The sequence below is a fragment of the Streptomyces sp. NPDC031466 genome (genome assembly GCF_055581265.1).
Genome location: NZ_JBVIJT010000013.1, coordinates 111,982 through 167,410, shown reverse-complemented (window position 1 = coordinate 167,410; position 55,429 = coordinate 111,982). Strand labels below are relative to the sequence as shown.

The following is a 55,429-nucleotide window of genomic DNA, read 5'->3' as shown; positions in this document are numbered from 1 at the left end:
GGTCTGCAGCGCCATCAGCACGATGCACGTCACGCGGATGCCGCCGCCGGCCCGCTGGAACCGCAGGGCCAGGCCCGCGGCCACCATGACCAGCACGTTCACTCCGACGGCGGCGGCCGCCGTCTCGGCGTCGCCGGTGGCGGCGATGACGACGGAGCCCAGCAGGACGAGCCCGGCGAGGACCCAGAGCACGATCTGCGCGGCGCGTACGGCGCCGGGCATCCGCTGCGGGGCCGTGGGGCCGTACGCGTACGCGGGGTCCTGGGCGGGGCCGGGGTAGGCGGGCAGGCCCGCCTGCGGGTGCTGCTGCGGGGCACTCTGGGGCGGCGGGGCGCTCTGGGGCGGCGTGGTGCCCGGGGGCGGTTGCGGCGGGGGAAAGTCGTTCGACATGTCCCTGACGATAACGAGGTGCGGAGACCTTGATCGTCGGGTTCCGGGGCCTTGATCGTCCGGCGCCGGGACGCGGGCACAAAAAACGGGCCGGTCCGTGGGGGGGAGACGGACCGGCCCGAGGGGGGGTTTCCACCATAACCCTTCGTAAGTGATTCTGCGTGCATTGGCGCGCCGCAACTACTCTCCGATACCGGACGGCGACTGCGAGAGGCCGTTCTGCCTGCGGAATCCGGGGTTCGGGGGCGGGTTTCGGCCGGGCGGCGCCGTACTCCGCACGGGGGACCCCGCGAACGTTCGCAGACTTGACGTGGTGCGGGGTGACGGCTCGCGGTGCCGTGCGGCCCCCTCCACCGCACGGCACCGCACGCGGAGCTTTGCTCACGCGAATTAGCCTTGGTCTGAACTTACGGGACGTCGAGGAGCAGATCGAGCCAGTATTGGTAACGATGCGGAATCAAGGCTTCGATTTCGGGGCCCGCGTGGGCGTGTTCGGGGCCCTCGTGGGCCTACCTGACGGTGTGACGCGTAGGCGAACTTTGCCCGGATGGGCCGTCAGCTCTCCTTTCGCGCCTTGCCGGCCACGATCTCCTCCAGGTGCCGCTCGCCCCACGCTCCGAGGGGTTGCAGGGCCGCGTTGAGGGACTGGCCGAGGTCGGTCAGGGAGTACTCGACCTTCGGCGGCACCTGGCGGTAGACCTCGCGGTGCACGATGCCGTCCGACTCCAGCTCCCGCAGCTGCTGGATCAGCATCTTCTCGCTGACGCCGGGGACGCCGCGCCGCAGCTCCCCGAAGCGCAGCGTCCGGCCCGCGTGCAGCGCCCACAGGATCATGGGCTTCCATTTGCCGCCGACGACGTCCACCGCCGCGTCCAGCCCACAGGCGTACGACTTCCCTGGCTTCAGCACGGCAACTCCTCGTCTCACCGGGACACTTACCGGACCGACAGTACCGACCACGCGCGGCCGGCCCTACGGGTCCAGAGGCTTGCGGAGTTCGAGGAGGTGGCGGGTGCTGTGGGCGACGAAGGGCCCCTCGGCCTCGATCCGCTCGTGCAGTTCGCGCAGCCGCGGCCGGTAGGTCTCCACGCTGAAGCCGGGGACCATCCACACCACCTTGCGCAGGAAGTGGACGACGGCCCCGACGTCGAAGAACTCCATCCGCAGCCGCTCGGCCCGCAGGTCCACCACTTCCAGGCCCGCCGCCTCGGCCTCGGCGCGCTCCCGGTCGGGGTGGCGGGCCTCGCGCACCTCGGGCGGCTGCGGCCCGAGGAAGTACTCGACGACCTCGAAGACGCTGGCGGGGCCGACGTGCTGCGCGAAGTACGTGCCGCCGGGGCGCAGCACGCGGGCGATCTCTTCGAAGCGGGCCCGCACCGGGTGGCGGCTGGTGACCAGGTCGAAGGCGCCGTCGGCGAACGGCAGCGGGGCGTCCTCCGGGGACGCGACGACCGCGACGCCGCGCGGGTGCAGCAGCGCGGTCGCCTTGGCCACGTTCGCGGGCCAGCCCTCCGTGGCGACGGCGAGCGGCGGCAGGGTGGCGGCGGAGGCGAGTACTTCGCCGCCGCCGGTCTGGACGTCGAGCGAGGCCCGCGCCCGCGCGAGACGCCGCGCCATCGCCTCGGCGTACCGCCAGGAGGGACGTGCCTCGGTGGCCCTCCCCTCGAACCAGGAGAAGTCCCATCCCTCGGTGGGCGCGGCCTGCGCCTCGGCGACGAGGGCGTCGAAGGAGCGGGACGGGCGGGGGGCGGTGGGGTCGGTTCGGTCACTGGGGTCGGTGGAGCCGTTGTTCATGGGGGAAGCCTGGCATTGCGGGGTCCAGTGCGGGGCCGCCGACCCGCGGCGCGACGTCGTGTCCCCGCACCCCCGCCCCGCTCAGTCCGTGCCGGTCGCTCCATCCATGCCGGTCGCTCCATCCATGCCGGTCGCTCCATCCATGCCGGTCGCTCCGCGCGGGAACGAGACCTCGACGCGGCGGTTCTTCTTGCGGCCCTCCTCCGAGCCGTTGTCCGCGATGGGGTAGTCCTCGCTGTATCCGCGTACGGAGAAAGTGACCTGGGGACCGAGGTGGCCCGCCAGCTCGTCGTGCACTGCTTCGGCGCGCCGCTTGGAGAGCTTCTTGCCGTGGCCGTAGGAGCCGAGGTTGTCCGTGAAGCCGAACACCCGCACGTCCGTGGCCTTCTGTGCCTTGGCCTCCTCGGCGATCGCCTTGATGCGGGCACTCGCCTCGGGGTTCAGTTCCGCGCTGTCCTTGGGGAAGAGGACCTCCGCCTGGAGCGCGAACTTCACGTCCGTGTTGGTGTCCTCGCGGCGCTCCTCGCCGCCGAGGTCCTCGACGACGGACTTGATGTCCAGCACCTTCGCGGGCGCGAGCGTGGCGCCGTCGGCGAGCTTCAGCCCCGGGCTGTTGGCGTCGACCTCGGGGGGCGGGGAGGTGGTGGTGCTGCCGGGGGGCGTACTGGGGCCGCCGTCGTCGGCCCATGCGGGGGTGGGGGTGAGGCAGAGGAGGGCCAGCGCGAGGATTGCGGCGGCGCTTGTGCGGTGGGGGTGGCGGGTCATGGGTCACTCGCCGTCGGAGATTTCGAGGGGGGCGGGGGGCATGGCGCCCACTTGGAAATCGACCTTGGTCGTGCCTTCCGGGGGGGCGGGGAATTGGGCGTACCAGTCGGCGGTGTCTCCTCGCTTCACCCGGCCATCGAACTTGGTGCACAGGCACCGCCCTGAGGTGTCCCTGAGAACGAGGTACTTCTTCTTCCCCTCGTTGTCGACCAAACTGGCTCCCGAGAGAGATCCACCATTGGATCTCAATTCTCGCTCGTCACTGGCCCAGTTGGCGCCCAGCCATGACCGGTCTCCGTTGTTCTTCACCGTGCCGGAGACCGTGACAAAGCCACCTCCGTCCCGGACAGCCGAATGGATGGTGACGCTGACCTCGCCGTCCTTGGACTCCGCCAATACGCTGTCGGCCGAAGAAGCATCGTTCGGCTTCCCCTCATCATCTCCGCGGCTTCCACCAGTTGTTGATGAAGAAGGGCTCGACTTCTCCGAACTGGCATCTCCGTCATCCCCACCGCCACAGCCGACGACCGTGAGGACCAGCCCAGTGGTGATCGCCACAGCGGTCATTGCCCTGCGGGCCATCATGGTGCGCCGAACACTCATCGCTACCGCTTCCTTCTTTCGTCGATCGCCGGTCAGTCGACCAAGTGGACAGAGAAGAGCACGGACGGGTCGGGAAGGTCATCCGGATCGAATTCTTCCGGGTCGATCTCAAAGGATCCTTCACCGTCGCAGACGAACTTCACGTCCTTCTTCGGATCCCCGGATGGATCCGCATGACAGCGTGCCTCGATGACAGCGGTCGCATCGGCCTTGGCGTGCCGCGTCTCGGTGCCGGGGATGATCGAGTCGCCCACCGTGTAATTGGTCTCGATCGCTACACGGAATCCGGGGTACCCATTCACACCGACCGGCTCGACACCCCGGGTCTGGGAATCGTTCTCCGCCGCGAGGGCGTCGGCCGCCGCCTGGGCCGTGCCCATACCGGTGATCTCGTATCCGGTCAGCCAGTCGAGCCAGTCGTCTCCCTGCCCGATGGACAGGCCCAGTCCCTCGACCAGATCATCCCTGGACTCCTGGGCCGCGGCCAGCGCGGCCGCGTCAGCGGCGGACTGGGCGCCATTGCGCGCGGAAGCCGCCTGAGCGAAAGCGAAGAAAGCGAAGGCGACGAAGAGCAGAATCCCCGCCAACCAGATACAAATGAGCAGGCTCTGCCCTTGGTCACTTCGAAGGCGGCCTGTCAGCCACCACCGACCACGTCGTCGACCGCGTCCCCAATGGCTCCGGAGATCGTTCCGTCCAACCCAAGCTGGTCGATCAACGTGAAGATCCCCGCAATAAGAATCATGAGCCCCGCATACTCCACGAACCCCGCCCCCGCGTCCCGATCCCTCCCTCGGATGCGGGACGTCACCGTCACCGTCCAGTCGACCCAGACTTCGAGCACGCGTTCCTTCAGCACGACGGCTCCTTCTCTCCCACCCGATACCGCGCCCTTTGTGGTCAGAGGCAACGTACGCCACACGGCGTACGTCGGCAGCAACTCCGCACGACGTATGCGGTTTCCGGGGTGCCCGGTCCGCAAGTTGGCGGATTACCTTCCCCCTCGGTGAGATCACCATGCACGAAGTCCCCTCCTGCGAACCGTGAGCTCAGATCCGACTGTCCCACATCGCATTGCAGCCGCGAAGGGGTTTCGCACAGTTGATGGCAGTTGAGGAACTCCCGCTCATCAGCGCCCCAGAATCGAACCGAAGTCCGAGCCCGAGCCGAGGAACATTCCCGCCGCGATAAGGATCATCGTGGCGGGCAGCATGAAGACCAGGGTGACCATCGTCGCCTTGGGGATCGTTTTCGCCGCCCGGCGCCGGGAGTTCTGGGCGTCGGTGCGCCGCATGTCCGTGGCGATCTGGATCAGGGTGTCCGCGATGGGAGAACCCAGTTCCTCGCCCTGTTGCAGCGCAGAGACGAACTGCGCGACCTGCTCGGACGCGTTGCGGCGACGCAGCTCGTCGAAGGCCTGGCGGCGGCCGACGCCCATGTCCATCTGGCGCAGCGTGATGCGCAGTTCGTCCGCCCACGGACCCTCGTACCGCTCCGCCACCCGGTCCAGCGCCTGGCGGAAGCCGAGGCCGGCCGAGACGACCACCGCCAGGACGTCCAGGAAGTCCGGCAGGGTGCGGTCGATGACCTCGCGGCGTTCCCGGACGGCCTGCCAGATCAGGGCGTCCGCCGCCGTCGCCCCGAAGGCGAAGGTCAGCAGGCCGAGGAGCGGGGAGCCGTTGGTGAGGAAGACCAGGCCGAGGACGACGCCGAAGATGCCGTAGACCGCGCGCCGCGCGGCGTAGCGGTCGATCGTGAGGCCCCCGGGGTTGCCCGCCATGTCGATCCTGCGGCGCTTGGCGTCGACCCGTTTTCGGCCCATGAGGCGCAGGACGAGCGGTGCGAAGCGCATGCCGAGGCGGTCCACCGTCGAGCCCGCCGCCGAGACGCGGGTTCCGCCGACCTCCAGGGCGAGGGCCAGGTCGGACGGCAGCTTGGCGTCCGCGCGGTACATCCGGACACCCTGGCAGGCGCCGGCCACCGCGAGGCCCATCACCACGGCTAGCAGCAGGCCCAGCACGGCAACCCCCTTGTCGGGTACGGCATCTCAGACCTCGATCTTGCCCAGGCGTCTGATCACGAAGAAGCCGATCCCGTACAGCCCGAGGGAGATCAGGATCAGCGTCTGGCCCACCGGGGAGCCGGTCACCCGGGCCAGCGCGCCCTCGTTGGAGGAGTTGATCAGCAGCAACGAGCCGAGGCCCAGCAGCGGGACCGTGAACGCCGTCGCGTTGACCTCCGACAGCATCGTGCGGACCTCGCGCCGCGTCTCCTTGCGGTCCTCCAGGGTCTGGGTGAGGTTGCGCAGGGAGTTGACCACCGTGCCGCCCGCCTTGTTGGACAGGACGAGCGTCGTCACGAGGACGATCAGCTCGCGGGACGGCAGGCGTTCGGCCAGTTCGCCGAGGGTGTCGTCGATGGAGCGGCCCAGCGCCAACTGGTGTGCGACGTGGGAGAGTTCCTGGCCGGCCGGGGCCTCCAGCTCCTCCGCCGCCATGGCCAGCGACGTACGCAGGGCGAGTCCCGCCGCCGTCGCGTTGGCCAGGATGCGGGCCACGTCGGGGAGCTGGTTGATGAACGCCTCGATGCGTTTCTGGCGCTGCCAGTTGAGGAAGGCGAGCGCGCCCCATACCGCCACCACCCCCGCGATCGGGCCGAAGAAGGGCGCGAGGGTCGCCGCCGCCATCAGCCAGAGCGCGACGACGACGGCCACGACGTAGGTGAAGAACTCGCCGGCGGTCACGTCCAGGCCGGTCGAGGAGAGGCGCAGGTGGATGTCCCGGCCGAGGCGCGTGCGGCGCAGCCTGCGGTCGACGGCGGCGAAGCGGCGCGCCCGGCCCGGCGGACCGCCGTCCCCGCTGCCGGGGCCGAGCGCCAGCCGGTCGATGAGGTCCTGGCGCTGCGCGCGCCCGGACGCGTACGCGTGGATGCCCGCGACGGCCAGTGTGCCGGTCAGGATCGTGGCGCCGAGGGCGAGCGGCGCGGGATCGGTCATCGGTCGGCTCCCCGTCTGGTCATCGGCCGGCTTCCATACCTGGTCATCGGGACGGTCATCCGATCGCTTCCCTCGTGTCCAGTACGTCGATCGCCTCCGCCACGCCGTACGCCGGGGGCACCGGTTCGCCCGCGCCGTACAGCTTGTCGGCGATCTCGCGGGGCAGCGGCAGGTGCTCGAACCAGCCGCGCACGACGCGGTCGGCGCCGATCGGCTGCGCCACGAAGCGGGTGACCGGCGCGATGCGGAACTGCTGGCGGCCGTGCGAGACGAGCAGGACGATCTCGGAGACCTTGCGGGAGCCGTCGCTGTGCCGGGCGAGCTGGACGACCACGTCGACGGCCGAGTTGATCTGGTCCTTCAGGGCCTCGAAGGGGATCTGGACCTCCGACATGGAGCCGAGGGTCTGCAGGCGCATCAGGGCGTCCTCGGCGGTGTTCGCGTGCACGGTGGCGAGCGAGCCGTCGTGGCCGGTGGACATGGCCTGGAGCATGTCGAGGGTCTCGCCGCCGCGGACCTCGCCGACGATGATGCGGTCGGGGCGCATGCGCAGGCTGTTGCGCACGAGGTCGCGGATGGTGATCTGGCCCTTGCCCTCGACGTTGGCCGGGCGCGATTCGAGCCGGATCACGTGGTCCTGCTGGAGTTGCAGCTCCGCCGAGTCCTCGATGGTGATGATGCGCTCGTGGGCCGGGATCAGGCCGGAGAGCGCGTTGAGGAGAGTCGTCTTGCCGCTGCCCGTGCCGCCGCTGACGATGAGGTTGAAGCGGGCCCGCACGAACGCCGCGAGCAGCATCAGCATGTGTTCGTCGAGGGAGCCGAGGCCGATGAGTTCGGGCAGCGTGTACGCGCGGGGGAAGCGGCGGATGGTGAGGGTGGCGCCGGTCAGGGCGAGCGGCGGGATGATGACGTTGACGCGCTCGCCGGTGGGCAGCCGGGCGTCGACCATGGGGTTCGACTCGTCCACACGCCTGTTGACCGTGGAGACGATGCGCTCGATGGTCTGCATCAGCTGGTCGTTGGAGGCGAAGCGCAGCGGGAGCTGTTCCACGCGGCCGGCCCGTTCCACGAAGACCGAGTCGGGGCCGTTGACCATGATCTCCGTGATGGAGGCGTCGGCGAGCAGTGGTTCGAGGACGCCGAGGCCGAGCGCCTCGTCCACGACGCGCCGGATCAGCTGGGCGCGTTCGGAGGTGGAGAGGACGGGGCCCTCGCGGCTGATGATGTGGCCGAGGACCCGCTCCAGTCGGACGCGGCGGTCCGCGGCGGCGAGCGAGGACATCTCGGCGAGGTCGATCTCCTCCAGGAGCTTGGAGCGGTAGACGGCGACGAGGTTGTCGTCGCGGCTCGGTTCGCTCTGCTGGGTGGGGGCCACGCGGTCGCGCAGGCTCATGGCGTCCTTCAACCTCCCTCAGGGGTACGGGTCCCGGTGCGTCGCACCAGGTCCCGGTGGTCGGCGGGTCTCAGTACTCGGCGTCGTCGTCGTTGGGCATCGTGGCCTCCTTGGTGACGCTCCAGCCCGCGTCCACGAAGGGCAGCAGTGTCGGTACCTGGACCTCGACCGTGGCGGTCGTCGTGTCGCCGCCCGAGCCGACCGCGACGGAGGAGCTGAGACGGCCGTCCATGGCCGCCGCGCCCGCCGCCTGCCCCGAGTCGCCCTGGGATGCCGCACGAGCCGCCGCGCGGGCGCCGGAGCCGGCCTGGTTGGCGGCGTAGCCCACCAGGCCGAGCTGGATGGCGGCGAGGCCGACGAGCAGCAGGACCGGCAGGAACCCGGCGAACTCCAGGATGGAGACCCCGCGGTCGTCGTACCGGCGACGCGGCGGGCCCCCGCCGGAGCCATCGCCCGGGCCCCGGCGCGGGTCACACCGCCGACGCCGCAGGCCCCAGCCGGAGCCCCCGCCCCCGCCCCCGCGTTCGTCCCACGGGCGACACGGCAGCCCCACGCCAGAGCCACCACCCCGGCCCCGGCGCGGGTCACACCGCCGACGCCGCAGGCCCCAGCCGGAGCCCCCGCCCCGGCCCCGGCGTTCGTCACACCGGCGACGCGGCAGCCCCACGCCAGAGCCACCACCCCGGCCCCGGCGCGGGTCACACCGCCGACGCCGCAGCCCCCCGTCCGAGCCTCCGCCCCGGAGCCAGCCCGGCCCCCGGAAACGCACCCGCCTGAGCAAACGCCCCAGCCCCCGTAGACGCCTCGGCGCCCTCATTCCGCGTCCCCCTCCTTCGCCGCGCCCGCTTCCCCGTCCACGCGCCATCCCGCGTCGAAGCCGGGGAAGAAGACCGGTACGTCCACCGAGACGCGGGCCTTCCAGACCGTGCCCTCGTCCGTGCAGGTGATCGCCGCGTCCTGCCAGGCGCCGGGCAGATGTTCCTGGCCCGCGGCGGAGCAGGCGGCGGCCTCGCCCTCCCCCGCCGCGTGCGCCGCGGTGGCGGCCCGCGCCGCCTCGTCCGCCGCGTTGCCGGCGAGGGAGTACGTGTAGCCGTACAGCGCGCACTGCCACAGGATCGTCATGACGACGAGCAGCAGGGGGAACATCCCGGCGAACTCCAGCGTGACGGCGCCCCGGTCGCCGCCCGCCGCCTTCCTGCGCAGGGCGATCCCGCTCCGCTTCCCGCCGCCCGCGGGTGTTTCTTCGACGATCCCCAGTTCGCCCGCGAGCCCCCACAGCGCCTGTTTGACCGTGGAGCGGCTCTCCAGGTCCTGCATGCGGCCCGCGTCGACCGCGGCCCGCAGTTCCTTGAAGGCGGCCGGCACGGTGGTGCGGGCGACCCGGGTGCCGGTGACGCGCTCCACCAGGGAGGGCTGGATCTCCGTGCCCTTGCCGTGCCGGTTGACGACGGTGAGGGTCTCCTCGGCCTTGCGGATCTGCAGGCGGTCCCACAGCCGCACCATGCGTTTGGCGGCGCGTACGGCGACGACGTCCGGGGTGAGGAGCAGCAGGGCGTGGTCGGCGAGCTCGACGGCGACGGCGCTCGCGGCGGTGACGTAGGCCCCGCAGTCGATGACGACGACGTCGTAGCGGGCGCGCAGGGCGGCGAGGATCTGCCGGGCGACGCGGTCGGTGACCTCCTCGCCGCGCTCGCCCTCGGCGGGCGCGAGGAGCAGGCCGACGCCGCTCTCGTGGGTGTAGACGGCGTCCTGGAGGATGCGGGGCGTGATGTCGCTGATGGCGGCGAGGTCGGTGACCGAGCGGCGGAACTGCACGTCCAGGTAGGAGGCGACGTCCCCGGACTGGAGGTCGAGGTCGAGGAGCGCGGTGGTGCGGCCCGACGCCTGGGCCGCGAGGGCGAGTTGTACGGCGGTCACGGTGGTGCCGACGCCGCCCTTCGCCCCGCTGACGGCGACGACGGTGCCCGCGCCGGGCGCCCCGGGGCCGGCCGTGCCGCCGTACAGTTCGAGCCCGCCGCCGCTGCCGAGGTGGCGGCGCATGCCGGCGGACCAGGCGGCGGCGGCCTGGACCCGTTCGGCGAGGGCGTCGTAGGCCAGCGGGAAGCCGATGATGCCGCGCGCCCCGGAGTCCATGGCGGCCGTGAGGGTGCCCGGGCTGGTGTCGGCGGCGAGCAGGACGACGCCGACGGCGGGGAAGCGCAGCACGAGGTCACGGATGAGGTCGAGTGCCGGGACCGGCCCGATCCGCTCGTGGACGAGGACGACCTCCGGCAGCTCGTCGACCGACTCGGCGGCGAGACGGGCGAGGGTGTCGAGCAGCGCGGTCGAGTCCCCGACGGGCAGGGCGGGTTCGGCGTCGGGCAGCTGCCCGGTGAGCGTCGACAGAGCGCGGGCGGCCTCGATGTCCCCGACGGCCGGCAGGATCCGAGTGGCCATGAGACCTCCTACTTGTCCTCGTCGAGGGTGTACGTGCGATCGCGTGGCGGCACGGTGGGGTCGCCGCCCGCGCCGATGAGGGCGAGGCGGACGTGCGTGGCGAACGACTCGGCGTACGCGACGCGCTGCGCGTCCGCCGTGCCGAGGGCGAAGGTGATCGGGACGGCCTCGGACGCCCGGCGGCGCGTGCGGTCGTCCTGGTCGGGTTCGAGCGGGGTCAGCTTGCCGACGTCGAGCACCTTGGCGCCCTCCACGATGACTTTGGACTGGTCCTTCGCCTTGTCGCTCTCGCCCTTGAAGGTGGCGTAGATGTTGACCGTCGAGCCGGGCGTGATCTTGCCCGCGACGCCGGTGGCCGCGTCGATCATGATGGCGATCTCCTGCTGGCCCGGGCCGAGTTCGGGCCGCTCGACGATCATGTCGGACTGGAGCAGCGAGCCCTCGCGCAGCTGGGTCACGGCGATCTTGCCGCGGATCTGGCGCAGGTCGGTGACGGCGTTGTCGGAGAGCCAGCGCTTCGGCATCTCGACCTTCTCGAACTGCTCGGCGCTCAGCTCCTTGTAGGGCGCGATGTCCCCCTTGAGCTTGTACGCGGCGACCTCGGGGCCCACCTTCGAGTTCACGTCACGGATCACCGACAGGACGCCCGCGAACGCGCCGAACGCGCACAGGACCGACAGGACCAGCAGGATGACGCCGCGGCGCTGGCGTGAGTTCATGGGCCGGACTACCTCGATCGAGTGCGAGTGGCTACGGACAGTGAGCGGGGTGGCGCGTGAACGGTCGTAGGTCGCGGACGGGGCGGGCGGGCTGCGGCTGGGGCGGGGCGGTGGCGCGGCGGGGTGCGGCTAGGTGGCGCCACGGGGCAGGAGGGCGCGGGCGGGCCGGTCGGGGCGTTCCTCGGGCGGCGGCAGCGGGGCGGCGCAGAACGCGCAGCGGTCGCCGATGAGTTCGAGTCCGCACCAGTGGCAGTCCTCGCGCCGCACGGAGGACACCAGTTGGTAGAGGACGGAGATGTCGGGGATGGCGGCGGCGAACTCGACGAGCCTGCCGGTGGCCCACCAGCGCGCGGACTCGGCCGGCAGGCGGACTTCCTCGACGCCCTGGGAGTGCCAGGCGGGGGCCAGGGTGCCGGTGACCCAGCCGGGTACCAGTTGCCCCGGGGCGTACAGCATCGTCGTACCGAATCCGGGGCCGGGCAGGCTCGTCCGTGGGCCGCCGCCCGAGACCTTCACCAGCTCGGGCCGGGGCGTGGCGAGGACCGCGAACTGGGCGCCGGGCAACCAGGACTTGGCGTGCGACCGGAGGGAGACGGGGACGCGGTCGAGGCGGGCGACGGAGCCGAGCAGGGCGCCCGCGTAGATGTAGTGGGACAGCAGGCGGGCGGCGGAGGCGAGGACGCCGGGGCTGAAGTCGCAGACCGACAGCTGGCGCAGCTGGAGGGCGAGCACGGCGAGCCCCAGCGGCGGCAGCTCCGGGCGCAGGACGGCGATCCGGTCGCTCTCCAGGATGGAGCGGACCGCGTACAGGCGCCGGGTGACGGACGCGGGCGCGGAGGCGGGGCACAGGGCGATCACATAGCCGTGGTGCTCGATGAGCGTGTGCATCTCGGTGAGCGCCTGGTCCAGCGAGTACGTCCGCGGGGACTGCACGGCGGACTGCAGGACGGCGGCCGAGGGGGTGTGCCGGTCGGGCGAGGGCAGCACGAGGTCGGGGCCGGTGACGGCTACGGCGGTCGGCATGCGCGCCCCCCTGAGGCTCCCCCTGCACTTCTCCTCGGCCTCAGCACCATATCCAGGCGGGGCCCGCCCCGACACCCAACTTCCCGGTGTTCACGCGGAGATGACGATCGCGTACCGGGAAGTGGGGTGTCCGGAGTGAGGTGTTCGAGCGGGATGTACGAGAGGCGCGCGGGGGATGCGCAGGGGCGTGCGGGGCTAGAAGAAGCTGCTCCAGTCCTGGTCGGCGATCTGCTTGACGCACAGCACGAGGAACAGCAGCCCTGCGATGGCCAGCATGCCGTTGCTGAGCCGGCCGTTGCGCCATTCCCGCGGTGTACGGCTGGAGTTGAGCAGCCAGACCAGCGTGAGCGACAGGAACGGCATGAAGGCCGCGCCGAGGACGCCGTAGAGGATGATGAGCCGGAACGGCTGCCCCTGGAAGAGCAGGATCATCGGCGGGAAGGTCAGCCAGAGCAGGTAGGCGCGGAACGGCACCGACTTCTCGCGGGCGCCCGACGCCACCTCCTGGCCGCTGAGCGCGGTGGAGTCGGCGCCCGCCCGCTGCTTGCGGTAGCGCTCGACGAAGTCCGCGAACATCAGGCTCACGCCGTGCCACACCCCGATCAGCGAAGTGAACGACGTGGCGAAGAAGCCGACGAGGAACAGCTTGGCGGTGCCCTGGCCGTACTCCTTCTCCAGGATGTCGGAGAGCTGCACGAGCCCCTTGTCGCCGCTGGCGATGGCGATGTTCGCGGAGTGCAGCATCTCGGCGCCGACGAAGAGCATGGCGACGACGAAGATGCCGGTGGTGATGTAGGCGACGCGGTTGTCGAGCCGCATCACCTTCATCCATCGGGTGTCGGTCCACCCCTTGGCGTTGACCCAGTAGCCGTACGCCGCGAGGGTGATGGTGCCGCCGACGCCGCCGATCAGGCCGAGCGTGTTGAGGATCGAGTCCTTCTCGTCGGGCAGGACGGGCAGCAGGCCGGCGAAGGCGTCGCCCAGGTGCGGGGTGACGCGGACGGCGAGGTAGACGGTGACGACGAACATGATGCCGACGAGGACCGTCATGACCTTCTCGAAGACGGCGTACTTGTTGAACCAGACGAAGACGAGCCCGACGATGCCGGTCAGGATCGCCCACCACTTCAAGGCCATGACGTCGGGGAAGAGCGCCTGGAGGGGCAGCCCAGAGGAGGACATGGCGGCCGCTCCGTAGACGTACCCCCAGATCACGACGTAGGCGACGAAGAACCACGTCGTCCAGCGGCCGAGGCTCGCCCAGCCGTCGAAGAGGGTGCGTCCGGTGGCCAGGTGCCAGCGGCCGGCGGCCTCGGCGAGGGAGATCTTCACGACGCAGCCGATCACCGCGGCCCACAACAGGGTGTAGCCGAAGTTGCTGCCCGCGATGAGGGTGGCGACGAGGTCGCCCGCGCCCACTCCGGTCGCGGCGACGACGATGCCGGGGCCGATGTACTTCCAGCTCGACTTGCGCGGCTGGGGTGCCGTCGCGTCGGCGGTGGTTCCACTGCCTGTGGTTTCAGCCATGCCGATCAAGAAAGCGCATCGCGGCGCGCGGCACAAGTGGGTTGGCCGAAGACAGTGTTGACGGGGGCATGCCATGCATTGACGATGGGGCGGCGCACCCCGCATCGCACCCGGCGCACGCTCCGGCCCGCGCCACCGCACCCGGCGCACGCTCTCGCCCGCGCCACCGCACCCCGCATCCCGCACTCCCCCACCGCACACGTCGCACTGAATCACCCCCCACCCCTGAGGAGACTTCATGCGGCTCCGCATACGCGGCAGAAGATCCGCGACCCTCGCGGCCCTTCTCGCCCTCGCCGTGGCCCCCCTCACCGCCACCGCCGCGCCCGCCGACCCCGCCGACCCCGGCGCGAAGAGCACGGCGGCGGACGACGAGGCGATACGCCAGTACGAGATCCCCCTGACCGACGGCCGTGCCGCGCGGACCGCGCTGGCCCGTACCGGTGTCGCCGTCGACGAGGTCCACGCCCGCTCGGTGGTCGTCTCCGCCGACGGCCGCGAGGCGGCCCGGCTCAGGGAGTCCGGCTACGCGCTCAAGGCCCTGGCCGGCCCCCCGAAGCGCACGGACGGCAAGGCGGTGGAGCCCATGGACTTCCCGCCCGCCGACGCGAACTACCACAACTACGCCGAGATGAACGCGGCGATCGACCAGTACATCGCGGCCCACCCCGACCTGATCAGCAAGCGGGTCATCGGCAGGTCCTACGCGGGCCGCGACATCGTCGCCATCAAGATCAGCGACAACGTCACCACCGACGAGGCCGAGCCCGAGGTCCTCTTCACCCACCACCAGCACGCCCGTGAGCACCTCACGGTCGAGATGGCGCTCTACCTGATGCGCGAGCTGGGCGACGACTACGCCACGGACGCCCGTATCAAGAAGATGGTCGACTCGCGCGAGATCTGGATCGTGCCGGACGTGAACCCGGACGGCGGCGAGTACGACATCGCCACCGGCTCGTACCGCAGCTGGCGCAAGAACCGCCAGCCCAACACCGGCTCGTCCAGCGTGGGCACGGACCTGAACCGCAACTGGGGCTACAAGTGGGGCTGCTGCGGCGGCTCCTCCGGTTCCACCGGCTCGGACACCTACCGCGGCCGTGCCGCCGAGTCGGCGCCCGAGGTGAAGGTCGTCGCGGACTTCGTGCGCGGCCGCGTCGTCGGCGGCAAGCAGCAAATCAGGGCCGGCATCGACTTCCACACCTACAGCGAGCTGGTGCTGTGGCCCTACGGCTACACGTACGCCGACACCGCCGCGGGCCTGACCCAGGACGACCGGGACGCGCACGCGGCCGTCGGCAGGAAGATGGCCGCGAGCAACGGCTACACGCCCGAGCAGTCCAGCGACCTGTACATCACGGACGGTTCGATCGACGACTGGCTGTGGGGCAGCCAGAAGATCTTCAGCTACACCTTCGAGATGTACCCGTCGTCGGGCGGCGGCGGCTTCTACCCGCCCGACGAGGTGATCGAGCGGGAGACCTCGCGCAACCGCGACGCGGTCCTGCAACTCCTGGAGAACGCGGACTGCATGTACCGGTCCATCGGCAAGGAGCAGCAGTACTGCACCGGTTGACGCCGTGGACGGTCCTGCCCGAACGCTTCGGTGAGGCTTCCTCAACGGGCGTTCGGGCTCGGTCGGGGTCAGCGGCGCGGCCTGTCCGATACCGCCGCCCGATCGATGTCAGGCGGCTCGGCCGATGTCCAGCCGTTGGGGCGACGGCTCGTATCCAGCGGCCCTGTAGGCGGCGACAGCGGCGGTGTTCGAGGTCGGGGTGCTGACGAGTGCGCTCGACGCACCCAGTTCACGCAGCGCCGCCGCCGCGGCGACGCCGATCGCCGTCCCGTGGCCGCGACCGCGGTGGTCGGCGTGCACGCCCACCGGCTCCAGCAGGCCGGGCCTGCCGGGCCCGGCCGACCAGACCGTCGCCGCGGCCACCGCGTTGTCCTGGTCGTCGTAGCCGATCAGGCAGCGCGCGTCGGCATAGACCGGCCCGGCCGCGAGGACGTGCCAGATCTCCTCGGTGAACGCCGGGCTGCCGAACGCCGAACGATGCACCGCGGTCCGCACCCCCGCCGTCCGCGGACCGGCCACCTCGATCCGCAGGCCGGAGTCCCGCACCGGCTCGGCGAGGTCGCGGCGCAGCGGCGTCCACGGCTCGTCCGGAAGCCAGCCCGCCGCCAGGAGGACCTCGCGGAGCAGGGCACCGTCGGGGATCTCCAGGCCGACCTTCCCGGCGGGCAGGACCCCGCGCCGCGGATCATCGAGGTCCGCCAGCAGCCGGCGCGCCAGCTCACCGTCCTGTCGCAGATCCGGCGCGGTCGTCAGGCGCAGCACATCAGGGCCGTCCAGGTAGCCGACGGCGATGATCCGTCCGTCCACGCTCCAGGTGCGGACGGCCGCGGCCAGCCTCTCCGCGCCCAGCGCCCAGGCCCAGCCGAGGTCTCCCGGATGGAGTTGCAGCGGCGTGCGGTCGTCCTGCCACCCGCGGAGGGCGTCCACCACCCCGGTCAGCCCCTCGACGCCGGGCTCGTTCAGAACGATCGTCATGTCCCGCATCCCACAGCATCGCGGCGACCGACCGCACCCGGTTTTACTCGGCCGGCCGGCTCGACGGGACACCCCGCCTCGACGCTGACGTCACCATCCATGACCGGTCGCGGTCGCCGCTCGGGCCTACACGAACAGGCTGACGACCGCCGCCACCGCGAAGCCCGCCAGTGACAGGACCGACTCCAGGACCGTCCACGTCTTGAGGGTGTCCCGTTCCGAGATGCCGAAGTACTTCGCGACCATCCAGAAGCCGCCGTCGTTCACGTGCGAGGCGAAGATGGAGCCGGCCGAGATCGCCATGATGACCAGCGCGACGAACGCCTGGGAGTAGTCGCCCTCGGCGAGCAGCGGGGCCACGATGCCCGCCGTCGTGACGATCGCCACCGTCGCCGAGCCCTGGGCGACGCGCAGGACGAGGGAGAGCAGGTAGGCGAGGACGATCACCGGCAGGCCCACGTCCTGGAAGGTGTCCGAGAGGGCCTTCGCGACGCCGCCGGCCTTCAGGACCGCGCCGAAGACACCGCCCGCGCCGACCACCAGCAGGATGTTGCCGACCGGCTTCAGGGACGAGGTCGACACCCGTTCGAGGGACTTGCGGGACCAGCCGCGCCGGATGCCCAGCAAGTAGTAGGCCATGAACAGGGCGATGGTCAGGGCCACGAACGGGCTGCCGAAGAACTCGATGACCGAGCGGGGCGTCGAGGGGTCGAAGGCTATGGAGGAGAAGGTCGCCAGGAGGATCAGGACGAGCGGCGTGCCGATGATCGCGAAGACGGTGCCCAGCGGCACCGGCCTCTCCTGCGGGCTCACCCCGGCCGCGCGCTGCTCGGCGGCCACCGCCGCCTTCGCCTCCTCGGCGGCCTCGACCATGTCCTGCGGGACGGGCACGAAGATGCGCCTGCCGACCCACGCGGCGTACGCCCAGGCGACGAGCACCGCCGGGAGGCCGCAGACGACGCCCATGAGGATGACCCAGCCGAGGTCCACCTTCAGCAGTCCGGCGGCGGCCACCGGGCCCGGGTGCGGGGGCAGGAAGGCGTGGGTCATGGAGAGGCCCGCGAGGAGCGGCAGGCAGTAGAGCAGGATCGATTTGCCGCTGCGCTTGGCGGCGGCGTACACGAGGGGGGCCAGGACGAAGATGCCCACGTCGAAGAAGACCGGGACGCCGAAGATCAGGCCGGTCAGGCCCATGGCCAGCGGCGCGCGCTTCTCGCCGAACAGGCCCAGCAGGCGCGACGCCAGCACCTCCGCGCCGCCCGACACCTCGAGGATCGCGCCGAGCATCGTGCCGAGACCGATGATGATCGCCACATGCCCGAGGATGCCGCCCATGCCCGACTCGACGACCGAGACGGCGTCGGACTTCTGGACCGTGCCGAAGAGTTCGGTGACGGAGAGGCCGGCCGCGAGGCCGACGGCCACGGAGACCGCGAGCAGCGCCACGAAGGGCTGGAGCCGGACCTTGATGATCAGGAAGAGCAGCAGGGCGATGCCGAGCGCGGCGACGGTCAGCAGGCCCGCCGTGCCGTCGATCAGGGCGAGGAGGCCACCGGTGTGCGGTGGTGTCTGCGCGGCGGGGGCGGCCGCGAGCACGGCGGTGTGGGACGGGGACATCGTGGACCTCGTAAGGGCATAAGGCTTTCGGGGCAGGGGGGATCGCGGCACGGCGCCCCGTGCGGACGGGGCACCGTGCCGTGACGACGTACGGCTTGCTGAAGGGGGATGCGGGTCAGCCGAGGACGGCGAGCGCGTCGATCTCGATGAGCAGGCCCTTGGGCAGACCCACGTAGACGGTGGTGCGGGCCGCGGCGGGGGCCGTGAGTCCCTGCTGCTCGAAGTACTCGTTGTAGATCGCGTTCATCTCCGCGAAGTGGTCCACGTCCGTGAGGTAGACGCGCATCATCATCACGTCGTCCCAGGTGGCGCCGCCCTCTTCGAGGATCGCCTTGACGTTGGCGAAGGTCTGGAGGGTCTGCTCGCGCAGGGTGGGGCCCGCCGGGGTGGGGGCCTTGCCCTCCTCGGCCGGCAGGAAGCCGACCTGGCCGGCGACCTGAAGGATGTTGCCCTTCTTGACGCCGTGGGAGAACTTCGCGGGCGGGGTGGTGTGGGTGGCCGGGGTGAGGGCTGTCTTCACGGTGTGCTCGCTCATGGACGTTCAGGCTTCCTTCAGGGGTGACTTGCCGGAGTACTCCCGGCTGATGGCGTCCGCCGTGCGGCGCACCAGCGGGAGCAGGGCGAGGAGTTCCTCGGCGGTGACGACGACGTTCGGCGCGGAGACCGACATGGCGGCGACGACGCGGCCGTCCGCGCCGCGGATGGGGGCCCCGACGCAGTTGATGGACTCCTCGTGGCCACCGAGGTCGGTGGCCCAACCCTGTTCGCGCACCTTGTCCAGCTCGCGCAGGAACGCGCCGGCGTTGGGTGTCGAACGGGACGTGTAGGTGGGGTAGTCGAGCTTCTCCGCGAGGGCGCGGCGCTCGGCCTCGGGGAAGTCGGCGAGCAGGAGCTTGGCGACGGCGGCGACCGTGATGGCCACCGGTTTGCCGATACGGGAGTACATGCGCACCGGGTAGCGGCTCTCGACCTTGTCGATGTAGAGGACCTCGCCGTCCTCGTGGACGGCGAGGTGGACCGTGTGGCCGCACTTCTCGTTGAGGGCGAGGAGGTGGGGGTGGGCGATCTCGCGTACGTCGAGGTTCTCGACGGCCTCCTGCGCGAGGGCGAACAGGCGCGCGCCGAGGCGGTAGCGCTGGTCGGACTGGCGGAAGACCAGGCCGTGTTCGTGGAGGGTGCGCAGCAGCCGCAGCGCCGTGGACTTGTGGACGCCGAGCCGGTCGGCGACCTGGCCGAGGTCGGCGGGGCCCTCGGCGAGCAGCGGCAGGATCGACAGCGCGCGGTCGACGGTCTGGCTCATGGGGTACGTACCTCCTCCTCGGCCCCGGGCTCTTCCGGAGCGGCGGCACCGGTCTGCTCCGGCGCGTTCGCCGTCCAGCCGGGTCCGAGACGCAGTGTCTCCCAGGCGGTGTCGTCGAGGGCGGCGAGGCGGTCGGCGTGTGCGCGGGCGCAGGGCCGGGCGAGGTCGCCGGGGACGGTGAGGGCGGCGGCGGCCATCAGGTGGCCGTGCCGCAGCCGACGGGCGGCGCTCAGGCCGCGCAGGGTGGCGGAGAGGAAGCCGGCGGCGAAGGCGTCACCGGCGCCGACGGACGCGACGACGTCCACGCGCGGGGCGGCCTGGAAGACGGGGTCCTCGCCGTGCCGGAAGACGGTGGCTCCGCGGCCGCCCTGTTTGACGACCAGGGTGGCGGGTTCGGGCAGGGCGGCGCGCAGGGCCTCGGGGCCGCCGGCGATGCCCCAGGCCGCCGCGGCCTCGTCCTCGCCGACGAAGACGAGATCCGCGCCCCGGGCGAGGCCGAGGAGGACGTCCGCTCCGGCGCCGGAACAGTTCCGCCACAGCCCGGGACGGTGGTTGACGTCGAAGGAGACGAGCGGGGCCCGGTCCGCGCGCCGGGCGCACAGGTGGCGCACCAGGTCGAGGCAGTCGGCGGAGAGGGCGGGCGTGATGCCCGTCAGGTGCAGCACGCGGCCCGAGGCGAGCGCGGCCTCGTCGACGGAGCCCCGGGCCATGGCGGAGGCGGCCGAGCCCGCGCGGTAGTAGACGACCTCGTGCGCGTCGCTGTCGCGGTCGTCGGCGGTGCGGAAGTAGACACCGGTGGGGCGGTGCGGGTCGCGGCCGACGGCGGAGGTGTCGACGCCGTAGCGGGCGACGGCCGCCACGAGGTGGTCGCCGAAGCCGTCGGTGCCGACGCGGCTGACCCAGCGGGTGGTGTGCCCGGCCGCGGCGAGGGCGCACAGGACGTTGGACTCGGCGCCGCCGATCCCGCGGTCGAAGGAGGGCACGTCGGCGAGGCGGCCGGGGCGCGCGGGCAGGAAGGTGACCATGGACTCGCCGAGCGCCACGACGTCCACGGCCGGCGGTGCGGACGCCTTCGCGGCTGCCTGTGCGGTCACGTTCTCCAGCCCCTCAACCGGCTCCCCGGATCCGTTGACCCGGCGTTGGCTCGGATGTTAGACAGCAGTAAGCGACATACGCAATGAACGTTGCACATCATGCAACGCACCTCTGGAGGAGGCGCCCATGGCCGCCGACCACGCCGTCGAACGTCCCGTCGATCCCCTGGCCGCGCTCGCGGACGAGCGGGTCGACCACCGCTTCAAGGGGCTTCCCCCGGACGCGGCGGGCCGCACCGTCGGCGAGCTGGCGGCCGAGCGCCGGAACCTGTTCACCGGCGGCTTCACCACCCCCGTCCTCGCCCTGTCCGCCGAGCGCCTGGAGCACAACCTCGCGCTCATGGAGACGTACGCGAAGCGGCACGGCCTCGCCTTCGCGCCGCACGGCAAGACGTCGATGGCCCCGCAGCTGTTCGCCCGGCAGATCGAGCACGGGGCGTGGGGCATCACCCTCGCCGTGCCCCACCAGGTGCACGTGGCACGGGCGTTCGGCACCTCGCGGATCTTCCTCGCGAACGAACTGGTCGACGCGGCGGCACTGCGCCGGCTCGCGGGCGAGCTGGACGCCGACCCCTCCTTCCGCTTCATCTGCTACGTCGACTCCGTACGCGGTGTGGAACTGATGCACGCCGCCCTGAGCGAGGCGGGCGCGACCCGGCCCGTGGACGTCGTGCTCGAACTGGCGGCGGGCGACGAGGCGCGCACCGGCGTGCGGACCGAGGCCGAGTGCCTGGAGATCGCGAACGCCGTCGCGGGCGCGGACACGCTGCGTCTCGTCGGCGTCGCCGGCTACGAGGGCGAGGTGCCGCAGGCCTCCACGGAGCGGGTCACGGCCTGGCTGCGGCGGCTCGTCGGCCTGCTCGTCGAGCTGGACGCGGCGGGGCGGTTCACCGATCTGCCGGAGGTCGTGGTCAGCGCCGGCGGCAGCGCCTGGTTCGACGCGGTGGCCTCGGTGTTCGCCGAGATCCCGGAACTGTCCGCGCCGGTCCTGAAGTTGCTGCGCTCGGGCGCGTACGTCTCCCACGACGACGGCCACTACCAGCAGCTGACGCCGTTCAACCGCGTCCCCGAGGAGGGTGCGCTGGAGCCGGCGTTCCGGCTCTGGGCGCAGGTGGTGTCGCGGCCGTCGGTCGAGCAGGCGTTCATCAACGCGGGCAAGCGGGACGCGGCGTACGACCTCGATCTGCCCTCGGCGCAGGTCGTGCGCCGGGACGGCGTGGAGCGGCCCGCCACCGGCATCACGGTCACGGGCCTGTCCGACCAGCACGGCTGGCTGCGGACCTCCCCGGAGGCGGACCTCGCCGTGGGCGACTGGGTGGGCCTCGGGCTCTCGCATCCGTGCACGGCCTTCGACAAGTGGCAGCTGATTCCGGTGGTGGCGGACGGGGGGACGGTCGTGGACTACGTCCGCACGTTCTTCTGAGCCGACGCCGGGGCCCCCGGACACCTCACAGGCACCTCGCGGACGCCGCGCGGACGAGAGAGAGACACCCCCATGGACCTGGTGATCCGGGACGTACGCGTCATCGACGGCACCGGCGGTGCCTCGTACCGCGCCGACATCGGCGTACACGAGGGCAGGATCGCCGAGATCCGCGGGGAGCGGGACGGCCCCGGCCCCCGCCCGACGGCGCGCCGGACTCTGGACGCCCAGGGCCTCGCGCTGGCGCCCGGCTTCATCGACATGCACGCCCACAGCGATCTCGCCCTGCTCCAGGACCCCGCGCACACCGCGAAGGCCGCCCAGGGCGTCACGCTGGAGGTCATCGGCCAGGACGGTCTGAGCTACGCCCCCGTCGACGACCGCACGCTCGCCGAGGTCCGCCGCGCCATCACCGGCTGGAACGGCGACGGCGGCGACATCGACTTCACGTGGCGCACCGTCGGCGGCTACCTCGACGCGCTCGACACCGCGCACGGCGGGGACGGCATCGCGGTGAACGCCGCGTACCTCGTCCCGCAGGGCACCGTCCGGATGTACGCGCTGGGCTGGGACGACCGCCCCGCGACCCCCGCAGAGCTGGACCGGATGCGGCAGCTCGTCGCCGAGGGGATGCGCCAGGGCGCCGTGGGCATGTCGTCGGGGCTCACCTACACGCCCGGCATGTACGCCGACGACTCCGAACTGACCGAGCTGTGCCGGGTGGTCGCCGCCCACAAGGGCTACTACTGCCCCCATCACCGCAGTTACGGCGCGGGCGCCCTCCAGGCGTACGCGGAGATGGTGAACCTCACCCGCACCGCGCGCTGCCCGCTCCACCTCGCGCACGCCACCATGAACTTCGGCGTGAACAAGGGCAAGGCGCCCGACCTGCTCGCCCTCCTGGACGAGGCCCTCGCGCAAGGGGCCGACATCACCCTGGACACGTATCCCTACACCCCTGGCTGCACCACGCTCGTCGCGCTGTTGCCCAGCTGGGCGGGTGAGGGCGGGCCCGACGCGATCCTCGCCCGGCTGCGGGACGACGCGACCGCCGAGAAGATCCGCCACCACATGGAGGTCGTCGGCGCCGACGGCTGCCACGGCGTGCCCGTCGAGTGGGACACGATCGAGATATCCGGGGTCAACGACCCGAAACTCGCGTCCTGTGTCGGCACGACGGTCCGTCAGTTCGCCGACACGCGGGGCGAGGCCCCTTGGGTGACCGCGCGACGGCTGCTGATCGACGACAGGCTGGGCTCGACCATCCTCCAGCACGTGGGCCACGAGGAGAACGTACGAGCGATCATGCGGCACCGCGTGCACACGGGGGGCAGCGACGGCATCCTGCGGGGCGTCAAGCCGCACCCGCGCGCGTACGGCACGTTCCCGCGATATCTCGGGCGCTACGCGCGGGAGTTGGGCGTCATGTCGCTCGAAGAGACGGTCGCCCACCTCACCTCGCGGCCCGCCGCCCGCCTCCGCCTGCCCGACCGGGGCCTGGTCCGCGAGGGATACCGGGCCGACCTGGTGCTCTTCGACCCGGAGACGGTCGCGGCGGGCTCCACCTTCGAGGCACCGCGCACGCTCCCGACCGGGATCCCGCACGTGTTGATCGACGGCAGGTTCGTCATGCGGGACGGCCGGCGCACGGCCACCCTCGCGGGGCGCGCCGTACGCCGCACACCCTGACCGCGGGCGGCCTAGACCACCGACGTGGGCCAGGCCTCCGACACGACAGGCTCGGGCGCGACGGGCGCGGGCGCGGGGCGGCAGGTGAAGCCGAGGCCGCTCAGCGCCCGGGTGACCTCCTGCGCGGAGAAGTCGCGCCGGTCCTGCCGGGTGATCGCCTCCCCCACCTGCTTGACGGGGTAGTGACGGCGCCCGATGATCACGGACTCACCGGTGACGGGCTCGGGCTTGACGCCCTTCATGGTCTGCTCGACCTCGCTCTTGAAGAGGTCGAAGGGGAAACGGGCGATGACACAGCGCATGGGTGCCTCACAGAGGGAGAGGGTGGGGAGGGAGAGCCGGACGGGGCGGTGACCGCCGGTGTCAGGCGGCCTTGCTCTGCGAGGGGCCCTGCGCGGCGCCACCCGAACGGGCGGCGTAGGCACGGCGGGCACGCCCGTCGCGCGGGCGCCGGCCACGGGAGGGGGAGCCCGGACGCCCGGAGCTCTCCCTCGGCGGGGCGGCGATGGTCACGGGGATGCCCGAGGGGGTCCGGGCGCCGGTGATGCGGGTCAGCTCGGCCTCGCCGGAGCGCACCTGCGCGGTCTGCGGGGTGATGCCCGCCGCGGCCATGAGCCGGCTCATGTCGCGCCGCTGCGCCGAGGTGACCAGGGTGACGACGCTGCCGGAACCACCGGCGCGGGCGGTGCGGCCGCCGCGGTGCAGGTAGTCCTTGTGGTCGGCCGGCGGGTCGACGTTGACCACGAGGTCGAGGTCGTCGACGTGGATGCCGCGCGCCGCGACGTTCGTGGCGACGAGGGCGGTGACCTGGCCGGACTTGAACTGGGCGAGCGTGCGGGTGCGCTGCGGCTGGGACTTGCCGCCGTGCAGCGCCGCGGCCCGCACCCCGCTGTTGAGCAGGTGGGTGGTGAGCCGGTCGACGGCGTGCTTGGTGTCCAGGAACAGGATGACCCGCCCGTCGCGCGCGGCGATCTCGGTCGTCGCGGCGTACTTGTCGCCACCGTGGATGTGCAGCACGTGGTGCTCCATCGTGGTGACGGCGCCCGCCGACGGGTCGACCGAGTGGACGACCGGGTCGCTCAGGTAGCGGCGGACCAGGAGGTCGACGTTGCGGTCCAGGGTGGCGGAGAACAGCATCCGCTGGCCGCCGGGGCGCACCTGGTCGAGCAGCTCGGTGACCTGCGGCAGAAAGCCCATGTCGGCCATCTGGTCGGCCTCGTCCAGGACGGTGACGGCGACCTGGTCGAGCTGGCAGTCACGGCGCTCGATGAGGTCCTTGAGCCGGCCGGGGGTCGCGACGACGACCTCGGCACCGGCGCGCAGGGCACCGGCCTGCCTGCCGATCGACATGCCGCCGACGACGGTGGCCAGCCGCAGCCGCACCGCCTTGGCGTACGGGGTGAGCGCGTCGGTCACCTGCTGGGCCAGTTCCCGGGTGGGCACGAGGATCAGGGCGAGGGGGCGGCGCGGCTCGGCGCGCTGACCCGCGGTGCGGGCGAGCACGGCGAGGCCGAACGCGAGGGTCTTGCCGGATCCGGTGCGCCCGCGGCCGAGGACGTCACGGCCCGCGAGCGAGTTGGGCAGCGTGGCCGCCTGGATCGGGAACGGCGCGGTGACGCCCAGCCGGGTGAGGGTCTGCACCACCGTGTCCGGCAGCCCGAGCGCGCCGAAGTCCTCGACGGGGGGCAGAGCGGGGGTGACGGTGACCGGGAGGGCGAACTCTCCCTGGAGCGCGGCGGGCCGCCGGGAGGAGCCGCCCCTGGAGTAGGACCGGCCCGGGGATGCGGGGCGGGCGCCGCCCGCGTACCGGCTGTTCGTGCGACTTGAGCGGTTCATGAAGAACCTTCCTCGATGCGGCGCGTATCGAGGAATTCTCACGACGCAGGACAGCGTCGAGAATTGCAGGAACGGCCGGGGGGATTAAACATAATTCCGGCCGCCGGATTTATTCCGGGAGCGGCCGGTCAAGAAAGAGGGACACGCTCCGGGCAGAACCACCGGGGTGTCGCATCAGGTCATCGGGGAGTCGTCTCCCCGGAAACAGAACGAGCTGGGGCCCGCACCCAAGGTGCGGGCCCCAGCTACGAAGTGCGCGTCAGCGTCAGGCGGGAACGATGTTCTCGGCCTGCGGGCCCTTCTGGCCCTGCGTGACGTCGAAGTTCACCTTCTGGCCCTCCTGGAGCTCACGGAAGCCCTGGGTGGCGATGTTCGAGTAGTGAGCGAAGACGTCGGCGCCGCCGCCGTCCTGCTCGATGAAGCCGAAGCCCTTTTCCGCGTTGAACCACTTCACGGTGCCAGTAGCCATGTCATATCTCCTTCGGGGCAGTGCCCGTGGAATCCACACTGTGCGAACTCCGCGTCGCCGCAATGATTTCCCCGTCCGGAAATAACCGGCAATACAAAGTGCCCCGCCGACACATAACGCCGACTGAGCACTTGAAGTCTCTTGGGAACCACAACTGCAACTGATAACGACAGTAGCACGCTCTCGCCGCTCGTGCAGAGGTTTCTATAGCGCTCAGCCGGACGGCGGATAAACCCTCATCGCGCATCACGCGAAATTCTGCATTTGCCGCCGTAGATATCCGTCGGCGTCGGCGCGAGACCCGTGCCCACGACGGGCTCCGTCAGGACGACTTGGCCCCCTCGGACTCGGAGTGGCGCAGCTGCTCGTTGAGGCGCAGGGCCTCCTCCAGCTGGTCCTCCAGGATGACGATGCGGCAGGCCGCCTCGATCGGCGTGCCCTGGTCGACGAGCTCCCGGGCGCGCGCGGCGACGCGCAGCTGGTAGCGGGAGTAGCGGCGGTGGCCGCCCTCGGAGCGCAGCGGGGTGATCAGGCGAGCGTCACCGACCGCCCGGAGGAAGCCCGGCGTGGCGCCGATCATCTCGGCGGCCCGGCCCATGGTGTAGGCCGGGTAGTCGTCGTCGTCGAACCGGTCGGGACCTTGCGGATGAGTCTCTGGGGGCATCTGCACCTTTTCTGGAACGCGTCGAGGGGCCTGGTGCCGTACGACACCAGGCCCCGAGGGGTTTCAACACCATCTACCGGCCGTGTGTGCCGGCTCTCTGTATCCGCACGGCCGCCCGACGGGGCGGGGATGCGGGGATCGCGGTTGCTTGACCGGGGACCACCTTCCAATCCGGGGCCTGCGGTACCCGGGCGAGATCGGACTCCGCCCAGGCGATCCTGATGGCGTCGCACTCCTCTCGTACTGCTGGAACTCGGTTCTGCTGAAACGTCCTGTGTCGAACGTCGGTGACTACACAAAGAACTCTAGCCACGTCGGTTGCGCATGTCTACCGCAGCCACGACAGATTTTCGGAAGCGGAGGGGGAGGTATCCGGGCACCCACGCGCCCCTTCGCCTCGGTAGGCTCACCAGTCATGTCGAAGCCTGACGAACTGCTCGTCGACATCGCCTCCCTGGTCGAGTCCGAGCGCAGCAATCAGATGTCCCTCACCGTGGTCGCGGCCGGCGCCGTCATCACCGGACGGCTGGCCCCCGAAGCCCTGTGGCGGCGGCGCGTCGCCGAAGTCCTCAAGGACTCCGAGCAGCTGCGCCCGTTCGCCGCCGCGTTCGAGAGCGAGGCCGACGAGGCGCCCGCCGCCCCGGCGCGGGACACCGCGCCGCCCACCCATCTGCACTTCCATCTGGCCCGGATCCTCCAGGGCACCCTCGGCCTCCCGGAGACCGGCGGGATGTACCGCATCGCCCTCCAGGACGTGAGCGCCTGGACGGTGGGAGACCTCAGCTACTCGGACCACTGACCGCCCGGACCCAGGTCCGGGGCCGGCTCCACGCGAGAGCTCCCGTCCCGGACCTGAGTCCCACCTTGTCAATTTTCCTCCCTTGGGCTATATAGAAAAACGTAGGGCATCGCACCCAGTACCTGAGGAAGGGAGTGACCCGTGATGCTCATGCGCACCGACCCGTTCCGCGAGTTGGACCGCCTCACCCAGCAGGTCTTCAACAACGCGCGTCCGGCCGGAATGCAGATGGACGCCTACCGCGAGGGCGACGAGTTCGTGGTCCACTTCGATCTGCCGGGCGTCGACCCGGAGTCGATCGACCTGGACGTGGAACGCCACGTGCTGAACGTGCGCGCCGAGCGCCGCTCCCCCGCCCGTGAGGGCGTGGAGATGATCGCGGCCGAGCGCCCCACCGGCAGCTTCTCCCGCCAGCTGTTCCTCGGCGACACCCTGGACACCGAGCGCATCGACGCCTCGTACGACGCGGGCGTGCTGACCCTGCGCATCCCGGTGGCCGAGCAGGCGAAGCCGCGCAAGATCCAGATCAGTGGTGGCGACAGCGGTCGCAGGCAGATCAGCGGCTGACGCCCTCGCGCGAGCAGCCGCGGCCACGCGGGGAGCGCGGCCGATCGACCAGATGAAACGGAGGAGAACGGCACGATGAGATGGAGCGACCTCATCGAGGCGGTCAGGGAATCCGGCCAGTACACCACCGCCGCGCAGGCGGAGCGCGTGACGCGCACCGTCCTGGGCGCCCTCGGCGGCCACGTCGTCGGGGACGAACGCGTCGAACTGGCGGGCCAGTTGCCGGCAGAGGCGGCGAAGGTGATCGCGGACCAGGTTCCCGTGACCCGACAGCTCACGGCCGCGGAGTTCGTCGAGAGCGTGGCGCGGCGCCTGGAGGGCGCCACGCCGGCCACCGCCCGATGGGACGTCAGCTCCGTCCTCACCGCCCTGGCGCGGGCGGTCGACGCCTCGCTCGTCGACCGCCTGCTGAGCCTGCTGCCGCCGGGCTACGCCCTGCTGTTCGGCCGGGCCGAGCTCATGGCGGCGGCCTGAGGACCTGAGGGGCGGGTGCCGCCCGGGCCCCGGACAAGGGGCCCGGGCGGCACCCGCCCTCGTGTTCGCTTCCCTGCCCGGCCGCCCGGGGGCCTCGCTACTTGGGCAGGGTGCAGCCGGGACGGTTCAGGTCGATCTTGTTGCCGGCGCCGACACACGGCACGATCGTGTAGGTCTGCTGCCCGTAGTTGACGCCCTGGCGCACGGTGACCCGGCCGCTCTCGTCGACCTCGCAGGGGTTGTTGTCCGTGCACCGGCCGCCGTCGTCGTTGCCGGTGTTGTGGACGGCGGCGACCTTGCCGGTCGCGTCATCGATCACCGGGGAGCCCGAGGTCCCGCCGATCGTCCGGCAGGCGGAGGTGTAGCGCAGGGAGTCCTTCCAGGTCCACTCCCCCTCCTTGAGGCGGTACGCGAAGCCGTCGATGGCGCAGCTGTAGGTCTTCTTCCAGTAGCCGGAGGCGATGGTGACCGCCCGGCCCCGCTCGGGGCGCGCCGCGCTCAGCTCCAGCGCCTTGATCCCGTACCTGCTCTCGATGTCGCGGTAGGTGCTGGTCAGCCGGTAGAGCGAGACGTCCGTGTCGGTCATCGTGCCGTACGCGATCTTGCTCGCCCTGACCTTGCCGAGGTTGCCGCCCGCGGCGCTCAAGAGCGTGAAGGTGCGCGAGGAGGGCTGGTCGACGACGACCTCGCCGGCCCCGGGGAAGCCGGTCTCCAGGCAGTGGCCGTTGGACATGACGAGCGCGGGGTCGTCGGGCCGCGAGTCGGGTGCGCGGACGACGGAGCCGGAACAGTTGCTGAGCGCCACGGTCCCGGCGAAGCCGACAGCCTTGACCGCCGGCTGGACGGGGCGTTCCTCGCTGACGGCCGCCGCGGGCGCCGCCGTCGCTCCCAGGAGCAGCACGGCGGAGCAGGCACCGACGAGAGGCTTCTTCATGTGGGGGTCCCCTCCGATGGCAGAGTTGTCATGCGCATTGTTGGGCCAGGGGAACTCGCGGGACAAGACCGCCTCCGGGGCCCGCGCCCGCCGGGCGGGAGGCGGAATCCGCTCCGCCGCCCGCCGGAACACCCCGTAAGCTCGCCGCCATGCAGGTCATCCAGTCGACGAAGCTCGCCAATGTCTGTTACGAGATCCGGGGCCCCGTGCTCGAGGAGGCCATGCGGCTGGAAGCGGCGGGCCACCGCATCCTCAAGCTGAACACCGGCAACCCCGCCGCCTTCGGCTTCGAGTGTCCGCCCGAGATCTTGGAGGACATCCTCCGCAACGTCGGCACCGCGCACGGCTACGGCGACGCGAAGGGGCTCCTGGCGGCCCGCCGCGCGGTCGTCATGCACAACCAGACGCTCGGCATCGAGACCGACGTCGAGCACGTCTTCATCGGCAACGGCGTCTCCGAGCTGATCGTGATGGCCATGCAGGGCCTGCTCGACGACGGCGACGAGGTCCTCGTACCGGCGCCCGACTACCCCCTGTGGACCGCGGCCGTCTCGCTGTCCGGCGGTACCGCCGTGCACTACCGCTGCGACGAGCAGGCCGACTGGATGCCGGACCTCGCCGACATCGAGCGCAAGGTGACCGACCGCACCAAGGCGCTCGTCATCATCAACCCGAACAACCCGACCGGCGCCGTCTACAGCGACGAGATGCTGCGCGGCCTGACCGACATCGCGCGCCGGCACAATCTGCTGATCTGCTCGGACGAGATCTACGACAAGATCCTCTACGACGGGGCGACGCACACGCCGACCGCCGCCGTCGCGCCGGACCTGCTGACCCTCACCTTCAACGGCATGTCGAAGGCGTACCGGGTGGCGGGCTACCGCGTCGGCTGGATGGCGGTCTCGGGGCCGAAGGCGCACGCCTCCTCGTACATCGAGGGCCTGACGATCCTCGCCAACATGCGCCTGTGCGCGAACATGCCGGGTCAGCACGGCGTCGTGGCGGCGCTCGCCGGACGCCAGACGATCAACGACCTGGTACTGCCGGGCGGGCGGCTCCTGGAGCAGCGGGACACGGCGTACGACCTGCTCACGCAGATTCCCGGGGTGAGCTGCGTGAAGCCCAAGGGGTCGCTGTACCTCTTCCCGCGGCTCGACCCGAAGGTGTTCAAGATCAAGGACGACCGGCAGCTCGTCCTGGACCTGCTGCGGGCCGAGAAGATCATGGTCGTCCACGGTACGGGCTTCAACTGGCCGGAACCGGATCACTTCCGCGTGGTCACCCTGCCGACGGCGACGGACCTCGCCGAGGCCGTCCGGCGGATCGGGAACTTCCTGGACGGCTACAGCCAGCCCTGAGGTGTACACCACCTGGGACGGGCACAACTTTAGACAGAATCCAAGCTAGGATGGTGTCAAGCAACCCGCTTGGAGGCCATCCCGTGTACGAGCCGATCCGCACCAAGTCGGTCCATTCGATGGCCGACGACGCGACCTTCCCCCACCGTTCCCGCGAGGAGGAGCTGGACATCCAGCTCGCCGGGCACCTCGCGGCACTCCTCGCCGTCACCGACGAGCTGCGCGCACTGGCCCCGGCCGCCGAGCTGGACGCCGCCGCCGAGCGGCTGGCGCGCGAGGTGGCGCGGCTGCGCCGCGGCGCGCAGCCGGCGCGGGCCTCCGTCGCCGTCGGCCGGTCCCACGGCTCGACGCGCGGGAGCCACCCCCTGCCCCCGCTCGCCGCCCTGCACCAGCGCGCCCACGCCCTCGCGGGCCGCGCCCTGGTCGTGGCGGCTTCCCGCGCCGACACCGCGGCGGCGATCCTGGCCGCCGAGCGCATGGACGCCCACGCGGACGCCGCGCGCCTGGTCGGCGCCTCCTGAAACGGCCCCGGTCCGCGGCCGGTGAGGCCGCGGACCGGGTGCCACCAGCGGTGGCGACGGCACTGGGGGTGCCCTTGACCCCGCCGATGAGCCTCGTCATTGAAGCATGCGTGGACCGCTCATGTGAGGGCCGCGTGCCGAAGGCGTGAAGGACGCGTGCGCACGAACGCGGGAGGGCCCCGCACGCCGTTGTGCGGGGCCCTTTCCGTGGCGCTGGAGCGTCAGCCGAGGCGCTGTACGAGCGAGCGGTACTCGTCCCACAGTTCCTGCGGCGTGTGCTCGCCGAAGGTGTTGAGGTGCTCGGGGACCAGCGCGGCCTCCTCGCGCCAGACCTCCTTGTCCACCGTGAGCAGGAACTCCAGGTCGGACGCGGGCAGGTCCAGGCCGTCGGTGTCGAGCGAGTCGACCGTCGGGAGGATGCCGATGGGGGTCTCGACGCCCTCGGCCCGGCCGTCGAGGCGCTCCACGATCCACTTCAGGACGCGGGAGTTCTCACCGAAGCCCGGCCACACGAAGCGGCCCTTGTCGTCCTTGCGGAACCAGTTCACGTAGTAGATCTTGGGGAGCTTCGACTGGTCCTTGTCCTTGGCCACGTCGACCCAGTGGGCCATGTAGTCACCCATGTTGTAGCCGCAGAAGGGCAGCATGGCGAAGGGGTCGCGGCGCAGCTCGCCGACCTTGCCCTCGGCGGCGGCGGTCTTCTCGGAGGCGACGTTCGCGCCGAGGAAGACGCCGTGCTGCCAGTCGAAGGACTCGGTGACCAGCGGGACCGCGCTCGCGCGGCGGCCACCGAAGAGGATCGCCGAGATCGGCACGCCCTTGGGGTCCTCCCACTCGGGCGCGATGATCGGGCACTGGGAGGCGGGGGTGGTGAAGCGGGCGTTGGGGTGGGCGGCCGGGACGCCGGAGTCCGGGGTCCAGTCGTTGCCCTTCCAGTCGGTGAGGTGGGCGGGGGTCTCCTCCGTCATGCCCTCCCACCAGACGTCGCCGTCGTCGGTGAGCGCGACGTTCGTGAAGACGGAGTTGCCCCACAGCGTCTTCATGGCGTTGGCGTTGGTGTGCTCGCCGGTGCCGGGCGCGACGCCGAAGAAGCCGGCCTCCGGGTTGATCGCGTACAGGCGGCCGTCCTCGCCGAAGCGCATCCAGGCGATGTCGTCGCCGATCGTCTCGACGGTCCAGCCGGAGATCGTCGGCTCCAGCATGGCGAGGTTCGTCTTGCCGCAGGCGGACGGGAAGGCGGCGGCGACGTACTTGCTCTCGCCCTGCGGGGGCGTCAGCTTCAGGATCAGCATGTGCTCGGCCAGCCAGCCCTCGTCGCGCGCCATGACGGAGGCGATGCGCAGGGCGTAGCACTTCTTGCCGAGCAGGGCGTTGCCGCCGTAGCCCGAGCCGTAGGACCAGATCTCGCGGTCCTCGGGGAAGTGCGAGATGTACTTGGTGGAGTTGCAGGGCCAGGGCACGTCGGCCTCGCCCTCGGCCAGCGGGGCGCCGAGAGTGTGGACGGCCTTGACGAAGAAGCCGTCCTCGCCCAGCTCGTCCAGGACGGCCTGGCCCATCCGGGTCATGGTGCGCATGGAGACGGCGACGTACGCGGAGTCGGTGATCTCGACGCCGATCGCGGACAGCGGCGAGCCGACCGGGCCCATGCAGAAGGGCACGACGTACATCGTGCGGCCCTTCATGGAGCCGCGGAAGACACCGCCCTTGCCGTCGGTGCCGCGGAAGATCTCCCGCATCTCGGCGGGGGCCTTCCAGTGGTTGGTCGGGCCCGCGTCCTCCTCCTTCTCGGAGCAGATGAAGGTGCGGTCCTCGACGCGCGCGACGTCGGTCGGGTCGGAGGCCGCGTAGTACGAGTTCGGGCGCAAAGTCGGGTCGAGCTTCTTGAAGGTCCCCTTGGCGACGAGCTCCTCGCACAGGCGCTCGTACTCGGCCTCGGAGCCGTCACACCAGACCACCCTGTCCGGCTGCGTCAGTTCGGCGATCTCGTCGACCCAGGAGGCGAGCTCCTTGTGACGGGTCGGGACGGTGTTGGTCGGGACGGTGCTGGGAGCCGCGATGTCGCGCGCCACGATTGCTCCTAATCGAGGGGTTTTTGGGATGTATGCCCCGTGGGGGCTGCGACCCGGACGCTTCACGTGCATTTCCTTTGGCGCTCATCCGGTGCCGACCGCACTCATTTGATCATCCGACGCGCCCGCCCATCTGTCCAGAGGGCCTCACACCTGAGCGGCGTGAGGCTCGCCACTTGTACGGCTTCGGGTACGAGGGCGGGGTTCCGTCCGTTTTGGTGCGGGGCGCCCGTGGCGGGCGGGGCGGTGGCGGCGTGGGGTCCACCACCGCTGATGACCGACTTACGGGCCCGTAGGTACGATGCGGACCATGACCGCCTCCGCCTCCGAACCGATCCCGGAACCCGAGGGCGCCCCCTCCCTCGTCCCGTCCCCGCAGGACATGCCGCTGCCCGTGAAGCCGAAGATGCGCGGCTGGTTGCACGCCGGCATGTTCCCCGCGGTGGTCGTCGCCGGCCTGGTGCTGACCGCCCTCGCGGACACCACCCGCGGCCGGATCGCCTGCGGTGTCTTCGCCCTGACCGCCTGTCTGCTCTTCGGCGTGAGCGCGCTGTACCACCGGGGGAACTGGAGCCCCCGGGCGGACGGCGTCCTGCGCAGGCTGGACCACTCCAACATCTTCCTGATCATCGCGGGCACCTACACCCCGCTGACGATGCTGCTGCTCCCCGACGCGAAGGGGCGGTGGCTCCTGTGGGGCATCTGGGGCGCGGCCGTCGCGGGCATCGCCTTCCGCGTGTTCTGGGTCGGCGCCCCGCGCTGGCTGTACACGCCGTGCTACATCGCGATGGGCTGGGCCGCCGTCTTCTTCCTGCCCGACTTCATGCACGCGGGCGGCGTCGCCGTGCTCGTCCTGGTGGTCGTCGGCGGACTGCTCTACAGCGCGGGCGGCGTGATCTACGGCATCAAGCGCCCCAACCCCTCCCCCCACTACTTCGGCTTCCACGAGGTCTTCCACTCGCTGACGCTGGCCGCCTTCGCCGTCCACTACATCGGCATCTCCCTGGTGGCCTACCGACACGGCTGACCCCTCCCCACCGCACGCGCCGCAGTGGCCCCGGCTCTTTGTCCGGGGCCACTTTTTCGTGCCGGCCGCGCGCTCCCGGATGCCGGAGCAGTCGCGGCCGGTCGCAGCCGGACGGCGCGTGGAAATCCCCGGTGGCGGGCCGGGCCGCCGTGCCATCCTGGCCCTATGAACGGTCCGGAGATCCTCGTAGGTTTCGCCCCTGAGCTGGGCGTTTTCGTTCCGCAGGAGCGAAGGGGCGGCCCCACGAAGGCCGTTACGGACGGTGCGTCCACGCTCGGGCACGTGGTCGAGTCCCTCGGTGTCCCCCTCACCGAGGTCGGCGCGCTCGTCGTGGACGGGCGCGAGGTCGCCACCGGACACATCCCGGCGGCCGGCGAGAGCGTCCGCGTACGCGCGGTGAGCCGCCCCCAACCGGTGCCGGGCGCCCCCCTGCGGTTCCTCCTCGACGTGCATCTCGGCACGCTGGCGCGGCGGTTGCGGCTCCTCGGCGTCGACGCGGCGTACGAGAGCACGGACATCGGCGACCCGGCCCTCGCCGCGCGCTCGGCGGCCGAGCGGCGCGTCCTGCTGAGCCGCGACCGGGGCCTGCTGCGGCGCCGCGAGCTGTGGGCCGGAGCGTACGTCTACAGCGACCGCCCGGAGGACCAGCTCCGGGACGTGCTCGGCCGGTTCGCGCCTCGGCTGCGGCCCTGGACGCGGTGCACGGCCTGCAACGGCACGCTCCGGGCGGCCACCAAGGAGGAGGTCGCGGACGTCCTCGAAGGCGGCACCCGGGGGACGTACGACGTCTTCGCCCAGTGCGGTGAGTGCTCCCGCGTGTACTGGCGGGGCGCCCACCACGACCGTCTGGAGGCGATCGTGGCGGGGGCCATGGCGGAGTTCGGCGGAGCCCTCACCTGAGGCCGGCGGGGCCCTCACCTCATGCCGGGCTCACTTCATGCCGGGCTCACTTCACGCCGGCCTCACTTCATGCCGGGCTCACTTCATGCCGGGCTCACTTCCACGGGTCGGTGAACGACCGGCCCGGCACCGGCTTGGCGATGAGCGCCACGGCGGCGAAGAAGTTGACCTGGCCGATGGCGAACATCAGCGTGGCGAGCGCCTTGGGCTCGTAGTGCTCGGCCGCCCGCGCGTACAGCTCGTCGGAGACCCGCTCGCCGTGCGTGGACGGCTGGTGCACCGCCTCCACCAGCGCCAGCGCGGCCCGCTCGGGGCCGGTGAAGTACGGCGAGTCCTGCCAGGAGGCCACCGACGTGATCCGCTCCTGCGTCTCCCCCATCTTCTGCAGGAAGCCCGTGTGCAGCACGGTCAGGTAGGTGCTGCCGAGGATCTGCCCGGCACGCAGCTGCACCAGGCTGATCGTCGGGCGCGGCAGCGAGCCGTTGCCGACGACCTTGAACAGCGCCGCCGACACCTCCGCCAGCTCGGGCACGAGAGCCGCCGGGTCGTCGGACATCCTCGGCGCCATCGGGATCTCCGCCGTGATCGAACGCGTTTCCATCGTCGTCTCCCTCGGGTTGCTGTGGTGCTTTCACTGCCCTGACGGAGCGCGCGGGGAAAGTGTGACCCGGGGGAGCCGCACGCATTCCGGCGGACCCCGGCCGGTCCGCCTCAGGAGACGGCTCGGGTGGGCCTCAGGAGAGCAGGCCGGCCAGCGCGGCCGCGTCCGTCGTCGGGGCGTCACAGACGAAGCCCCGGCAGACGTACGCGGCCGGCAGCCCGCCGATCAGGCCCCGCCCCGCGAGCAGCGGCAGCTCCTCGGAGCCCTCCGGCCCCGCCGCGACGACCGCGCCGGGCGCGCCCCCGAGCAGCGCCGTCCGGTGCAGGTCCCCGAGGACCTCGCCCACCACGGCCACTTCGAGGGGCCCCGAGAGCGCCGCCTCGGCGACCGCGAGGCCGTGTCCGATGAACCGCGGCACGCGCGGCCCGAGCGCCTTGACGACGCCGAGGGCCCGCTCCGCCGCCGTGCGGTGCGGCGCGGCGCCGGTGTGCGCCGCGTACGACAGGAGCGCGCCGGCCGCGGCCGTCCACCCGGAGGGCGCGGCGTTGTCGGTGGGGTCCTGCGGGCGCCGGATGAGCCGCTCGGCGTCCAGCGCCGTGTCGTACAGCGCGCCGTTCTCCGGGTCCACGAACCGGGTGAGGACGTGGTCGAGCAGGAACCCGGCGAACTCCAGCCACACCCCCTCCCCCGTCACGGACGCCAGCGCGAGGAAGCCCTCGGCGACATCGGCGTAGTCCTCCAGGACGCCCGCGTTGGCGCCGGCCCTGCCGTCCTTCGAGGTGCGGGTGAGCCGCGCGCGGGGGTCCATGTGCAGACGTACGAGGAGATCGCCCGCGCCGACGGCCGCCGCGACGAGGTCGGGCCGGTCGAAGTACGCGCCGACCTCGGCGAGCGCGGCGACGGCGAGGCCGTTCCAGGCGGCGACCACCTTGTCGTCCCGGCCGGGCGCGGGGCGCCGGACGCGGGCGGCCAGCAGCCGCTCCCGGATCGAGGCGAGCCGCGCGGCGTCCGCCACGGGCCCTTCCCGCAGGGGCAGTTGGAGGACGGAGGCGCCTTCTTCGAAGGTGCCCTCCTGGGTGACGCCGTAGCAGGACATGGCCAGTTCGGCGTCGGCGTCCCCGAGGACCTCCCGGAGCTGTTCGGGCGTCCACACGTAGTACGCGCCCTCGACGTGCTTGCCGGTGGCCGGGTCCTCGCTGTCGGCGTCGAGCGCGGAGGCGAACCCGCCCTCGTTGGTGCGCAGTTCGCGGACCATGAAGTCGGCGGTCTCCAGGGCGACGCGGCGGGCGAGGTCCGAGCCGGTGGCGCGCCACAGATGAGCGTACGCCCGGCAGAGCAGGGCGTTGTCGTACAGCATCTTCTCGAAGTGCGGCACGACCCACTCGCTGTCGACGGAGTAGCGGGCGAAGCCGCCGCCGAGCTGGTCGTAGATGCCGCCGCGCGCCATCCGCTCGCAGGTCTCGGCGGCCATCTGGAGGGCGCCCTCGGAGCCGGTGCGGGCGTAGTGCCGCAGCAGGAACTCGATCACCATGGACGGCGGGAACTTGGGCGCGCCGCCGAAGCCGCCGTGCGAGGCGTCGTAGTCGCGGGTCAGGCCGAGCAGCGCCTGCGCCAGCTCGTCCTCGCCGGGCTTCTCGCCGGAGCCGTGGGTGAGCTGCCGCTCCCCCAGCTCGCGCACGATCTTGCCGGCGACCTCGGCGACCTCGCCGCGCCGGTCCGCCCACGCCCGGTGCACGCCGTCCAGGACCTGCGTGAAGGACGGCATGCCGTGCCGCGGCTCGGGCGGGAAGTACGTGCCGAAGTAGAAGGGCTCGGCGTCGGCGGTGAGGAAGACGGTCATGGGCCAGCCGCCCTGGCCCGTCGCGGCCTGCACGGCCTCCATGTAGACGGCGTCGACATCGGGCCGCTCCTCGCGGTCCACCTTGATGTTCACGAACTTCTCGTTCATGAGCGCGGCCGTCGCCTCGTCCTCGAAGGACTCGTGCGCCATGACGTGGCACCAGTGGCACGCCGAGTACCCGACCGACAACAGCACGGGCACATCACGCCGTTTCGCTTCCGCGAACGCCTCGGGTCCCCACGGCCACCAGTCGACCGGATTGTCGGCGTGCTGAAGCAGATACGGCGAGGTCATACCAGCCAACCGGTTCATGAAACCCAGCCTCTCACAGCGCCTGGCACGGCCGGCGAAGCCTTCACGGGATCGCTTGGCTCGGCTGAACTGCGCTTGGGGGCCTTCACCCGGTGGGCGACCCCATCCGCTCCTGGCCGGGCGGCCGCATACCTCGGAACAGTAGGCTGGGCGCAGCGGGGCCAGACCTGCCGGGGTTCCTCGAAGGAGGTACACGATGACCGCCGAGATGGTGGCGCCCGCGTGGATGCATTCGCAGATCAGCGCGGAGCAGTACGACTCCTGGTCCGAGGAGCAGTGCGCCGGCGTCGAGATCGTGGACGGGATGGTCGTCGTCAGCCCGAGCGCCTCGAAGCGGCACAACCGACTGGCGCGGGTCCTGGACAATGCCCTGGACGCCGCCGCGGGCCCCGACTGGAACGCGGACACGGACTTCGATGTCCGTCTCCAGGACGTTCCGCTCACCAACCGCCGTCCGGACGTCATCGTCTACCGGGCGGAGACCATCGACCTCACACCCGCCCGCCCCGAGCACGTACTTCTGGTCGTCGAGGTCGTGTCACCCGGATCGGAAACCACTGACCGGATCGTGAAGGTCGACCAGTACGCCAAGGCCGGCATCCCCTTCTACTGTCGGGTCGAGCAGGCTGCCACCGGTGTCCCGATCGTCTACACCTACGTTCTCGATCCCGCCACCAGGGCCTACCGGGACGGCGAGATGTTCACCGGCACGGTGAAGGCCACGGCGCCTTTCTCCATCGCGGTCGATCTTGGGGACATGTAGAGAACGGAAAAGTCGTCCAGCTGCCGGGCCGACCGCCGCCGCTCCGGATAGGGCCGCCAAGGGGACAGGCCGCACCCGGCGAAGCAGTCGTCTGAATCCGCACCGATGACGGACACGACTCTGCGATGATCCCAGCATTCCGAGGCGGGCCGACCGGGGGAAACCAGTGACTGATGACGCGGCAGACGGCAGTGCGGACGAGCCTCTGGGGCGAGCCTCCTACCTGATCGAAGGGCGGCGGGTACTGGTTTCCGACCTCGTCCGCGCCGGTCTGCTGAGCCCGGGGACGCGCCTCACTTTCCGGCAGCGGCGGGCCGGGCAGGAGCACCGAGCACAGGTATCCGCGGACGGCAGAATCGAGTTGGGTGACGGCCGGCGGTTCAGATCCCCCTCGGCGGCCGCAGCCGCCGCCACCGGGCGAGGCCCGTACGACGGGTGGACCGCCTGGGCACTGGACGACGGCACCCTGCTGGACCAGGTGAGGCAGAGTCTCCTGGACACGGCGGCGGAGCTGCCGCCTTCCGGCGACATCACGGCGAAGGACTCCGCCGTCCGGCACACGCGGCTGAAAGAGGCCCGGAGGCAGGCGGACGCCAAGGCCCCGGTCACACTCACCGTCCGCGATCTGCTCGGCTGGTGGGGGGCATCCCGGCGCGGCTACGTGGTCACCGAGCGGGTAGCCGCCGAGCTGGCCAACCACGGCCTGTCCACAGTGCCGGACTTCGCAGCCGTGGGGATCGACGACCGGGTCACCCTGACCGTCACCTCTGGGGACACCGAGGACGAGGAGGAGACGACCGAGCAGGGACCGGTGGCGGGGCAGGAGGAGCCAGGGGAATCCGACATCCCGAGGCTCGCCGCCCCCTCCAGCAACGAGGAGGACAAGGGGGAACCGATCCAAGGTCAGACGGTCGGCAACCTGCCCTCAGCGCTCAAGGGCGTCGTGTCGGTGTCCTCCTCGGCGAGCTTCGAGGAGGTGTTCACCAGAATGCGGCTCAACGGGTACTCGCAACTGCCGGTACTGAGCGGACCTCGGAACCTGCGGGGCGCCGTCACCTGGGAATCCATCGCCCGAGCGCGCTACGCGAACTCCGAGGCTCCCTTCTCCGACGCCATCGTCGCCGCTCACGCGGTCAGCTATGCCGACCACCTGATCGACGTCCTGCCCGATCTGGAGCGGTTCGGCTTCCTCCTGGTCAAGGACCAGACGAATCAGATCGCCGGCATCATCACCATCGCCGACGTGGCCGCAGAATACGGGGCCACCGCCCGGCCGTTCCTGCTCATCGGCGACCTCGACCGGCACCTGCGCCGTGTCATCTCGGAAGGTCTGGACCTCGCAGAGGTGGTCGCGCTCTGCGATCCGGACGGACGCCGGAAGCTCGCCGCCTTCGATCAGCTGTCCTATGGGGATTACCACCAGGTCTTGGGCAATCAGCTGCAGTGGGACAAGCTGGGCTGGCCGTTGGACCGCAAGTCCTTCATTGCCCGCCTCGACGAGCTCCGCGAAATCCGCAACGAGCTGATGCATTTCAACGACAAGGACAAGGTCGGTGATTCGGCGATACCGATGCTCCGCAACATGATCGAACTTCTGCGCGAGCACGGCGGTTGAGGCGAGGCGGCCATCCAGGTCCTGCCGGCCGATCGCCCGGCAGGGCAACCCGCAGGCAACCGCAGAACAGCTCGCCATGGGCGGGCTCGGCGAGATCGCGACGGCCCACGAGGAGGAATAGCCCGCCCCGCTCGGCCGAATTGTGCTTGTGCGCCATCACGCGGTGGGCGGCTCCACTCACCTCCGAACTGTGCGACGTCTCCTTCTTCCCCCCTTCTTGTGTAAGTGACAGTAACTGAAGTAGCGTGCTGGCCATGCCAGATGACGCATGGTCACCACCTTCTGTCCTGCTGACGGTCGATCTCGTGATCCTGACGTTGCGGGAGAATCGTCTGCACGTCCTCCTGGTGGAGCGGGGCGAAGATCCCTTCCAGGGCATGCTCGCGCTGCCCGGCGGATTCCTGAACCACGAGGGCGAGGAGATCCTGGACGCCGCCCACCGCGAACTCAGTGAGGAAACGGCCCTGACCTCCGGCTGCGTGCACCTGGAGCAGCTGGCCGTGTACGGAAGCTCGGGCCGCGACCCGCGGGGCCGCGTCGTCTCCGTGGCTCACCTGGCGATCGCACCGGGGCTGCCCGACCCTGTCGCGGGGACGGATGCCGCCGATGCCGCGTGGGTCTCCGCGGAAGCCGTCCTGTCCGGCGAGGCCGCCCTCGCCTTCGACCACCGGCGCATCGCCGCGGACGGGATCGAACGGGCGCGCACCAAGATTGAGTTCTCGGCGCTGGCCACCGCGTTCTGCGGGGAGAGCTTCACCATCGCGGAGCTGCAGCAGGTGTACGAGGCCGTCTGGGGCACCCCGCTCGACACCCGCAATTTCTATCGGAAGGTCCAGGCCGCGAAGGGCTTCATCGTCCCCGCCGGCACGGACCGCAGGACCACGGGAGGGCGGCCCGCACGGCTGTACCGGGCCGGTCCGAACACCGTGCTGTTTCCACCGCTGATCCGACCCACGCCGGCTGCCAAGGAAGAGAACACGAAAGGGGAAGAGGAGTAGATGCCGAAAGGCCCGGTGGTGATCCTCACCGCCCTCAATCTGGAATATCAGTCCGTGCGCCGACGGCTGGCGGATCTTCAGGTGCACCGCCATGAGCGCGGCACCCGGTTCGAAACGGGCACCGTCCGGGGCACCTCGTGCCGTGTCGCGCTCGGACTGACGAATAAGGGGAACAACTCCGCCGCGGTGATCGCAGAACGCGCGATCCAGGAGTTCTCGCCGGTGGCCGTGCTGTTCGTCGGAGTCGCCGGCGCCTTGTGGGACGCCACCAGGCTGGGTGACGTCGTGGTGGCGTCCCATGTGTACGCCTACCACGGCGGGACCAGCGAGGACGACGGGCTCAAAGCCCGTCCCCGGGCGTGGGAAGCGCCGCACGGCATCAGCCAGCTCGCCTCGCACCTGGCCCGTTCGGACGACTGGGCGGACCCCACACCCGCGCACGAGGACGGACCGCAGGTGCGTTTCGGGGCGATCGCCGCCGGTGAGATCGTCCAGAACTCGAGGATCTCGGCCGAGGCGAAGTGGATCCGGCAGCACTACAACGACGCGCTCGCCATCGAGATGGAAGCGGCCGGTGTGGCCCAGGCCGGCCATCTCAGTGGGGCGCCGGTGGCCATCGTCCGGGGGATCAGCGACCGGGCGGACGGCACGAAGAACAGTTCGGAGGACCGCAACTGGCAGCCGCGGGCCGCGGCGAACGCGTCGGCGTTCGCCATCCGGTTGGCAGTGGAACTGGTGGGCGAGCAGGAGGAGGCCGCAATGCCCGAGGACGACGCGGCCCGTTCGGCCGACCGGTTCGCCCGGCGCGTCAGCAACACGGTCCACAACAGCACCGTCGGCATCATGGCCGACTCGGTCACGGGCAGCAGCGTCCACATGAACGCGGCCTCGAAGGCATCCGGCCCGACCGACCTGATCACGGGACTGAACGGTTTCCGCGATCAGCTGGGGCGGCACCGCACCGAGGGCGCCCTCGACGAGGACAGCTACCGGGAGGCCCTGACCGACCTGGACTCCGCCCTCCGGTCGGCCGGGGGACGCACCCCTGAAGCGTCGAAGCGGACGGTCATGACGCTCAGGAGGCTGCGCGGCCTGGTCGCGGAGTGCCCCGCGCTGGTGGCCGCGCTGGCTCCCCTTGTCGCCGCGGCCGGTGACCTGGCATGAGCCCCGACGAAGATGCCGCATACAGCTCGGCCGCGTACAACTCCACCATCGGGATCCAGGCCCAGGTCGTACACGACTCCACCGTCAACTTCGTCCACCCGGACGCCTCGCCGCAGGAGAAGTACCGGGTCGGCGTGCAGCTCCTGGAGGACGGCGTCCCCAGCCGGGCCCGCGAAATGATCACTGATGCGATCGCCCACGGGTACGACGGCGCGGAGGTTCGTTTCCACTGGGTGCTCGCCATGCTCAGCGCACGCACCCACCACGACCTGACCACCGAAGAGGTCCAGCGGCTGCGCTACACCTCCAGGCTCGTACGGACCTTCCCCGAGGACGGGTGGAAGGAAGCCCTGCGCGTCACTTTCGACCTGTTGGCGGTACTCAGCACTACCGGCAGCGAGACCGGCCCCGTGCTCAAGCAACTGCAGGACCTGCCGCGCCACCAACACGACGCGATCCTCCGCCACCTCGACCTCATGCTCACCGGAGGGCTGAAGGACGAGCTGTGGGCGGACACCCTCGGACGGGCCAGGGCAGAGCGCTTCGGCAACGACCGGAGCCGCCGGGTCTGGGCCTACTTCGCACCGATTCCCATCGGGGCGCGGGCCGCTGCGCCCCGGCCGAGCACCGCTGACGCCGCCAAGGCGGCCCTCCCTGTCCGGGCGGCCCTGTTCGTCGTCAGCAGTGCGTTTCTCTGGGGCCTGGCCCTGGTCGCGGATCCGGCGCGGGCGATCGTCGAGTTGCCGGTGGCGCTCGGCGCGGGCCTGACAGCGGCCCGCTTCGGCGTCCGGTGGTGGGGCCGGTCCAGGCCGACTCTCGCGGCCGGGGCCCCCGCGCCGCACCCGCACGACCCCGACTCCGCCGGTGCCACAACCACCACCGGCACCGGCACCGAGAGCAGTTTCACCAAGGGCGTCCGCCACTCGTTCGATCACTACTTCAGCGTTCGCCGGCCCCACGGGTTCACCTCGGACGCCTGGCTCGCCCACACGGATCAGATCCGCGGCAGTCTCGCCGCCGAGATCGCGGACCTCTACCGGGAGACCCGGATCCGCGTGGATCGGGTCGACTGGCTGATCCGGTACCTCGCCGAGGACGCCCGGAACCGCTACAACAACGGCACCTTGTTCGATCGGTACCGCCAGGACCAGACTCCGGCCAGGACGAAGGCCCTGACCGTGGCGGCCCTCGCCACTCTCGCCGCGGCGGCTCTGTCCGCGTTCGGCACGGCGGTCTCCGGTGCCGGGCAACAGCGGGTGCTGTGGGCGTTCCTGGCCGTGCTCGGTGCGGTCTGGTCCGGGCACGCGACCGCCTCCCGATGGCTGGAGGTCCGGCGTGAAGAGCACCGGCTGGTCCGGGAGACCCGGGAGTACCAGGAACACCTGACCGATCGACAGATCGCCTACCAGCGCTGGAAGTCGTTCCTGGATGACACGCGCCCCAGCGAACTGGAGATGGAGACCTGGCTCACCTGCGACAAGACGTCGTTCGTCGACGAGGCCCTCCGGTACCACCGGCTCACCTGGCGCGACCTGATCACCCACACCATCTTGGTGGCCCCCGCCCCCTCCTACAAACGGGGCCGGGTGCGAGGCGGCCCCTGGCGGTACTCGCACTACGTCTTCCGCCTGTTCCTGTTCACCCAGGACGGCATCCGCGAGATCAGCTCCGAGTTCAACTTCTCCGACGCGACGCGCAGGAACGAGCAGCGGAGCAACTACCGGTTCGACGCGCTGACCTCCGTGCAGGTGACGGAGAACGCCGACATCGGCTACGACCTGGAGCTCCTCCTCGCCAACGGACCGGCCAGGAAGATCCGTGTCAAGGACGCCGACGCCCATCAACTGGCACCGACCGAGAATGCCCGGGAGATCTCCGAGATCAACCTCAGCGCGGCCGGCTCCACCCACACCTTCCGTCTCCTGGAGGGGATAGCGGCGGACGGGAAGAGCTGGATCGAACGGCACGGCCCCGACAGCCTGGCGCCCTTCCAGATGGCCGGCTGATCCTGGACCCAGCAGAGGAGCGCCTGTGACCTCCACGGATGACGTCACCGAGAGCAAAATCCTGCTGGCCGAGTACGACCGGCTCAAGGAGGAACAGAAGACCCGCATAGGGTTCCGCGACAACTTGCTCTACTTCACGCTCGCCGCCTCCACGGCGGTCGTGGCCATCACCGCCCAGAGCGGACGGTCCCGGCTGCTGCTCTCCGTCCCCGCGATCTGTCTGATCCTGGGCTGGACCTACCTGGTCAACGACGAGAAGATCTCGGTGATCGGCCACTACGTCCGTGACCGGCTGGGTCCCCGCCTGGGGGAACTCACCTCGGCCCAGGGTGCTTTGTTCGAGTGGGAGGTCTACCACCGCAACGTCGCGGGCCGCGCCGTGCGCAAGCGGCTGCAGACCGCGGTGGACCTGTTCACGTACCTGGTCCTGCCCATGGTCTGCACGACCGCGTTCTGGTGCTCTGCCGTCGTTCAGCCGCTGCTCGTGCTCGCTTCTCTCGGGCAGACGCTGGCCCTGGCCGTACTGGGCTGGCGGTTCCTGCGCCGTACGGAGGGGTAGCACCGGGCCTCGCCAGGCACGCACTCCGGACGCCCCGTCCGCGTACGCCGGGTCCTGATCCGCCGACTCCCTCGCGCCGGGGGCGCGTACGCACGACACTTGTGACCGCTGGTGACTGTTGCTCTCGGAGGGGGACCCATATGCGGGACAGCCATCGGGCCGAGGCCGAGCGGCTGTTGGCTCGGGCCGTGGAGGAAGAGGTGCGGCGTTCGGGCGGGCGCGTCGACGGGGGCGTTCTGCTCGCGCGGACGCGCGGGTCGCTCGACGCCATGGCGCAGACGGCCGCCGAGGAGTACGAGACGTACACCCGGGCGCTCGACGAGGCCGACGCCGGGCAGCTCACCTTCGGGCAGCGCTACGCCCGCGAAGGCGCCGGAACGCCGCTGCTGGTGGCGGTGGTCGCCGCCGTCGCCGCCGGGGTCTGCGACCTGTCGTTCGGCACGGGCGCCGGCACGGCCCTGGGCACCGGCGCGGTCGTCGCCGTGGCGGGCGCGGCGGCCACCGTCCTGAAGGTGACGGCCTCCCACGTGCCGGCGGCAGGCCGCCGCGCCGGGGCGCTCAGCCGGCCCGGCGGCGCCGAGCAGCTGCGGCTCCAGTGGCTGACCGCGCTGGAGGTGCGGGGCATCCGGCCCTTCCTCGACCAGCAGCGGCTCCTCGCCGCCGCGACGGGCACCCGTACGACGAAGAAGGCGACGCCCCAGCTGCGCGGCACGGACAAGAGCGCGGCGGCGCGCAGGCGCTCCGTGCTGGAGCAGTCCTTCGCCCAACTCCCGCAGGCCGCAGGCCCCTTCGCCGGGCGCAGGGCCGAGCTGGCGCAGATCGCCCGCTGGGTGCACGCGGCGCGGGCCAGCACGGACACCCGGCCCACGGTCGTCGTGCTGCACGGCGCGCCGGGCTCGGGCAGGTCCTCGCTGGCGGTGCGGGCGGCGCACGATCTGCGGGACCAGTTCCGGGGCGCGTGCGTGGTGGACCTGCGCGGCGACGCCCCCGGGGAGAGCCCGCTGTCCACGCGTGACGCGCTGCTGCACCTGCTGAACCGGTTGGGGGCCCCGCGCGATCAGCTGCTCTTCCGGATCGGTGTCCCCCCTGCCCGGGCGCAGGCGACAGCGGCGGGCGGCTCCTCCCAGGAGCAGCAGGTCAAACGGCTGAGCGAGCTGTACCACCAGTATCTGACCGGCCTCGCGGTGACGGTCGTCCTGGACGACGCCGCCGACGCCGAACAGGTCCGCACCCTGATACCCGAGCGCTCCGACAGCCTGGTCCTGATCACCGCCCGCGAGCCGCTGGAGCTGCCCGCGGACCTGCCCGCCTGGGTGCACCGGCTCCCCGTCGAGGCGCTGGACGAGGCGGGCGCCGAGGAGTTGCTGCGCGAGTCCGCCGAGGAGCTTTCCGGGCCCTACGACGCGGAATCGGCCGAGGCGGTACGGGAGTTGTGCGGTGGCCTGCCGCTCGCGCTGCGCGCCGCGGGCTCCTCGCTCGGACCGCGCTCCCCGCGCCGACTGGCCGCCGATCTGGCCGCGTACGGGCCCGTCGGGAAGGTCGGTCCCGTCGAGCGCGTCCTGTGGCTGCGCTACACCGACCAGCCCGAGCAAACCCGGCGGCTGCTGCGGCGGCTCGCGCTCGCCGGGCGCGCCTCGCTGGGACCGGCCGCCGCGGCGGCGCTGCTCGCCACCGACGAGCAGGAGGCGGGCCGCCGGCTGACCTCGCTCTCCGACGCGGGTCTGGTCGACCGGCTGCAGGGCGGCCGTTACCGTCTGCACGATCTCGTGCGTTCCTTCGCCCTGGCCCGTCTCCTGGACGAGGAGGAGCCCGCCGAGCGCACGGCCGCGCAGGAGCGGCTCATCGTCAGCTACGGCGAGTTGGCCGACACGGTGATCCGCCTGGTCGACGGCAAGACGTCCACCCGGGCGGACCACTTCGGGCAGCACGGTTTCGCCTCCCTGGACGCGGCGCTGCGCTGGCTGGACGACGAGTCGACGTTCATCACGGCCGCGCTGCGGCACGCCGAGGGCGTCGACCAGCGGGCCGTGCTCAATCTCCTGGGCGCCCTGTGCGACTACTGCCTGCTGCGCGGCGACCTCTACCGCCTCGGCGAGATCAACGAACTCACCCAGTCCATCGACCAGGGCCCGCTCGGCCGCAGCGTGCAGTGGCGCACGGGCATCGCGGCCCGCCAGCTCGGTGAACTGGACCAGTCGCGCACCACGTTGAACTCCGTCGTCGACCTCTACTTCGAGGCCCACCAGGACGCGGCCGCCGCCCGCGCGCTCGGCTCCCTCGGCATCACGCTGCACCACCAGGGCAACCTCACGGAGGCCGCGGCCCGGCTCACCGAGGCGCTGGACCTCCAGGCCGCCGACGAACTGGCGGGCGACCGCGCCTGGACCCTGCACGCGCTCGCGGCGGTCGAGCGCGACCGCGCCCACCTCGCCCACGCGCTCGACATGCTGGAACGGGCGCTCACGCTGCACCGCGCCGGCGGCTCCGTGCACGGCGAGGCGTGGACGCACTTCCAGCTCGGCCAGCTGCGGCTGCGCATGGGCGACGTACCGAGCGCGGAGAGCGAGCTGCGCGCCGCCCTCGAACTGTACGGGCGCACCCGCGACCAGCGGGGCGAGGCGTGGGCCATGACGCAGCTCGCGCGGGCCCGGCTGGTGGACGGCGACCCCTCACCCGCCGTGGACGGCCTGCGCCAGGCGGTCTCCCGGCACCGCGAGAACGAGGACGCGCGCGGGGAGGCGTGGACCCTGTACTACCTCGGCCAGGCCCTGGAGGAGACCGGCAGCCTCGATCAGGCGGTACGGGACCTGGAGCGGGCCCGCACGATGTTCTCGCGGATGCGGGACGTGTACGGGCTGGCGTGCGCCCGCCACCACTCCGCGCGCGTCACCCGCGACCAGCGGGCCGCCCAGACCGGCTCGCTGCGCAACTCCGGTTTCGCGCGCCAGCTCCTGGTGGACGCCCGCGCCGACTTCCAGCGGATCGGCGTCGCGCACGGCGAGGCGTGGACGTGCCTGGAGCTGGCGGTCGTGGACGCGGGCAACAACCGTACGCAGCAGGCGCTCGCCCTCTGCGACGAGGCGGCGGAGCTGTTCGCCTCGTACGGCGACCGGCGCGGCGGCGACTGGGCCGGCTTCCTGCGCTGCACCCTGCTGCCGTACGCCTCGCCGGGCGGCTGGGAGATCGGCACGGCGGTGGCCCAGGAGGAGCTGATCCGCCTCGCCCGCGCCGACCACCCCACACGCGACGGCAAGCTGGCCGACTACTTCCAGGCCTACGCCCTGCTCCTGGAGCGCGGCGCGGACCTGGAGACGGGCTGGCAGGCCTGGCGCCTCGGCATGGTCCCGAACCGCCACGCCCGGGAGGTCATGGGGGTGGAGGTGCCGGGGGCGGAGGTGCCAGGGACGGCGCGGTGAGGGACGGCGGGGTGAGAGGCGCGAAGTGAGGGACGGCGGGGTGAGAGGCGCGGGGTGAGGGACGGCGGGGTGAGAGGCGCGGGGTGAGGGGCGGCGGGGTGAGGGGCGCGGGTGGGCGTGCGCCGGCGCCGGGGGCGCACGGTCGCTCACCGACGACTCCGCCTCTCCACGCTGACCGGCGACACCGCTCCCCCGCGCTCACCGGCGACACCGCTCCTCCACGCTGACCAGCGACGCCACTCCTTCACGCTCGCCATCGACGCCGCCCCTCCGCGCCCACCGGCGACACCGCTCCCCCACGCTGACCGGCGACACCGCTCCCCCATGCCCACCGGCGACACCGCCCCTGCACGCTCGCCGCCGACGCCGCTCCTCCACGCCCGTCGGCGAGGCCGCCCCTCCGCGCCCACCTGCGACACCGCCCCTCCACGCTAACCGGCGACACCGCTCCCCCATGCTCGCCGGCGACACCGCCCCTGCACGCTCGCCGTCGACGCCGCTCCTGCACGCTCAGCCGCGGCGCCGTTCCTCCGGCCAGGGCCGCAGCCGCCTGCGGCCGTACTCCGCCCCCCGCTCGATCATCCGGCGGCGCAGCCACCCCATCCACAGGGCCAGGGGCGTCACCACGAGACCGAACAGCAGCGCCGCCCACCAACTCGTACCGCCGTCGGAGAACCGCACCACCAGCACGGCGAACACATACAGCGCCGCGACACCCAACGCGTTCTTCGTCCGCTTCGAGAGGTCCATCGCCTCCCGTTACCCCGGTTACGGGACACCGCGCGCGGGACGTAGAAGATCTACGTCGTCCGCAGGCCCCCGTCTCAGGCAAGGGGTCGGCCATCCGCATCCGGGGGTTAGCCCTACCGGGAAGCGGGCGCCAGCAGGATCGCCGGGGGCCATCGCGTCCGGACATGCTGGTCATGGCCGGCGGGCGCCGCCGGTCTCCCCTCGATTCCCAGGAGTGGCGCGATGCGTGAGCAGGCGTGGCAGAGGTTCCGTACCCCCGGCCGGTCGAACAGCGGACGCAACGGCCGGCACGTGACCGCGACGGCGGCGCTGGCCCTCGGCGTGCTGACGCTGGGCGCCCTGGCCCAGCCCGCGGCGTCCGCCGCGTCCGCGGAATCCGCCGCCACCCGGCAGGACCCCGTCCAGCGGAGCCTGGACGCGCTGGTGGGCGACGGCGCCGTGCCCGCCGCGCTGGCGAGCGTCAAGGAGCGCGAGGGCCGCACCCGTACCTACACCGCGGGCGTCGGGGACCTGGCCACCGGTGCGAAGGTGCCGAGGGACGGTCAGGTGCGGATCGGCAGCAACACCAAGGCGTTCACCGCGGTGGTCGTGCTGCAACTGGTCGGCGAGGGCCGGATCCGCCTGGACGACCCGGTCGACACCTACCTGCCGGGCCTGGTCCGCGGCGAGGACATCGACGGGAGCCGCATCACCGTCCGCCACCTCCTGCAGCACACCAGCGGCCTCCCCGACTACGTCCCCCACCTCGACGACGAGATCCGGCCCTACGAGCCCCGCGAACTGCTCGACCGGGCCCTGGCGCACAAGGGCGAGTCCGAACCCGGGAAGAAGTGGCGCTACAGCAACACCAACTACGTACTGGCCGGCCTGATCGTCGAGAAGGTCACTCGGCACTCCCTCGCCGAGGAGATCGACCGGCGCGTCATCAGGAAGCTGGGGCTGCGCCACACCTACTTCCCCGCGCCCGGTGACGTGACCCTCCACGAACGCCACCCCAAGGGCTACCACCAGAACGCCCCGGGTACGCCGCTGCTCGACGCCACCGAATGGGACCCTTCCTGGGCTTGGGCCGCCGGCCAGCTGGTGTCCACCAACTCCGACCTGAACCGCTTCTTCACCGCGCTCCTGGACGGCCGCCTCCTGCCGGACGCCCAGCTCGCCCAGATGCGCACCACCGTCCCGGCCGGCCGCCCCTTCGCCGCCGGCGCCCGCTACGGCCTCGGCCTCGTGAGCACCCCGCTGTCGTGCGGGGGCGTCTACTGGGGGCACGGCGGCAGCATGACGGGTTACGAGACGCGGGGCGGCGTCACCGAGAAGGGCCGCGCCGCGAACATAGCGGTGACCACCCAGCCGACCGACCCGACGACGATGAGCCGGGTCGAGAAGGCGGTGGACACGGCCCTGTGCCGCTGAGGACCGCTGCCGGGGGCCCGGCGGGCCCGGCCCCCGGCACGGGGGTCAGGCCTGCGCCCGGTGGATCTTCCAGAGGCCGACGTCGGAGCTGCGATTGACGTACGCGTTGGTGCACAGGTCGTACTTGCCGCCGCCGGCCGTGCTCACGTTGTTGGTCTCCAGGAACCCGCCGTTGTCGCCGTAGAGGTTCCACAGGTGGACGATGTCGCCCACCCGGACGTGCTGGTCGGCCGGGCTGGACGTCCGGGCGAAGATCCGCCAGCGGCCGGTGCCCGCCGCGCGGTCGCGGGTCTGGGAGGTGGACACGTCGTACTTGGCGCCCGCGCTCTTCTGCGGGTCGCTCGCGTGGCCGTTGGTGTCGAGGTAGCCGCCGTCGCCGCCGTACAGGTTGCGCAGATACACGGCGTCACCGCTGACCACGGGCTGACCGGCCGCCTTGCCGGAGGCGGAGAGGATCTCCCAGGTGCCGGTGCCCTTGGCGCGGGTGGGCGTCTCCGTGGTGGACACCTGGTACTTGGCTCCCGAGGCGGTGCTGTGCCCGTTGGTGTCGAGGTAACCGCCCTGCCAGCCGTTGTAGCCGTTCTGCAGGTGGATCTGGTCGCCGTACTTGAGCTCGTTCGCCATCGGATTTCCTTCCGTGGACGACACTGCGCGCGGGTGCCCGCCCCGGCACACGCGGCCGGCACCCGACGGGGACAGCAGCCATCCTGGCAATTCGGCTCGGGGGCGCGACCCCTTGCGCAAACCTGGCGAAAACTCATGTGACACACTTCCGGCCACGAACCGGACATCGCGTCGCGACGGGCGCACACCGCACCACGCCGGGCCGCTGAATCCCGGCACTGGACCGCACCGGACCGCACCCGGGCTACACCGCACCCGGGCTGCACCGCACCGGCCCGCACCGCGCCGAACCGCACCAGGCCGCGTCCCGACCCGGTGAAGGCGCCGCTCGGCGAAGGCCCCGCTAGTCGAAGTCGTTCGTCCCCGGATCGACGACCTCGTCCAGCACCTTCCTGACGGCCTCATACGCGAAGGCGCGGGCCTCCGCCTCCGCCGCCCCGCCCGGCCCCTGACTCCCCCCGTCACCGGCCCGCGCCCGCCAGCGCCCCTCCTCCTGCCGGGCCCAGTCCCGGGCCCTGCGAATCCTGCGCAACAGTTCGTCGGAGTCCACGACATCGCTCATGCGCGAAAGGTACCCACGAACACCGTGCGGCTAGCCCGCGCGCACGGGTTTCTCCCGTACCGCGAGCATGAGGCGGCGTGCGCCCCTGTGAGCCCGCACCAGCCCGGCCCCTTCTCTGAGCGGCCGGGCCCTTTCACGCCGCGAGGCGAGCGGACGCGCCGGGCGTCCGGACCGCGTCTACTTCCCCTCGCCGGGGAGCTTCTTCTCGGGTGTGGCGTCCTCGCCGGCCACCGCGCCGACCGGCTGCTTGCCCGGTTCCGCCCGCGGTTCCAGCTCCGGCTCCTTGAAGTCGACCTTCCGCATGTGCCGGTTCATCGACTTCATCAGGCCCCACACCGCCAGGGCCATCACCGCGAAGACGATGAAGCCGAGGACGCCGGGGGTCACCTTGTCGTCGTCGACCTCCTTGGCAAGAGGGACGAGATGCGTCATTGCCAGATGTGCGTTCACGCTAGGCATTGTCGCGGATGCCCGCAAAGAGGTCGTCCTCGGGGAGGGACGTATCGACGAGCGACTTCGCCAGCTCGTACTCCTCCGTGGGCCAGACCTCCTTCTGCAGTTCCATCGGGACGCGGAACCAGCCGCCGTCCGGGTCGATCTGCGTGGCGTGCGCGATCAGCGCCTTGTCGCGGATCTCGTAGAACTCGGCGCACGGCACGTGCGTGGTCAGCGTGCGCTCGACGCGCTCGAACTCGTCCCACCGCTTGAGCCAGTCCCCGTACGGCGACTCCAGGCCGCGGTCGAGCATCGCCTGGTGCAGCGCCTCGGTGCGCGGGCGGTTGAAGCCCTGGTTGTAGTAGAGCTTCTGCGGCTGGAAGGCCGGGCCGTACTCGCTCTCCGGGTACTTCTCCGGGTCCGCCGCGCCGTCGAACGCCACCATCGTGATCTTGTGGGTCATGATGTGGTCGGGGTGCGGATACCCGCCGTTCTCGTCGTACGTGGTGATGACCTGCGGACGGAAGGAACGGATCTGGCGCACCAGCTCGCCGGCGGCCTTGTCGACGTCCTCCAGCGCGAAGCAGCCCTCGGGCAGCGGCGGCAGCGGGTCGCCCTCGGGCAGCCCCGAGTCGACGAAGCCGAGCCACTCCTGCTTGACGCCGAGGATCTCGCGCGCCTCGTCCATCTCCTTCTTGCGCACCTCGTGGATGTGCTCCTGGATGTAGGTGTCACCCTGGAGCTTGGGGTTGAGGATGTCGCCGCGCTCCCCGCCCGTACAGGTCACGACGAGCACGTCCACCCCCTCGGACACGTACTTGGCCATGGTGGCCGCGCCCTTGCTCGACTCGTCGTCGGGGTGGGCGTGCACGGCCATCAATCGAAGCTGCTCAGTCAAGACTCGATCCTCAAGTTTTTGGGCGCCCTCGGTGATCCGGCGCAACGACCGGCTTCTATAGTGACGGAACCGGGGGGCGGAAAATTCCGGCATCCCCTGTTCCTGGAGGACGATCATGGCGGCGGTGGGTTCGAAGCCTTCCGAGGGCCCTTCCGAGGGTCCGGCCGACGGTCCGGCCGAGGGGCTTCCCCAAGGGCGGTACGGCCGCTCGCGCACGGCCGACGAGGCCGCCGACCGCAAGCTGAAGATCGTCGGCTCCGTGCTCGGCGTCGTGCTGCTCGGCGTCATCGGCTGGTTCGGCTACGACTACATCAACGGTACGAAGCTCAGCGCCGAGGTCATCAAGTTCGACGTCGTCTCGGCCACGACCGTCGAGGCGCACCTGGAGGTGCGCAAGGACGCCGACGCCAAGGGCTACTGCACCCTGCGCTCGCAGGCCGAGTCCGGTACCGAGGTCGGCCGCGCCGACTTCCGCTTCGACCAGCGCCGGGGCCGTATCGACAAGGTCGTCACACTGCGTACGACCCAGAAGGCGACCAGCGTCGAGCTGCTGGGCTGCCACTCCGACTGAAAGACCGGGGTTTGGGTCGCTCACCTGCGCCGACGTATTTCTGGGGGGTTATGTCCTCCCCCTGGAGCGCCTGAATTGTTAGGCTCGTGGTTTCGCCCACCCGTGAAGGAACATGCTTCCGGGTAGGGCGATGCTTTGTATTCCCAGTACCTACGAGGAGCACCTGTGACCCAGACCAGCGAAAACGTCACCTGGCTGACCCAGGAGGCGTACAACCAGCTCAAGGCCGAGCTGGAGTACCTGTCTGGTCCCGCGCGCACCGAGATCGCGGCCAAGATCGCGGCAGCACGCGAGGAGGGGGACCTGCGCGAGAACGGCGGGTACCACGCGGCGAAGGAGGAGCAGGGCAAGCAGGAGCTCCGCGTCCGCCAGCTGACCCAGCTCCTGGAGACCGCCAAGGTCGGTGAGGCCCCGGCCGCCGACGGCGTGGTGGCGCCCGGCATGGTCGTGACCATCGCCTTCGACGGCGACGAGGACGACACCCTGACGTTCCTGCTCGCCTCCCGGGAGTACGCGAGCGACGAGATCGAGACGTACTCGCCGCAGTCCCCCCTGGGCAGTGGCGTGAACGGCAAGAAGATCGGCGAGAACGCGCAGTACGAACTGCCGAACGGCAAGCGCGCCGCCGTCAAGATCCTGGAAGCCAAGCCGTACCAGGGCTGAGCCGCACCTCAGGGCTGAGCCACAGCAGACACGGCAAGACCCCCGCACCTCGGTCAGGTGCGGGGGTCTTGCCGTGTCCGGTCGTCGCCGGAGCAGCCGGACCCGGTCCTCGCCGAAGGACGCCTATGTCATCCATGGAGGCCTCAGGGCGATCACTCGATCTCTGCTCTCCAAGCTCCTCGACTGATCGTGCAGACGCCCTGTGGACTGATCTCCACCCGGGCGTGCGTCAGCGGAAGGGCTCCCTCCATGTTGAGTCGGAGCCGAATGCGCTCCAGATCGTCGTAGAGGCGCCTGGGTCCGCCTTGATGCACCGTGGGGAAGTCCTTCCAAACGCCCTCGGCGAAAGCGGGTGACTCAGGGGTTGCCCGGTCCCGCGCGGTACCCGACCAGCTCGTCCAGGAGGACTGTCGTACTCCATGCATGCGCCTTCCACGGTGCGGTCCAAATGGTGAGTGTGAAGCCGATTGCCTGGCCGTTCGAGCAGCGCGGGGCCGCCGGCGCGGTGAGCCGGACGCAGACGCGTGAGCGGTCCCGTGGCTGCCTGCCTCATCGCATGGAGACAGCCGCGATGAAGAACCCGATGGCGGCCAGGATCAGGGCGGTGCCCGCCACGGCCACCCGGCGGCCATTCACAGGGGCCTCGGGGTTCGGGCGAGAAGTACCAGCAAGCGCACGTACTCAGCGGTTCTGCACGCGTGTTGGTGGAGCGTCTCGTCGTCGTCAGCGTGTGCGGGGTACCTCGACACCACGACCTCGGCCTCGGCGCGCTTCGCGGCGATGATGGGCGTCTCGTACTGACCGATGTCCATCCTGAGCAGGTGGATCAGATCGTCGTGCACCTGATGGGCCAGGGCCGCCAGCTGATCGCTCCCCCGGGGGAAATCCTGCACTCTTTGGGCGTTCTCCACGAAGGTTTCCAGGTAGGCGTAATACCTGTCCCCGAGGATCTGGCGGGGGTCTCGCGTCTGGAACGGCCTCGGGTGACTCATGAGGCCGGTACCACCGGGCGGTGCGCTGTCCTGGGGCCCGTGATGACCCACAGTCCGTGGTCTCTGAGGGTGAGCACCCTCCCGCCCAGGGAGGTGCCCGGTCGTTTGCCCTCGACCCGGCGGTACGCCCCGGCCACCCAGATGTAGTCGCCCTCCTGGACGCTGTCCCCGTCCACCGTCGTGGGGACGGTGCCGCTGGGCGCGGCGTGCACCGCAGCGGCATGTGCCGGTGCGCACCGGCCCGCCCGTACGTAACGGCTGCGCCCATCCCTGTCCTCGATGCGGAGTGTGTCGCCATGGCAGCTGA

General features: G+C 71.2%; 55 protein-coding genes (2 of these 55 running past the window's edge). 20 read left to right on the top strand and 35 right to left on the bottom strand.

The features are described from left to right. From ACZ5GP_RS30155 to ACZ5GP_RS30085, 15 genes are all read right to left on the bottom strand, one after another. Nucleotides 1-390: the 5' portion of a hypothetical protein gene (locus ACZ5GP_RS30155; RefSeq protein WP_468753855.1), read on the bottom strand. It extends 135 nt beyond the left edge of the window; only the first 390 of its 525 coding nucleotides appear in the window; the start codon lies at nt 388-390; its stop codon lies off the left edge, out of view. A gap of 555 nt (nt 391-945) precedes the next feature. Further along, nucleotides 946-1,296 (bottom strand): winged helix-turn-helix transcriptional regulator, encoded by a 351-nt coding sequence (locus ACZ5GP_RS30150; protein WP_468753894.1) that lies wholly within the window; start codon nt 1,294-1,296, stop codon nt 946-948. Between the two features lie 66 nt (nt 1,297-1,362). Then, nucleotides 1,363-2,184: a class I SAM-dependent methyltransferase gene (locus ACZ5GP_RS30145; RefSeq protein WP_468753854.1), complete on the bottom strand. Its 822-nt coding sequence runs from the start codon at nt 2,182-2,184 to the stop codon at nt 1,363-1,365. An 81-nt stretch (nt 2,185-2,265) separates the two neighbouring features. After that, nucleotides 2,266-2,949, bottom strand: coding sequence for an OmpA family protein (locus ACZ5GP_RS30140; RefSeq protein WP_468753853.1), 684 nt, complete (start codon nt 2,947-2,949; stop codon nt 2,266-2,268). A gap of 3 nt (nt 2,950-2,952) precedes the next feature. Next, nucleotides 2,953-3,552: a hypothetical protein gene (locus ACZ5GP_RS30135; RefSeq protein ID WP_468753852.1), complete on the bottom strand. Its 600-nt coding sequence runs from the start codon at nt 3,550-3,552 to the stop codon at nt 2,953-2,955. A 32-nt stretch (nt 3,553-3,584) separates the two neighbouring features. Beyond that, nucleotides 3,585-4,151, bottom strand: a complete 567-nt coding sequence (locus tag ACZ5GP_RS30130) for a pilus assembly protein TadG-related protein (protein WP_468753893.1) — start codon at nt 4,149-4,151, stop codon at nt 3,585-3,587. Nucleotides 4,152-4,189: 38 nt separating this feature from the next. Further along, on the bottom strand, nt 4,190-4,396 hold the full coding sequence (locus ACZ5GP_RS30125; RefSeq protein WP_358912095.1) for a hypothetical protein: 207 nt from the start codon (nt 4,394-4,396) through the stop codon (nt 4,190-4,192). A gap of 285 nt (nt 4,397-4,681) precedes the next feature. Continuing rightward, nucleotides 4,682-5,572 (bottom strand): DUF5936 domain-containing protein, encoded by an 891-nt coding sequence (locus ACZ5GP_RS30120; protein ID WP_468753851.1) that lies wholly within the window; start codon nt 5,570-5,572, stop codon nt 4,682-4,684. 27 nt (nt 5,573-5,599) lie between these two features. After that, nucleotides 5,600-6,547, bottom strand: coding sequence for a type II secretion system F family protein (locus ACZ5GP_RS30115; protein ID WP_468753850.1), 948 nt, complete (start codon nt 6,545-6,547; stop codon nt 5,600-5,602). Nucleotides 6,548-6,602: 55 nt separating this feature from the next. Continuing rightward, nucleotides 6,603-7,940, bottom strand: coding sequence for a CpaF family protein (locus tag ACZ5GP_RS30110; RefSeq protein ID WP_468753849.1), 1,338 nt, complete (start codon nt 7,938-7,940; stop codon nt 6,603-6,605). Between the two features lie 70 nt (nt 7,941-8,010). After that, on the bottom strand, nt 8,011-8,430 hold the full coding sequence (locus ACZ5GP_RS30105) for a TadE/TadG family type IV pilus assembly protein (RefSeq protein ID WP_468753892.1): 420 nt from the start codon (nt 8,428-8,430) through the stop codon (nt 8,011-8,013). Between the two features lie 323 nt (nt 8,431-8,753). Continuing rightward, nucleotides 8,754-10,376, bottom strand: coding sequence for an AAA family ATPase (locus ACZ5GP_RS30100; protein WP_468753848.1), 1,623 nt, complete (start codon nt 10,374-10,376; stop codon nt 8,754-8,756). A gap of 8 nt (nt 10,377-10,384) precedes the next feature. Further along, nucleotides 10,385-11,095 (bottom strand): Flp pilus assembly protein CpaB, encoded by a 711-nt coding sequence (cpaB, locus tag ACZ5GP_RS30095; RefSeq protein WP_468753847.1) that lies wholly within the window; start codon nt 11,093-11,095, stop codon nt 10,385-10,387. Between the two features lie 129 nt (nt 11,096-11,224). After that, the gene (locus ACZ5GP_RS30090) at nt 11,225-12,118 is read right to left on the bottom strand and encodes a hypothetical protein (protein ID WP_468753846.1); all 894 of its coding nucleotides are present in this window, start codon (nt 12,116-12,118) and stop codon (nt 11,225-11,227) included. 195 nt (nt 12,119-12,313) lie between these two features. After that, a complete protein-coding gene (locus ACZ5GP_RS30085; protein ID WP_468753845.1) occupies nt 12,314-13,645 on the bottom strand; it encodes an Nramp family divalent metal transporter in 1,332 nt (443 codons plus the stop codon). Nucleotides 13,646-13,883: 238 nt separating this feature from the next. Here ACZ5GP_RS30085 and ACZ5GP_RS30080 point away from each other — a divergent pair, with 238 nt between their 5' ends. Next, nucleotides 13,884-15,221, top strand: a complete 1,338-nt coding sequence (locus ACZ5GP_RS30080; RefSeq protein WP_468753844.1) for a M14 family metallopeptidase — start codon at nt 13,884-13,886, stop codon at nt 15,219-15,221. A gap of 108 nt (nt 15,222-15,329) precedes the next feature. On the opposite strand, the gene ACZ5GP_RS30075 is transcribed toward ACZ5GP_RS30080, so the two are convergent. From ACZ5GP_RS30075 to ACZ5GP_RS30055, 5 genes are all read right to left on the bottom strand, one after another. After that, complete coding sequence (locus ACZ5GP_RS30075; RefSeq protein WP_468753843.1) at nt 15,330-16,196, bottom strand: GNAT family N-acetyltransferase; 867 nt, start codon at nt 16,194-16,196, stop codon at nt 15,330-15,332. Between the two features lie 126 nt (nt 16,197-16,322). Continuing rightward, nucleotides 16,323-17,813: a GntP family permease gene (locus ACZ5GP_RS30070; protein WP_468753842.1), complete on the bottom strand. Its 1,491-nt coding sequence runs from the start codon at nt 17,811-17,813 to the stop codon at nt 16,323-16,325. A gap of 115 nt (nt 17,814-17,928) precedes the next feature. Continuing rightward, nucleotides 17,929-18,348 (bottom strand): RidA family protein, encoded by a 420-nt coding sequence (locus ACZ5GP_RS30065; RefSeq protein WP_468753841.1) that lies wholly within the window; start codon nt 18,346-18,348, stop codon nt 17,929-17,931. Between the two features lie 6 nt (nt 18,349-18,354). After that, nucleotides 18,355-19,113 carry an IclR family transcriptional regulator gene (locus ACZ5GP_RS30060; RefSeq protein ID WP_358699919.1) on the bottom strand — a complete coding sequence of 253 codons (759 nt, stop codon included), beginning with the start codon at nt 19,111-19,113 and terminating at the stop codon, nt 18,355-18,357. Then, a complete protein-coding gene (locus tag ACZ5GP_RS30055; protein WP_468753840.1) occupies nt 19,110-20,207 on the bottom strand; it encodes a sugar kinase in 1,098 nt (365 codons plus the stop codon). Before ACZ5GP_RS30055 ends, ACZ5GP_RS30060 begins: the two co-directional genes overlap by 4 nt. A gap of 127 nt (nt 20,208-20,334) precedes the next feature. Here ACZ5GP_RS30055 and ACZ5GP_RS30050 point away from each other — a divergent pair, with 127 nt between their 5' ends. Together ACZ5GP_RS30050 and ACZ5GP_RS30045 are read left to right on the top strand one after the other, a co-directional pair. Beyond that, a complete protein-coding gene (locus ACZ5GP_RS30050; RefSeq protein ID WP_468753839.1) occupies nt 20,335-21,630 on the top strand; it encodes an amino acid deaminase in 1,296 nt (431 codons plus the stop codon). A 72-nt stretch (nt 21,631-21,702) separates the two neighbouring features. Further along, nucleotides 21,703-23,319 (top strand): N-acyl-D-amino-acid deacylase family protein, encoded by a 1,617-nt coding sequence (locus ACZ5GP_RS30045; RefSeq protein WP_468753838.1) that lies wholly within the window; start codon nt 21,703-21,705, stop codon nt 23,317-23,319. A gap of 11 nt (nt 23,320-23,330) precedes the next feature. Here ACZ5GP_RS30045 and ACZ5GP_RS30040 read toward each other — a convergent pair whose 3' ends face one another. From ACZ5GP_RS30040 to ACZ5GP_RS30025, 4 genes are all read right to left on the bottom strand, one after another. Continuing rightward, nucleotides 23,331-23,621 carry an SCO5918 family protein gene (locus ACZ5GP_RS30040; protein ID WP_468753837.1) on the bottom strand — a complete coding sequence of 97 codons (291 nt, stop codon included), beginning with the start codon at nt 23,619-23,621 and terminating at the stop codon, nt 23,331-23,333. A 61-nt stretch (nt 23,622-23,682) separates the two neighbouring features. Further along, a complete protein-coding gene (locus ACZ5GP_RS30035; RefSeq protein WP_468753836.1) occupies nt 23,683-25,155 on the bottom strand; it encodes a DEAD/DEAH box helicase in 1,473 nt (490 codons plus the stop codon). 265 nt (nt 25,156-25,420) lie between these two features. Further along, complete coding sequence (locus tag ACZ5GP_RS30030) at nt 25,421-25,624, bottom strand: cold-shock protein (protein ID WP_046930152.1); 204 nt, start codon at nt 25,622-25,624, stop codon at nt 25,421-25,423. A 322-nt stretch (nt 25,625-25,946) separates the two neighbouring features. Beyond that, nucleotides 25,947-26,288: a MerR family transcriptional regulator gene (locus ACZ5GP_RS30025; protein ID WP_468753835.1), complete on the bottom strand. Its 342-nt coding sequence runs from the start codon at nt 26,286-26,288 to the stop codon at nt 25,947-25,949. Between the two features lie 415 nt (nt 26,289-26,703). On the opposite strand from ACZ5GP_RS30025, the gene ACZ5GP_RS30020 reads away from it, so the two are divergent. From ACZ5GP_RS30020 to ACZ5GP_RS30010, 3 genes are all read left to right on the top strand, one after another. Next, a complete protein-coding gene (locus tag ACZ5GP_RS30020) occupies nt 26,704-27,087 on the top strand; it encodes a hypothetical protein (RefSeq protein ID WP_468753834.1) in 384 nt (127 codons plus the stop codon). Between the two features lie 144 nt (nt 27,088-27,231). Further along, nucleotides 27,232-27,654: an Hsp20/alpha crystallin family protein gene (locus tag ACZ5GP_RS30015; protein WP_468753833.1), complete on the top strand. Its 423-nt coding sequence runs from the start codon at nt 27,232-27,234 to the stop codon at nt 27,652-27,654. 75 nt (nt 27,655-27,729) lie between these two features. Then, nucleotides 27,730-28,128 carry a DUF2267 domain-containing protein gene (locus tag ACZ5GP_RS30010; RefSeq protein WP_468753832.1) on the top strand — a complete coding sequence of 133 codons (399 nt, stop codon included), beginning with the start codon at nt 27,730-27,732 and terminating at the stop codon, nt 28,126-28,128. Between the two features lie 97 nt (nt 28,129-28,225). On the opposite strand, the gene ACZ5GP_RS30005 is transcribed toward ACZ5GP_RS30010, so the two are convergent. Continuing rightward, nucleotides 28,226-29,062 (bottom strand): trypsin-like serine peptidase, encoded by an 837-nt coding sequence (locus tag ACZ5GP_RS30005; protein ID WP_468753831.1) that lies wholly within the window; start codon nt 29,060-29,062, stop codon nt 28,226-28,228. Nucleotides 29,063-29,211: 149 nt separating this feature from the next. On the opposite strand from ACZ5GP_RS30005, the gene ACZ5GP_RS30000 reads away from it, so the two are divergent. Then, nucleotides 29,212-30,423, top strand: coding sequence for a pyridoxal phosphate-dependent aminotransferase (locus tag ACZ5GP_RS30000; RefSeq protein ID WP_468753830.1), 1,212 nt, complete (start codon nt 29,212-29,214; stop codon nt 30,421-30,423). 83 nt (nt 30,424-30,506) lie between these two features. Further along, the gene (locus tag ACZ5GP_RS29995) at nt 30,507-30,944 is read left to right on the top strand and encodes an SCO4983 family protein (RefSeq protein WP_468753829.1); all 438 of its coding nucleotides are present in this window, start codon (nt 30,507-30,509) and stop codon (nt 30,942-30,944) included. Between the two features lie 221 nt (nt 30,945-31,165). Here the strand turns inward: ACZ5GP_RS29995 and ACZ5GP_RS29990 are convergent, their stop codons facing one another. Continuing rightward, on the bottom strand, nt 31,166-33,013 hold the full coding sequence (locus ACZ5GP_RS29990; RefSeq protein ID WP_468753828.1) for a phosphoenolpyruvate carboxykinase (GTP): 1,848 nt from the start codon (nt 33,011-33,013) through the stop codon (nt 31,166-31,168). A 310-nt stretch (nt 33,014-33,323) separates the two neighbouring features. On the opposite strand from ACZ5GP_RS29990, the gene trhA reads away from it, so the two are divergent. Further along, complete coding sequence (gene trhA, locus ACZ5GP_RS29985) at nt 33,324-34,040, top strand: PAQR family membrane homeostasis protein TrhA (protein WP_468753827.1); 717 nt, start codon at nt 33,324-33,326, stop codon at nt 34,038-34,040. Nucleotides 34,041-34,205: 165 nt separating this feature from the next. Beyond that, nucleotides 34,206-34,940 carry a Mut7-C RNAse domain-containing protein gene (locus ACZ5GP_RS29980; protein ID WP_468753826.1) on the top strand — a complete coding sequence of 245 codons (735 nt, stop codon included), beginning with the start codon at nt 34,206-34,208 and terminating at the stop codon, nt 34,938-34,940. Nucleotides 34,941-35,034: 94 nt separating this feature from the next. On the opposite strand, the gene ACZ5GP_RS29975 is transcribed toward ACZ5GP_RS29980, so the two are convergent. Together ACZ5GP_RS29975 and ACZ5GP_RS29970 are read right to left on the bottom strand one after the other, a co-directional pair. Beyond that, a complete protein-coding gene (locus tag ACZ5GP_RS29975) occupies nt 35,035-35,541 on the bottom strand; it encodes a carboxymuconolactone decarboxylase family protein (protein ID WP_468753825.1) in 507 nt (168 codons plus the stop codon). A gap of 133 nt (nt 35,542-35,674) precedes the next feature. Continuing rightward, on the bottom strand, nt 35,675-37,693 hold the full coding sequence (locus tag ACZ5GP_RS29970; RefSeq protein ID WP_468753824.1) for a thioredoxin domain-containing protein: 2,019 nt from the start codon (nt 37,691-37,693) through the stop codon (nt 35,675-35,677). 196 nt (nt 37,694-37,889) lie between these two features. Between ACZ5GP_RS29970 and ACZ5GP_RS29965 the strand changes: the two genes are divergently transcribed. The 7 genes from ACZ5GP_RS29965 (at nt 37,890) to ACZ5GP_RS29935 (ending at nt 48,214) form a co-directional block, all read left to right on the top strand. After that, nucleotides 37,890-38,456: a Uma2 family endonuclease gene (locus ACZ5GP_RS29965; protein WP_468753823.1), complete on the top strand. Its 567-nt coding sequence runs from the start codon at nt 37,890-37,892 to the stop codon at nt 38,454-38,456. A 166-nt stretch (nt 38,457-38,622) separates the two neighbouring features. After that, nucleotides 38,623-40,071 carry a restriction system modified-DNA reader domain-containing protein gene (locus ACZ5GP_RS29960; protein ID WP_468753822.1) on the top strand — a complete coding sequence of 483 codons (1,449 nt, stop codon included), beginning with the start codon at nt 38,623-38,625 and terminating at the stop codon, nt 40,069-40,071. A 254-nt stretch (nt 40,072-40,325) separates the two neighbouring features. Continuing rightward, nucleotides 40,326-41,069: an NUDIX hydrolase gene (locus ACZ5GP_RS29955; RefSeq protein WP_468753821.1), complete on the top strand. Its 744-nt coding sequence runs from the start codon at nt 40,326-40,328 to the stop codon at nt 41,067-41,069. Then, nucleotides 41,070-42,233: a 5'-methylthioadenosine/S-adenosylhomocysteine nucleosidase family protein gene (locus tag ACZ5GP_RS29950; protein WP_468753820.1), complete on the top strand. Its 1,164-nt coding sequence runs from the start codon at nt 41,070-41,072 to the stop codon at nt 42,231-42,233. Next, a complete protein-coding gene (locus ACZ5GP_RS29945) occupies nt 42,230-44,239 on the top strand; it encodes a hypothetical protein (RefSeq protein ID WP_468753819.1) in 2,010 nt (669 codons plus the stop codon). The genes ACZ5GP_RS29950 and ACZ5GP_RS29945 overlap by 4 nt, the downstream gene beginning before the upstream one ends. A 25-nt stretch (nt 44,240-44,264) precedes the next feature. Then, a complete protein-coding gene (locus ACZ5GP_RS29940) occupies nt 44,265-44,798 on the top strand; it encodes a hypothetical protein (protein ID WP_468753818.1) in 534 nt (177 codons plus the stop codon). A gap of 140 nt (nt 44,799-44,938) precedes the next feature. Further along, nucleotides 44,939-48,214: a tetratricopeptide repeat protein gene (locus ACZ5GP_RS29935; RefSeq protein WP_468753817.1), complete on the top strand. Its 3,276-nt coding sequence runs from the start codon at nt 44,939-44,941 to the stop codon at nt 48,212-48,214. A gap of 510 nt (nt 48,215-48,724) precedes the next feature. On the opposite strand, the gene ACZ5GP_RS29930 is transcribed toward ACZ5GP_RS29935, so the two are convergent. Continuing rightward, nucleotides 48,725-48,964, bottom strand: a complete 240-nt coding sequence (locus ACZ5GP_RS29930) for a hypothetical protein (RefSeq protein WP_468753816.1) — start codon at nt 48,962-48,964, stop codon at nt 48,725-48,727. 222 nt (nt 48,965-49,186) lie between these two features. Here ACZ5GP_RS29930 and ACZ5GP_RS29925 point away from each other — a divergent pair, with 222 nt between their 5' ends. Continuing rightward, nucleotides 49,187-50,377, top strand: coding sequence for a serine hydrolase domain-containing protein (locus ACZ5GP_RS29925; protein WP_468753815.1), 1,191 nt, complete (start codon nt 49,187-49,189; stop codon nt 50,375-50,377). Between the two features lie 45 nt (nt 50,378-50,422). Here ACZ5GP_RS29925 and ACZ5GP_RS29920 read toward each other — a convergent pair whose 3' ends face one another. The 4 genes from ACZ5GP_RS29920 to mca form a co-directional block, all read right to left on the bottom strand. Continuing rightward, the gene (locus ACZ5GP_RS29920) at nt 50,423-51,001 is read right to left on the bottom strand and encodes a hypothetical protein (RefSeq protein ID WP_468753814.1); all 579 of its coding nucleotides are present in this window, start codon (nt 50,999-51,001) and stop codon (nt 50,423-50,425) included. Nucleotides 51,002-51,344: 343 nt separating this feature from the next. Further along, nucleotides 51,345-51,563 carry a hypothetical protein gene (locus ACZ5GP_RS29915; protein WP_468753813.1) on the bottom strand — a complete coding sequence of 73 codons (219 nt, stop codon included), beginning with the start codon at nt 51,561-51,563 and terminating at the stop codon, nt 51,345-51,347. Between the two features lie 177 nt (nt 51,564-51,740). Then, nucleotides 51,741-51,995, bottom strand: coding sequence for a hypothetical protein (locus ACZ5GP_RS29910; RefSeq protein WP_468753891.1), 255 nt, complete (start codon nt 51,993-51,995; stop codon nt 51,741-51,743). 19 nt (nt 51,996-52,014) lie between these two features. After that, nucleotides 52,015-52,896, bottom strand: a complete 882-nt coding sequence (gene mca, locus ACZ5GP_RS29905; protein WP_358584739.1) for a mycothiol conjugate amidase Mca — start codon at nt 52,894-52,896, stop codon at nt 52,015-52,017. A 124-nt stretch (nt 52,897-53,020) separates the two neighbouring features. Here mca and ACZ5GP_RS29900 point away from each other — a divergent pair, with 124 nt between their 5' ends. Together ACZ5GP_RS29900 and greA are read left to right on the top strand one after the other, a co-directional pair. Further along, nucleotides 53,021-53,467, top strand: coding sequence for a DUF4307 domain-containing protein (locus tag ACZ5GP_RS29900; protein ID WP_468753812.1), 447 nt, complete (start codon nt 53,021-53,023; stop codon nt 53,465-53,467). A 165-nt stretch (nt 53,468-53,632) separates the two neighbouring features. Further along, nucleotides 53,633-54,130: a transcription elongation factor GreA gene (greA, locus tag ACZ5GP_RS29895; RefSeq protein WP_468753811.1), complete on the top strand. Its 498-nt coding sequence runs from the start codon at nt 53,633-53,635 to the stop codon at nt 54,128-54,130. A 632-nt stretch (nt 54,131-54,762) separates the two neighbouring features. On the opposite strand, the gene ACZ5GP_RS29890 is transcribed toward greA, so the two are convergent. Beyond that, complete coding sequence (locus tag ACZ5GP_RS29890; protein ID WP_468753810.1) at nt 54,763-55,122, bottom strand: hypothetical protein; 360 nt, start codon at nt 55,120-55,122, stop codon at nt 54,763-54,765. Next, nucleotides 55,119-55,429, bottom strand: the 3' portion of a protein-coding gene (locus ACZ5GP_RS29885; protein ID WP_468753809.1) for a hypothetical protein. The gene runs 298 nt beyond the window's last position; the window shows 311 of its 609 coding nt (coding positions 299-609); its start codon lies off the right edge, out of view; it ends in the stop codon at nt 55,119-55,121. Before ACZ5GP_RS29885 ends, ACZ5GP_RS29890 begins: the two co-directional genes overlap by 4 nt.

What these genes read in the sequence shown, in the direction of transcription:
- ACZ5GP_RS30075 (WP_468753843.1), bottom strand. Translation starts at nt 16,196, where the DNA reads ATGACGATCGTTCTGAACGAGCCCGGCGTCGAGGGGCTGACCGGGGTG.
- ACZ5GP_RS30115 (WP_468753850.1), bottom strand. Translation starts at nt 6,547, where the DNA reads ATGACCGATCCCGCGCCGCTCGCCCTCGGCGCCACGATCCTGACCGGC.
- ACZ5GP_RS29925 (WP_468753815.1), top strand. Translation starts at nt 49,187, where the DNA reads ATGCGTGAGCAGGCGTGGCAGAGGTTCCGTACCCCCGGCCGGTCGAAC.
- ACZ5GP_RS30025 (WP_468753835.1), bottom strand. Translation starts at nt 26,288, where the DNA reads ATGCCCCCAGAGACTCATCCGCAAGGTCCCGACCGGTTCGACGACGAC.
- ACZ5GP_RS30050 (WP_468753839.1), top strand. Translation starts at nt 20,335, where the DNA reads ATGGCCGCCGACCACGCCGTCGAACGTCCCGTCGATCCCCTGGCCGCG.
- ACZ5GP_RS30020 (WP_468753834.1), top strand. Translation starts at nt 26,704, where the DNA reads ATGTCGAAGCCTGACGAACTGCTCGTCGACATCGCCTCCCTGGTCGAG.
- ACZ5GP_RS30090 (WP_468753846.1), bottom strand. Translation starts at nt 12,118, where the DNA reads ATGCCGACCGCCGTAGCCGTCACCGGCCCCGACCTCGTGCTGCCCTCG.
- ACZ5GP_RS30035 (WP_468753836.1), bottom strand. Translation starts at nt 25,155, where the DNA reads ATGAACCGCTCAAGTCGCACGAACAGCCGGTACGCGGGCGGCGCCCGC.
- ACZ5GP_RS30085 (WP_468753845.1), bottom strand. Translation starts at nt 13,645, where the DNA reads ATGGCTGAAACCACAGGCAGTGGAACCACCGCCGACGCGACGGCACCC.
- ACZ5GP_RS29930 (WP_468753816.1), bottom strand. Translation starts at nt 48,964, where the DNA reads ATGGACCTCTCGAAGCGGACGAAGAACGCGTTGGGTGTCGCGGCGCTG.
- ACZ5GP_RS29950 (WP_468753820.1), top strand. Translation starts at nt 41,070, where the DNA reads ATGCCGAAAGGCCCGGTGGTGATCCTCACCGCCCTCAATCTGGAATAT.
- ACZ5GP_RS30045 (WP_468753838.1), top strand. Translation starts at nt 21,703, where the DNA reads ATGGACCTGGTGATCCGGGACGTACGCGTCATCGACGGCACCGGCGGT.
- ACZ5GP_RS29910 (WP_468753891.1), bottom strand. Translation starts at nt 51,995, where the DNA reads ATGACGCATCTCGTCCCTCTTGCCAAGGAGGTCGACGACGACAAGGTG.
- ACZ5GP_RS30080 (WP_468753844.1), top strand. Translation starts at nt 13,884, where the DNA reads ATGCGGCTCCGCATACGCGGCAGAAGATCCGCGACCCTCGCGGCCCTT.
- ACZ5GP_RS30030 (WP_046930152.1), bottom strand. Translation starts at nt 25,624, where the DNA reads ATGGCTACTGGCACCGTGAAGTGGTTCAACGCGGAAAAGGGCTTCGGC.
- ACZ5GP_RS29890 (WP_468753810.1), bottom strand. Translation starts at nt 55,122, where the DNA reads ATGAGTCACCCGAGGCCGTTCCAGACGCGAGACCCCCGCCAGATCCTC.
- ACZ5GP_RS29955 (WP_468753821.1), top strand. Translation starts at nt 40,326, where the DNA reads ATGCCAGATGACGCATGGTCACCACCTTCTGTCCTGCTGACGGTCGAT.
- trhA (WP_468753827.1), top strand. Translation starts at nt 33,324, where the DNA reads ATGACCGCCTCCGCCTCCGAACCGATCCCGGAACCCGAGGGCGCCCCC.
- ACZ5GP_RS30140 (WP_468753853.1), bottom strand. Translation starts at nt 2,949, where the DNA reads ATGACCCGCCACCCCCACCGCACAAGCGCCGCCGCAATCCTCGCGCTG.
- ACZ5GP_RS29935 (WP_468753817.1), top strand. Translation starts at nt 44,939, where the DNA reads ATGCGGGACAGCCATCGGGCCGAGGCCGAGCGGCTGTTGGCTCGGGCC.
- ACZ5GP_RS30005 (WP_468753831.1), bottom strand. Translation starts at nt 29,062, where the DNA reads ATGAAGAAGCCTCTCGTCGGTGCCTGCTCCGCCGTGCTGCTCCTGGGA.
- ACZ5GP_RS29970 (WP_468753824.1), bottom strand. Translation starts at nt 37,693, where the DNA reads ATGAACCGGTTGGCTGGTATGACCTCGCCGTATCTGCTTCAGCACGCC.
- ACZ5GP_RS30065 (WP_468753841.1), bottom strand. Translation starts at nt 18,348, where the DNA reads ATGAGCGAGCACACCGTGAAGACAGCCCTCACCCCGGCCACCCACACC.
- ACZ5GP_RS29915 (WP_468753813.1), bottom strand. Translation starts at nt 51,563, where the DNA reads ATGAGCGATGTCGTGGACTCCGACGAACTGTTGCGCAGGATTCGCAGG.
- ACZ5GP_RS30000 (WP_468753830.1), top strand. Translation starts at nt 29,212, where the DNA reads ATGCAGGTCATCCAGTCGACGAAGCTCGCCAATGTCTGTTACGAGATC.
- ACZ5GP_RS30110 (WP_468753849.1), bottom strand. Translation starts at nt 7,940, where the DNA reads ATGAGCCTGCGCGACCGCGTGGCCCCCACCCAGCAGAGCGAACCGAGC.
- ACZ5GP_RS30070 (WP_468753842.1), bottom strand. Translation starts at nt 17,813, where the DNA reads ATGTCCCCGTCCCACACCGCCGTGCTCGCGGCCGCCCCCGCCGCGCAG.
- ACZ5GP_RS29920 (WP_468753814.1), bottom strand. Translation starts at nt 51,001, where the DNA reads ATGGCGAACGAGCTCAAGTACGGCGACCAGATCCACCTGCAGAACGGC.
- ACZ5GP_RS29980 (WP_468753826.1), top strand. Translation starts at nt 34,206, where the DNA reads ATGAACGGTCCGGAGATCCTCGTAGGTTTCGCCCCTGAGCTGGGCGTT.
- ACZ5GP_RS29965 (WP_468753823.1), top strand. Translation starts at nt 37,890, where the DNA reads ATGACCGCCGAGATGGTGGCGCCCGCGTGGATGCATTCGCAGATCAGC.
- ACZ5GP_RS30135 (WP_468753852.1), bottom strand. Translation starts at nt 3,552, where the DNA reads ATGAGTGTTCGGCGCACCATGATGGCCCGCAGGGCAATGACCGCTGTG.
- ACZ5GP_RS30010 (WP_468753832.1), top strand. Translation starts at nt 27,730, where the DNA reads ATGAGATGGAGCGACCTCATCGAGGCGGTCAGGGAATCCGGCCAGTAC.
- ACZ5GP_RS30040 (WP_468753837.1), bottom strand. Translation starts at nt 23,621, where the DNA reads ATGCGCTGTGTCATCGCCCGTTTCCCCTTCGACCTCTTCAAGAGCGAG.
- ACZ5GP_RS30015 (WP_468753833.1), top strand. Translation starts at nt 27,232, where the DNA reads ATGCTCATGCGCACCGACCCGTTCCGCGAGTTGGACCGCCTCACCCAG.
- ACZ5GP_RS30100 (WP_468753848.1), bottom strand. Translation starts at nt 10,376, where the DNA reads ATGGCCACTCGGATCCTGCCGGCCGTCGGGGACATCGAGGCCGCCCGC.
- ACZ5GP_RS30145 (WP_468753854.1), bottom strand. Translation starts at nt 2,184, where the DNA reads ATGAACAACGGCTCCACCGACCCCAGTGACCGAACCGACCCCACCGCC.
- ACZ5GP_RS30060 (WP_358699919.1), bottom strand. Translation starts at nt 19,113, where the DNA reads ATGAGCCAGACCGTCGACCGCGCGCTGTCGATCCTGCCGCTGCTCGCC.
- ACZ5GP_RS29945 (WP_468753819.1), top strand. Translation starts at nt 42,230, where the DNA reads ATGAGCCCCGACGAAGATGCCGCATACAGCTCGGCCGCGTACAACTCC.
- ACZ5GP_RS29975 (WP_468753825.1), bottom strand. Translation starts at nt 35,541, where the DNA reads ATGGAAACGCGTTCGATCACGGCGGAGATCCCGATGGCGCCGAGGATG.
- cpaB (WP_468753847.1), bottom strand. Translation starts at nt 11,095, where the DNA reads ATGAACTCACGCCAGCGCCGCGGCGTCATCCTGCTGGTCCTGTCGGTC.